Genomic DNA, 54,940 nt, shown 5'->3' with positions numbered 1-54,940 from the left:
CGGAGGAGTTCGGCGACCGCGTGCTCGAGCTGGCCGGCGACGCCGACGGCGTGCTGGTGCTCGCCGACCTGCACGGCGGCTCGCCGTTCAACGCCGTCCGCACGCTCGCGGCCGGGCACCCGCGCATCCAGCTGGTTTCGGGGCTGAACCTGCCGATGCTGCTGGAAGTCCTGCTGCACACGACCGACGACGTCACCGCGCTCGCCGGGGTGGCTCGCGCCGCCGGGCGCGACGGCGTCGTCGACGTCCTGGAATCGACCTGGTGACCGCCGCGCTGCTGCTCGCCGCGCAAGACGTCCGGATCACGCCGGGGCCCGGGCACCCGCTCGGCGGCTACCTGGCCCGGCACGGCGTCGCCACGGGCACGCACGACGACCTCGAGGCGTCGCTGATCTGGCTGTCCACCGAGGACGACCCCGGCGTGGTGTGGGTGGCGCTGGACGCCCTCGCGGTCGACGCCGGGCTGACCCGCACCCTGGCCGACGCGGTCGCCGCGGCGGTGGGCATCGACCCGGACCGGGTGCTCGTCTGCGCGTCCCACACGCACTCCGGGCCCGAAGGCTGGACGGGTCCGCTGCACCCCGGCCTGCCGGGGCAGCGCGACGCCGGGCTGGTCGGCGGCATGGCGGAGAAGGTCACCGGCGCGGCGCTGCGGCTGCGCGCCGGCCGCGGCAAGGTCCGCGCCCGCTGGCACGCGGGATCGACCGAAGCCGTCGGCGGCAACCGCTACCGGCCCGACGGGCCGCACGACACGTCGTTCGGCGTGCTCGAGCTGCGCCGCGACGACGGCACGCCGGCCGCGCTGCTGTTCGACTACGCCAGCCACCCCACGGTGCTCGGCCCCGACAACCTCGCCTGGTCGGCGGACTGGCCGGGCGCGACCCGCCGCGAGCTGGCCACCCTGGTCGGGCAGCCGGTCGCGGCGTTCCTGCAGGGTGCGGCGGGCGACGCCAGCTCCCGGTTCGTCCGCCGCGGCCGCGACCACGCCGAGGTCCGCACGCTCGGCGGCCACCTGGCGACGTCGATCGCGCGCACGCTGGCGGCGGTGTCGCCCCCGCCCGCGACGGCCGGCCCGGTGCGGCTGACGCGCTCGACGTTGCACCTGCCCTACCGCGACATCCCGTCCCTCGAGGACAGCTTGGAGCTGCGGCAGGTGGCGGAGGAGGAGTGGCAGCGCGAGCTGGCCCACCACGGCGAGGACCACCCGGCGGTCCGCATCGCGCAGACCCGCTACGAGGGCTGCGCGATGCTGGCGACCATGGCGGCCGGCGGCCGGCCGACGGGCTGCGCGGAGGTGCCGGTCAGCGTGGTGTCGCTGGGCGAGATCGCCTGGCTGCACACCCCGTTCGAGCTGTTCGCGTCCCTGGGCCTGCGCATCCGCCGCGGCAGCCCGTTCCGCCACACCCGGGTGATCGGCTACACCGACGGGTACCTGGGGTACCTGCCGGACGCGGACGGCCACCGCGACGGGATCTACGAGTCGTACGTGACGCTGTTCGGCCCGGAGGCCGCGGACGCGCTGGTGGAGCACTGCCTGAAGACGCTGCGGGCGCACCAGGTCCGCTGCTGCTGAGCCCGGCGGCCGTTCAGGAGGGTGGGCTGCGCCGGGCCTGGGTGAAGACCGTGTAGCGGTCGGCCCGGTACAGCGACCGGCCCGCTTCGATGACGCCGCCGCTCTGGTCGTGCAGCGTGCCCTCGATGATCAGGCACGGCTGGGTGGCCTCGATGCCGAGCAGGGCGGCGTCGTGGCTGTTCGGCAGGACCGCGGAGATCGCCGTGTCGTTCCACTCCGGGCGCACGCCCCAGCGTTCCTCGATCGTGCGGTGCAGGGACTGGGTCTCCCAGTCGAACAGCTCGATGTCCGGGAAGCGGTCGACGGACAGGTTGGTGCGCTCGACCGCGAACGGCTCGTCTTCGACGTAGCGGAGGCGCTCCAGCCGGAACACCCGCGCGCCCGGCGGCACGTTCAGCCGTCCGGCGATGCGCGGGCCCGCGCTTTCGACTTCGGCGTGCAGCACCTTTGTCTTCGGCACGACGCCGCGGGCCTGCATGTCCTCGGTGAACGAGGTCAGCATGTCGATGTGCGCGGCCTGCCGTTCGGCGGTGAAGGTCGCGGTGCCGTGCTGGCGGTACAGGACGCCGTCCGCGACCAGGCGGTTGACTTCCTGCCGCACGGTGCCGCGGGCGACCTGGAAGTGCTCGGCGAGGAACCGTTCGGACGGCATCAGCCGGCCCGGCCCGGCCTCCGTGGCGACGCTTTCCAGGATCTCGCGCAGCTGATCGCCCTTGGGCCGCCCCGGCTGCAGCGCGTCCGGAAGGCGCAGATCGCTCGCGGCGACGTGTTTCGGACGGGGCATGCCTTCAGTATGTCGCGCAACGGCCGGGGAGGTAACACCCGGCGCGGCTGAGGTGGTGGGCTGGTCGCCGAGGTGGGTGGGGTGATCCGCGGGAGTCGGCCTCGCGCGGGGGCGCTCGGGGGCGCTCGGGGGTGGCTCGGTTGCCGAGGTGGGTGCGGGAGTCTGGGGCGGGGCTTCCGGCCGGGTGCCCGGTGGCGCAGGTTGCGATTTCGCCGGTGGGAGTTGCGCGGCTTGGGCCGGCGCCCCGACTCCGCGGCCGCTTCGATCATGCGGAACCCGGCGGCGCGCTAGTGTCTCCATCACGTTTGGCTCAGCCGGTGGCCCGGTTCGGCCGGTGGAAGTCGTGCGGCTTGGACCGGCGCCCCGAACCCGCGGCCGCTTCGATCACGCGGAACCCGGCGGGCGCGCCAGTGTCCCCGGCACGTTTCGGCTTTACCGGCGACCTGCTCCGCCGGATGCCTGGCTCGCCCGGCGGCCTGGCTCACTCGGTGGCGCGGGTGGCCTGGTCCGCGAGGTAGGTGTGGCAATCCGCGCGAGTCGGCCCGCGGCGCGCCCGGCTCACCCGGCGGCACGTTCGGCTCAGCCGGTGGCCCGGTCCCCGAGCCGGTCGAGGAACTCCGCCGCCAGGGCCTCTCCTGTCACGTGCCCCACCGCGCGGTAAAGCGCTCGGGACTCCCGGGCCGTCCCGGCCGCCAACGTCGATCGGCCCGCCGCGGCCTGGACCGCCGCCAGCCCCAGCAATGCCTCCGCCTCCACCACCCGGAACCCGCCCGCGCGGGCCGCGTCCAGGGCCGTCCGGGCGTGTTCGCCCGCCTCGCCCGCGCGCCCGTCGGCCGCCAGGACCCTGGCCGACGTGGCCGCCGCCTCGGCCAGCTGGCCTCGGAGGCCCGACTCCGCCGTCAGCGATCGAGCCTCGCGCAAGACCCGCTCCGCCGCGGCGAGGTCGCCGCGGCTCTCCTCCGCCCGGCCCAGTGCGATCAGTGCCGCCGCCTCCACCTGGCGGTCGCCGTCGCGGCGGACGCACGCCAAGGCCGCCTCCGCCGTTGCCGCGGCCGCCGAGTGGTCGCCGCGGGCCATCTGGAGGGCGCTCAGCACGTTCAAGGCCGTTGCCTCGCCGAAGCTCGAGCCCAGGTCCCGGAACGCCTGCAGTGCCTGGTCGAGGGTTTCGCCGGCGGAAGCCAGCCGTCCGGTGGCCATGAGCACCCAGCCGAGGTCGGCGAGGTTGGCCGCCTCCCAGAACGCCAGGTCCTCCTTGCGGGCCAGCGCGATCGCCTCGACCAGGCAGTCCTCCGCCTGCTCCAGGCGCCCCAGCTGCCGGTAGTGGCAGCTCAGCGAGTTCAGCGCGAGCGCCTCGCCCGACCGGTTGGCCAGTTCGCGGAACAGCTGGATCGCGCGCCGGCTGTGCTCGACGGCTTCCGACAGCCGTCCCGTCCACTCCAGCATCGCCCCGAGGTTCGCCACCGCCGTGGCTTCGCACTGCCGCCAGCCGCACGCGCGGCTGGCCAGCACCGCCTTCTCCGAGTGCCGGATGCCCGCTTCGTGCTGGCCCTCGCGGAAGTACGCCCCGCCGATGGACAGCTCGACCAGCGCTTCGGCGGGCTGGGCGCCGTGGTCCTGCGCCGCGCGCAGCACGATCGGGGCCAGCTCCAGCCACTCCGCCCGGCGGCCGTGGTCGTGGAAGAACCGCCGCAACGCGTCGGCGAGGTACCAGGCGCCCGGGTACGGCCCGCGCGTCGCCGCCTGCCGGAGCGCCGCCGCGAGGTTCGGTACCTCGACGTCCAGCCAGGCCACGGCTTCCGCGGCGCCGGCGAAGACCACCGGGCTCGGCGCCGAGGGCGCGTCTTCGCGGGGGAGTGCCACGATCCGGGCGCCGAGCAGGGCGACGGCGGCATCGGCGGCCGCGCAGTAGCCGGTGAACAGCCGCTCCCACGCCCGGTCGCGCGCGGGCTCGTCTTCCTCGGCGCGGACGCACTGCTCGGCGTAGCGGCGGGCGAGGTCGTGGAACCGGTAGCGGCGGGGTGCGTGCGCTTCCACGAGGTTCGCCGCGCTCAGCCCGCGCAGCCGCCGGGTCGCCTCCTCGACCGGCACCTCCAGCAGTGCCGCCGCGGCGATCGCCGTGAAGTCGGTCCCCGGCACCAGCGCGAGCAGCCGGAACGCCTGCCGCAGCGCGGGCGCCAGCGCCTGGTAGGACACCGAAAAGGCCTTGGCGACCGCGCTCTCGCCGTCGAAGCCGAGGTGGGCCAGCGGATCGCCGCGCAGTTCGTCGACCAGCTCGCCGATGCTGGCGACGCCGGTGTTCGCCGCGGCGATCCGCAGGGCCAGCGGGTGGTGGCCGCACAGGCGGGCCAGCTCGGCGGCCGCTTCCGGCTCGGCGGCGGTCCGGTCGCCGAGCAGGGCGGTCAGCAGCGCCCGGGAGTCGGCCTCGCGCAGCTGCGCCAGGCCCAGCGACCGCGCCCCGACGCGGGCCACCAGCTCGTCGAGCCGGTGGCGGCTGGTCACCAGCACCCGCCCCGACGACGGCAGCAGCGGCAGCACCTGGGCGGTGTCGCGGGCGTTGTCGAGCACCACCAGGGCCTGCCGGTCGGCCAGCAGCGACCGGTAGAGCTTGCTCTGGTCGTCGACACCCGGCGGCACGTCCCGCAGGTCGACGCCGAGGGTCCGCAGCAGCTGCGCGAGCGCGGCCGCGGGGGTGAGCGGCTCGTCGTCGGCGTCGAAACCGCGCAGGTTCACGTACAGCTGGCCGTCGGGGTAGCGCGTCCGGGCGGTGTGGGCCCAGTGCACCGCCAGCGCGGTCTTGCCGACGCCGGCGGTGCCGGTGATCACCCAGACTTCCCCGGGTTCGTCGAGCGCGGCCAGCTCCGCGGCCCGGCCGGCGAACCCGCGGACGTCCAGCGGCAGCTCGGCCGGCCGCGGGGCGGCCGGGGCGGCGGGCGGGGCGGGCTCGCCCTCACCGCGCAGGATCCGCATCCGCAGGTCTTGCAGGGCCTGGCCGGGCTCGATGCCCAGTTCGTCGACCAGCAGTTCGTGCGCCCGCGCGTACGTCTCCAGGGCTTCCGGGGTCCGGCCGCAGCGGTGCAGCGCCAGCATCAGCGCGGCCCGCAGGCGCTCGCGGAACGGGTGTTCGTCGACGAGCCGCCGCAGTTCCCCGACCACCTCGCCGTGCCGTCCGGCGGCGAGTTCCTGCTCGTACAGCTCCTCCAGCACGACGAGCCGGCGTTCGGCCAGCGCCGGGCCTTCGTACCCCGCCAGCGCCTCGCTGACCCCGCCCAGCGGGGTGCCCTCCCACAACGCCAGCGCGGCCCGCAGGTGCGTGACGGCGTCCGCCCCGGAGGTGGCCCTGGCCTTGGCGACCTCTTCGTCGAAGACGTCGAGGTCGCGGTCGCCGGGGGCGACTTCGATGAGGTAACCGGGCGCGCGCCGCACGATGACGTCCCGGCCGAGCAGCTTCCGCAGCTCCGAGATGTGCACCTGGAGCCGCCCGCGGACGCTCGGCGGCGCGTTCTCGCCCCAGGTCAGGTCGATGAGGCGGTCCTCGGTGACCACCCGGTTGGGGTTCAGCAGCAGCGTGGCCAGCACGGACGTCTGTTTCTGGCCGCCGGGGCGGAGCGGGCCCGTGTCGCCGAGGACCGTGACCGGTCCGAGCAGGCGGTAGCGCACGAGATGCCCCCCGGAAGACGGACCGAAGCGAAACGGAAGTGCCGTGGTCGACCCTACTGTGCCGGTGGCTGCCGATCAGACCGGCAGTCACGGCGGAACGAGGTGCCGGTAAGCGGTTCGGCTCTCGTCCCGTTTCCGCCTGCTTTCGGTCGGATCGGCAACGGCGGGCAGGCGACTAGGGAGGCCACGGGTGGACCGAGACGACGTGCAGCGTCTGTTGTTCGTCTGCTTCCCGGACGCCGGGGAAGCCGCCGGCCGCTACCGGGCCTGGCGCGATCCGCGGATCGCGGTGCAGGTCGTGGAGCTGCCGGGCCGGGGCGAGCGCCGGGACGAGCACCCCTACCGGGACATGTGGCTGCTGGTCGAGGCCCTGGCCGGGGAACTGGCGGGGGCGCTCGAAAGCCCGCACGTGCTGTTCGGTGCGGGACTCGGGGCCCTGGTCGCCTACCGGCTGGCCCAGCGCCGGGTGGCCGCGGGACTGGGGGTCTCGCGGGCACTCGTCGTGGCGCACCAGGCGCCGCCGTCCCGGGCCGCGCGGGCGGTGCCGGAGCAGGCGGGACGCGCCGACGTCAGCCTGCTGGCCAGCGACGCGCACCTGCCGGTGGCGCCGCCGCTGCCGTGCCCGATCCGCGGCTTCGGCGAGCCGCACGTGATGACCGGCTGGGGGGAGCACACGAACGCCGGGTTCGTGCTGACGCCGGCGCGGGCGCAGGACAGCGCCGCCCTGCTGCGCGACGCTGTCCTGCGGTCCGCCCACCTGATCTCCGCCATGGCGGGGCAGGGGCAGGGGCCGGCGCCGAAGCTGACCGGGGCGTAGTCCGGCCCTCGATTCCCCACCGGGAATTGGCCGGTGGCGCCGGCCCGCCCAGGATGACCGGGTGGGAACCATGACGACGGACCAGGTGTCCGGACTCGACGCGCAGACCCTGGCCGAGCGCTACATCGCGCTGTGGACCGAGCCCGACGAGCACCGCCGACGAGCGGCCGTCCGGGCACTGTGGGCGCCGGACGGCGCGCACTTCCTCCGGCCGCCGGAGGAGATGGTGCGGGCGGCCGCGGAACTCGGCTTCGACGCCCTGACCCTGGAAGCGCACGGCCACGCGGCGATCGAGACGCGGGTGAGCCGCAGTCACGCCCGGTTCGTCGCCACCGGCGAGTACACCTTCCGCGCCCGGGGTGGGGCGGTCCGGGCCGGCGACGTGGTCAAGTTCGAGTGGGAGTCGGTGCGGCTCGACGACGGTGCCGTGACGGGCGGCGGCCTGGAGGTGCTCCAACTCGGCGCGGACGGGACCATCGTGCGGGACACCATGTTCCCGCACTGATCGGCGACATCGATCAGGACAAAAATATGTAAGCGCTGTTATGGTTTGGGCGTGATCCGGTCATGCCCCTGACTCGCGCCTTCGTCGACCTCGCCCCGCTGCGCGCCTCGGCGCCGTTCCGGCGGCTCTGGGTGGGGCGCGTCTTCTCCGGCTTCGGCTCCCAGATGACGCTCGTCGCCGTGATGTTCCAGGTCTGGGAGCAGACCCGGAGCACCGTGTGGACCGGTGCCGTCGGGCTCGCGCAAGCGCTGCCCGTCATCGTGTTCGGGTTGTTCGCCGGCTCGCTCGTGGATCGGGTCGACCGGCGGAAGTTCGCCCTGGTCGCGACGACCGGACAGGCGGTTTGCTCGGTTTTCCTTGCGGTACAGGGGTTTCTCGGCGACGTGCCGGTGATCGCGGTGCTGGGGCTGGTGGCCGTCCAGTCGTGTTTCGTCGCGGGCGGCGGGCCGGCCGCCCGCACCTTCATCCCGCGGCTGCTGCCGCCGGAGCAGCTGTCCGCCGGGCTCGCGCTGAACCGGATCGCCTTCCAGGGCGCGATGCTGCTCGGCCCGGCGCTCGGCGGGCTCGTCCTCGGGTGGTTCGGCGTCGGCGGCTGCTACCTCGTCGACGCGCTCACGTTCGGCATGGGCTTCTACGGCGTCTTCGGCCTCCCGGCGATGCGGCCCGGCGGCGAGCCTTCGCGGCCCGGGCTGCACGGCGTGCTCGACGGGCTGGCCTTCCTGGTGCGGACGCCGGTCGTGCGGGGTGCGCTGCTCACCGACCTCGCCGCCACCGTGCTGTCCATGCCGATCAGCCTGTTCCCGCTGGTCAACGCCGAACGCTTCGCCGGCGACCCGCGCACGCTGGGCCTGTTCCTCTCGGCCGTGGCGGTCGGCGGAGTCGTGGCGTCGGTGTTCTCGGGAACGTTCACGCGGCGGTCGCGGCCGGGCCGGGTGATGCTCGCGGGTTCGGCCGTCTGGGGCGCCGCGCTGACCGGCTTCGGCCTGGCGCCGGACCCGTGGCTCGGCCTGGCCTGCCTCGTCCTGGCGGGGGCGGCCGACACGGTGTCGGTGGTCTCGAGGGGCGCGCTGGTCCAGCTGGCGACCCCGGACGCCCTGCTCGGCCGGGTGGCGGCGGCCGAGCAGATCGTCGGCCAGGCCGGCCCGGACCTCGGCAACGTGCGCGGCGGTCTCGTCGCGGGGGCGACGTCCGGAACGTTCGCGCTGGTCAGCGGCGGGGTGCTGTGCGTCGTGGCGGTGGCACTGGTCGGCGCGGCGACGCCCGGCCTGCGCCGGTTCGCGACCCCCGCCGAGACCGCGAAGAGCTGATTCTCCGCGCCGGTCTCCGATTTCGACGAATTCACGCGGCGGCGGCCCGGTGAAGGCGCGGGAATGCGTTCCGTCCGAAGGGGCGGAGCCGAGGGAACGCCGCCCGTGGCGACCCGCCATTCGTTGTCCCGCAAGTGGTTTCCATGGATGAGCCGATCAGCCCGCAGTGGGTACGGCCGTTCGGCCCCATGGTGGCCGTCGCGGTAAATGCGGCTTTTCCCGCCCAGCCTTCGGTACTTCAGTAGCTGGTGCTCGGCATGCGACGCGAATCGGGAACAGTTCTTCCAGGGTGAAGAGAAATTGCCGGAGAATCGATTTCGCGGTCGCGCAGTCGATGGCGCACTGGATGCTCCGCGATTCGGCGGCGTTCACTTCCGGGGATCGCGACCGCTTCGGCGACGCGGTCCGGCGGCTCCCGTCCGGCCGCGGTGGCTGCTACCTGGGGTGGCAAGATCACGAAACCCGTCACCTCGACGTCGGTTTCTTTCCCGCCGCTCCGGCTGTCCTGTCAGTGGGTTACGCGTTCCGTCCTTGTCACTCTTTCGCGTGAACGTGACGTGACGTATTTCTCGGCAACACATTTGCGACCCGGGAAATCGTCATCTACAGTCCGGCTGATCACGGCCGACCGAGCCGTATTCCGTGATCCCCATAATCTTCTCCGAGGAGTGGCATGCTTCATCGCGCCTCGACACGCCGGCTCGCCGAGCTCGCCCTGGTCGTCGTCCTGCTGACCGGGTGCAGCCAGCTGAAGGGCTCCTCCACCGCCGGTGCCGTCGAAAAGCCGTCGATCCGGGTGGCGATCCTCACCACCGTCGACCTCGCGCCGCTGTGGCTCGCTCAAGAGGGCGGGTACTTCAAGGCCGAGGGGCTCGACGTGCAGACCGACGTCGGCACCAGCGGCCAGGAGACGCTGAGCCGGATGACGAGCGGCCAGGACGACATCGCGCTGTCCACCTACACCCTGTTCTTCCTGGCCAAGAGCAGTGGCAACGCGGACGTGAAGCTGGTGACCGACGGCACCTCGGCGAGCCCGCGCAGCAACGAGGTCGTCACCGTGCCGAACTCGCCGGTGAAGACGGTGCGCGACCTCGAGGGCAAGCGGATCGCCATCAGTTCGAAGAACGCCGCTTCGGACGTGCTGACCCGGTCGGTGATGCGCGACCACGGTGTCGACCCCGGCAAGGTGCAGTGGGTCCCGATGCCGCTGGCGGACATGAGCGGTGCCCTCGCGCAGGGCCGGATCGACGCGGCCTACCAGCCGGAACCGTTCCTGACCCAGGCCGCGCGGACCGCCGGCGCGTACCCGGTCATCGACGCCGCCAGCGGCAGTACCCAGAACTTCCCCCTCACCGGCTACGGCGCCACCGCCAAGTGGGTCCAGGACCACCCGAAGACGCTGCGGGCGTTCCAGCGCGCGATGCTCAACGCCACCCGCGCCGCGGTCGACCGGGCCCGGATCGAACCGCTCGTCGTCCGCAACGCCAAGGTGGACCAGGACGTCGCCAGCCTGATGGTGATGCCCGCCTTCGGGTCCTCGCTGGACGCCCGCCGCATCCAGCGGGTGCCGGACCTGCTGCAGCAGCTGGGCGTGGTCCAGACGAAGCTCGACGCCTCCTCGATGATCGCCCCGCAGAGCGGCACCGGCTGAGCCGGCGACCGATCACCGAAGGGGCGGGTGCGCGAAGCGCGCCCGCCCCTTTTTTTGGGTGCCACAGTCTTGTGCCACAGTCTCGTGCCACGGTTCTCGTGCCACAGCCGAGCCGTGAGAACTTCCCTCGACCGGCGGGGATGCCGAAATTTTCGGACCGCCCGCCCCTGGTCCGGTTTCGGCGATTCGCACCTTGACACGACCGCCGCCGCAGCCCACCCTCTTCATACCGACCGCGCGGTACGACGTTGTCCACATGGTGGGATAGGAGAGTCATCGATGACACTTCTCGGCGGGGCACTGCCCGGTGAGGCAGTGCCCGGCGAAAACCTGCTCGTGGTCGACGGCCTCACCGTGCGCTTCGGCGGTCTCACCGCCCTGCGCGACGTCCACCTGAGCGTCGACGCCGGCACCGTCGTCGGGGTCATCGGCCCCAACGGCGCGGGCAAGACGACGCTGTTCAACGTCGTCTGCGGGTTCGTCCGGCCCCAGGCGGGCCGCGTGCTGTGGCGGGGCCGCCCGCTGGTCCGGCACCGCCCCGAACACCTCGCCCGGCTCGGGATCGTCCGGACGCTGCAGGGCCTCGGCCTGTTCCCCGGCCTGACCGTCCTCGAGAACGTGATGGCCGGCGCGGGCCGCCACGCCCGGACCGGGCTGCTCCCGGCCCTCGCCGGTGCGGGCCGTTCGGCGCGCGACGAAGCCGAGCTGGCCGGGCGGGCCCGCGAAACCCTCGGCGAACTCGGGATCGCCGACCTGGCCGGCCGGCTGCCCGGCGTGCTGCCCTACGGCGTGCGAAAACGCGTGGCGCTCGCGCGGGCCCTGGTGGCCGAACCGGACCTGCTGCTGCTCGACGAACCCGCGAGCGGGCTGTCGTCCGGCGAACTCGCCGAGCTCTCGACGTTGATCGTCTCCCTGCGCCGGCAGATGGCGGTCGTGCTCGTCGAACACCACATGGACCTGGTCATGGAGGTCTGCGACCGCGTGGTGGTGCTGAACTTCGGCGAGGTGATCGCGGCGGGCAGCCCGGCGCAGATCCAGGCCGACCCCCGGGTGGCCGAGGCCTACCTCGGCGACCCCGCCGAGGAGGCGTCCGGTGCTTGAGATCGAAGAGCTGTCCGTGGCCTACGGCGCCGTCCGCGCGCTCGACGGCGTCGGCATCACCGTCGAGCGCGGGGGGATCACCGCCGTGCTCGGGGCGAACGGCGCCGGGAAGACCACGTTGCTGCGCACGATCAGCGGCCTGCACCCCGCCCGCGGTGGCCGGATCACCTGGGACGGCACGGAACTGACCGGGCTGGCACCGGACCGGATCGCGCGCGGCGGCGTCGCGCACGTGCCCGAAGGCGGCGGCGTCATCACCGAGCTGACCGTCGACGAGAACCTCCGGCTGGGCGCGCTGTGGCGACGTGACCGCGCCGACCGCGCGGCCGCGCGCCGGGAGGTGTACGAGCTTTTCCCGGCGCTGGAAGAACGTTCGGCGAAACCCGCCTCGACGCTCTCCGGCGGCGAACGGCAGATGCTGGCCATCGGCCGCGCCCTGATGAGCCGGCCCGCGCTGCTGCTGCTCGACGAACCGTCGCTCGGCCTCGCGCCGCTCATCACCGCCCGGATCATGGGCATCCTGCGCGACCTGCGGGCCACCACCGGGCTCACCGTCGTGCTCGTCGAGCAGAACGCGCACAGCGCGCTGTCCATCGCCGACCGCGGGTACGTCCTCGCGCTCGGCCGGGTCGTGGCCGTCGACACCGCGGCGGAACTGCTGGCCGACGACGGCCTCCGCCACGCCTACCTCGGGTTCTGAGGCCCGCCGAGGTTTCCGGGGTTTCTCCACGACCGTCTAAATGGAGGTGAGCGGTCCGGTATGCAGGACTTCTTCGATCTGACCCTCGGCGGGATCTCGGCCGGCGCGGTGTACGCGGCGCTCGGGCTCGCCCTGGTCATCATCTACCGGGCCACCCGGGTGGTGAACTTCGCGCAACCCGCCCTCGCCCTGATCTCGACCTACCTGGCGTACTCGGTGACGAAGGCGACGGGCAGCTACTGGCTCGGGTTCGCCGTCGCGATCCTCGCCGGGACCGTGCTGGGCGTCGCCACCGAACGGCTGCTCATCCGGCCGCTGCGGCACCGCTCCGAGCTCAGCTCGATCATCGTCACGCTCGGCCTCCTGCTGGTGCTGCAGGCGGTCGCGGGCATGATCTGGTCCAACGAGCCGCTGGCGTTCCCGTACGCCTTCGACTTCCGCGGCCGGTTCTCCGCCAACGACCTGTTCGTCGTGCTCGTCGTCGTCGCCATCGCCGCACTGGTCCTGGTGGTGTTCAAGTACACCCCGCTGGGGCTGCGGATGCGTGCGGCCGCGTTCGCCCCCGAAGTGGCGCGGACGCTCGGCGTGCGGGTCGGGCTGATGCTCACCGCCGGCTGGGGACTGGCCGCGGCCGTCGGCTCGCTGGCCGGGCTGCTCGCCACGCCGCCGTTCCTCTTCCCGAACGTCCTGGACGGCGTCTTCGTCTACGCGCTCACCGCGGCGGTGCTCGGCGGCCTCGACAACCCGCTGGGCACCATCGCCGGCGGGTTCGTCCTCGGCGTCGGACTGTCCTATGTGTCCGGCTACTTCGGACCGGAGATGGTGACGATCGCCGCGCTGGCCATCCTGGTGATCGTGCTGACGCTGCGGCCCAGCGGGTTGTTCGGCCGGGCCAAGGTGAGGCGGGTATGAGCGTGCGCACGGAACTCCCCGAAACCCGCGTGGAAACGCGGAAGCGGCGTCGCAAGCTGCCGCCGCTGCTCGTCCACGCGCTGGCCGCGCTGGGTGCGCTCGCCGTGATCGTGCTGCTCACCCTGGTCACCGACGAGTACACCAACCTGCGCATCGCGACGATCGGCTACTACCTGGTCGCGGTGGCCGGGCTGACCCTGCTGACCGGCCTCACCGGCCAGGTTTCGCTGGGGCACGGCGCGTTCATGTTCATCGGCGCCTACACGGTGGCGCTGCTGGTCCGCCGGGTGCCGTCGTTCCCGCTGTGGGCCGACCTGCTGCTCGCGTCGGCCGCCGGCGGCCTGGCCGGGCTGCTGGCCGGCGCGGCGGCGGCCCGGCTGCGCGGCCCGTACCTCGCCGGTGCGACGCTGGCGCTGGCCGTCGGCCTGCCCGCGCTCACCCGGAAGTTCCCCGACTTCCTGGGCGGCAGCAACGGGCTGAGCTTCACCGTCCACAGCAGACCGGCCGGCGTCGGCGTTCCGGAACTGCGCTGGCAGACCTGGATCGTCTGGCTCAGCGTGCTGCTCGCGCTGGTGCTGGTGGTCAACATCGTCCGCGGCCGGCTCGGGCGGAACTTCCGCGCGGTCCGCGACGACGAGGTCGCCGCCGCGCTGAGCGGGATCGCCGTCGGGCGAACGAAGATCCTCGCCTTCCTGGTCAGCGCGGTGTGCGGCGGCCTCGCCGGTGGCCTGCAGGCGTTCCTGCTCGGCACCGCCGCACCCGGCTCGTTCACGCCCGCGCTGTCGCTGAGCCTGCTGGCCGCGGTGGTGCTGGGCGGGCTCGGGTCCCTGTGGGGCGCGCTGTGGGGCGCGGTCGCGCTCGTGTACTTCCAGGCCTGGTCCGAGGACCTCGCCGACGTCCTGCACCTGAACACCGACGTGGCCAACAACCTCCCGCTCGCGGTGTACGGCGTGATCCTCATCGTCGTCGTGCTCGCCTTCCCGCGGGGCATCCAAGGCGGCTTCCACCGGCTTGGCGTCCTCCTCCGTCGATCCGCGAAGCAGAAGGAGAACCATGAGAAGCACTAAGCTCGGCGCGGGTTTCGCCGCCCTCGCCCTGGCGCTGACCGCGTGCGGCGGCGCGGGGGAGAGCGACGGCGGCGGTCAGCAGGCCGCCACCGATTCGGCCGTCGGCGTCACCAAAGACACCGTCGTCATCGGCACCCACCAGCCGCTCACCGGCCCGGCCGCGCCCGGCTACAGCAAGATCTCCGTCGGCGCCCGCGCGGTGTACCAGGCGATCAACGACGGCGGCGGGATCAACGGCCGCAAGATCGACTACAAGGTCGAGGACGACGGCTACAACCCGACGAAGACCGTCGAGGTCGTCAAGAAGCTCGTCCTGCAGGACAAGGTGTTCGCGATCGTCGGCGGGCTGGGGACGCCGACGCACTCCAAGGTCGTCGACTACCTGAACACCGAAGGCGTGCCGGACCTGCTGGTGTCGTCGGGCGCGCTCGCCTGGGACAACCCGCAGAAGGCGCCGATGACCTTCGGGTACCAGGTGGACTACACCCGGGAAGGCAAGATCCAGGGCAAGTACGTCAAGGACACCTTCGCCGGCAAGAAGGTCGGCTACTTCACGCAGAACGACGACGTCGGCCGCGACACGCAGGCCGGGCTGGACCAGTTCGTCAAGGACCAGGTCGCCGTCCGGCAGGGCTACGACAGCGCCAACACCGACGTCACGCCGCAGCTGTCCGCGCTCAAGGCGGGCGGCGCCGAGGTCGTCGTCTGCGCGTGCATCCCGGCGTTCACCGCGCTGGCCATCCTGGCCGCGGCGAAGATCGGCTACCACCCGCAGTTCGTGGTCAGCAGCATCGGCGCGGACCCGGCGACGCTGTCCGGGCTGCTGCAGGACTTCGCCAAGCGCGGCGGCGCCAGCGTTTCCAGCGGGCAGCTGCTGGCCGGCCTGATCGGCACCGGGTACCTGCCGGACGTCGCCCAGACGTCGGACCCGTGGGTCGCCTACTTCAAGGGCGTCCACGACAAGTACATCGCGAAGGAGCCGTTCACCAACACCGTGCTGTTCGGCATGGTGCAGGCCTACACGTTCGGGCAGGCGCTCAAGGCGGCCGGCCCGGACCCGACGCGGCAGAAGGTCGTCGACGCGATGAGCTCCGGCGCGCTGAAGGGCCCGGGCCTGACGCCGTTCGGCTTCTCGAAGGAGTCGCACGCCGGCTACACGGGCGCGTACGTCTTCAAGATCAACCCGGACACGTCGACGACGGTGATCCAGCCACCGGCCGTCACCGACCGCGGCACCGGCGCGATCACGCCGTACTCCGGTGAGCGGGCCACTCCGGAGCAGGTCAACCTGGTGAGCAAGTGACGACGGGCCGGCCCGTGGGCGACACGGGCCGGCCCGCCCGCTCACATAGGGTGGCGACATGAGTGTCAGGGACAAGGTCGTTCGGGCGGCGGTGCGGCTGTTCGCCGAGAAGGGCTTCGAGGCGACGACGGTCCGCGAGATCGTCGAGGAAGCCGGCGTCACCAAGGGCGGGCTGTACCACTACTTCGAGTCCAAGGACGACCTGCTCTTCGAGATCTACGCCGCGATGCTGCGGATGCAGACGCGGCGGATGGTGACGATCGCCGAGTCGGACCTGCCGCTGCCGGAGCGGCTGCACGCGATCGTCGCCGACGTCGTGGTCACGAGCATCGCCGACCTCGACGCGGCGACGGTGTTCTTCCAGTCGTTCCCGCTGCTGGAGAAGTCCAAGCAGGTCCAGGTCCGCGCGGAGCGGCGGACCTACCACGAGCGCGTCCGCGACCTGGTCGCCGAAGGCCAGCGCACCGGGGTGTTCCGCGCCGACGTCCCGGCCGACCTGGTGATCAACTACCACTTCGGCGCCATCCACCGGCTGGGCATGTGGTACCACGCCGACGGCGAGCTGTCGGGGGAACAGGTGGGGAAGCACTTCGCGGACCTGATGCTGCGCAGCCTGCGTCCTTGACGGACGAATCCTTGATCACGCAAATGCGGGCAGATGACCCGGGGGAACGGCCGATGCGAATCTGAGAAGATGTTCCGGTGAGACGCCTGACGATGATCGTCATTGTACTTGTCACAATCCTCGGTACCAGTTTGCTGCTGCTGCTCGGGGCCACGGGGGTCGGCATCGCGAACGTGGTGGCGGTTCCGGTGGGAATTTTCGGGATATTGGTGACGGTGTGGCTGGGGCAAAAACGTGCCGTCGAGGCAGTGGCCATCCCCGATGCGGTCATCGTCGATCTTGCCCGGAAAGTGCTTCAGCGTGAGCGGGTCGCGCTGGCAGCCGCTCTCGGTGTGCCCGGCGAAGTGGTGCCGGCGACGATCGGTCTTCGGCAACCGCCATTGGTGTACTGGCACACCGACGGTGGTGACCGGCGCAGTTCCAGCCGGGAGGTCGCCGGCTACTACGCGGATCTGGACCGCGGCCGGCTGGTCGCGCTGGGCGGCCCGGGTGCCGGGAAGTCCATTCTGGCTACCTGCCTGTGCATCGATCTGGCCGGCGAAGCGATCGGCAATCCCGCCGGTGAACCGGTCCCGGTCAAGCTCAGCTTGCTCCGGTTCAACCCCGGTGGGAGCCCGCACGACCAGCCCGGCGCGGTCGCTGCCCGCCTCCTGGAGACGTGGATCGTCCGATCGTTGACCGAGACGTACGGCGTCGAAGCCGAGATGGCCGCCCGGCTGGTCGGGGAACGGCGTATCGTGCCGGTGCTGGACGGCCTGGACGAAATGGATGCGAGCCGGTACCGGCCCGTTCGAGCGGCCGAGCTCGTGCGGGCGCTCAACCACTTCGCCTCGGGCGAACTGCCGCGTTTCGTGCTGACTTCCCGTCCCGACTGCTTCGACCGGTTGACGAAGCCGCCGGATGATCGGGAGGCTGTTCCGCTTGAGCACACCACGGCGATCGAGCTGGAACCGCTGAAGCGCGCGGATGTCATCGCCTATCTCAAGTACCGGTTCCCTGATCCGGCCGCGTCGCACAAAGCGAACGCCCGTTGGCAGCCGATCATCAACGAAATGCGGTCGGGCAAGGAAACCCCGCTCAAGCAAGCCATGACCGTCCCACTCTACCTGTTCCTGCTGACCGCGGCGTACCGGTCCGGGGACAGCAGGCCGGCCGAAATCCTCGATCTCGCCACGGTCGACGAGGTTCGCGACCGGCTGTTCGAGCTGCTGGTCGTGGCCGGGGCCGAAGGCAACGAGCAGGTTCTCGACAGCTACCGTCACCTCTCGGCCGAGCGAGCCATGTACTGGCTGGAAAACCTGGCTGAAACGCAGATCACCCGCACTTTTATCACTGAATCGCCGATCGACATCCAGATTTCGCGGATGCATCGGATCAGTGGCCGGGTTCCCCGGGTACTGGCGGTCTCCGTGATGGGGGTCGTCCTGCTGCCCGCCTTGCTGCTCTCCTGGGAACTGCTCGAAGACGTTTTCGCCTCGGTTTTCTACCTTGTGATGTCCCTGGGTGCCATCGCGGTGCAGTCGATCGGTCTGAATCTGGGGGTGCCCAGGATAAGCGTAGTGCAGTTGAGGAGGCTAAGTCGGAACATCACTTTTCTCGTGTCGTCGGCCGGGCTGCTGGCCTCGTCCGCCTTGCTCATGTTCGGGGACGGCAAAATTTCGAGCTTTGCCATGGTCGGCTGGGTGTTGTTCGATGTTTCTTTCTTGCTGGGACCGGCTATGCTGTTTCGGGGTTTTCGCGACCCGGGATTCACGAGTCGAGACAACTTTTTCTCGGTGTTCCAGATCGTCGGTGCTGCCGACGCCGTCCGGCTGGTCCGGTCCGGGGTGCTGGCGACGGCGGTGTCCGCTGCGACGGTCCTCGCCATACTTGCCCCGGTAGTGATCTTCACCAGCGCCTCCCCGACTCGGATCGCTTTTTCCTTCGGCTTCCTGCTCGCCATGTTGATCGCGCTTTCGCCGTGGCTGCTCTACGGCATGGCTGCGCTCACTTTCCGGTTCAGCGGCCGGTTCGCTTCCCGGCCCGCGCGCTTCCTGGACTGGGCTCAGGCGGCGGGGCTGATCGGTGTGTACGGGGATACGCTGCGTTTCCGGCACCGCGAGTTCCAGGCCTGGCTGACGAAACGACGCGTCCCGTTCGGCTTGTCGACAGCCGATCTCGCGGAGCGACTCGACCTGCTGTGATCCCGTCCGGTGCCGACGTGGGCTCGGGCCTGTTTGACTTCTCCGCCTCCGTGGTACTGACCGAACTCAACGCTGTCCCGCTTTGGAGGGTGCTCGTGCAGATCCAGGTCAACACCGACCACAACATCCACGGTGGCGAAGGGCTGGCCGCCTACGTGACCACCGACCTGGAGGAGGGCCTGTTCCGGTTCGGCGCGTGGTTGACCGGGGTCGAGGTGCACTTCAGCGAAGACGGCGGCAGCAAACCGGAAGACAAGAAGTGCGTGATCGAGGCGCGGCCGAGTGGCAAGCAGCCGGTGGCGGTCACGCACCACGCGACCACTGTGGACGATTCCTTCGCCGGGGCAAAGCAGAAATTGGTGCGCGTGCTGGATTCCCGGTACAACCGCGCCCACGACCACAAGGGCAGTGACAGCATCCGGCACATGCCCGCCCCGGAAGACCCGGATCAGGTCGGGGTGCTCGAGGACGGCGGGAACTCCGGAGACACCACGCCGGGTGTCGGCTGACCTTTGTTCCGTGTCGAGCCCTGAAGCGTCCAGGACCGGGCTGCCGCTCTGCCCGGTAGCTCGCTCTTCCCCGGCGTCCGGGTTCCCGGGTGAGCACGAAATCGTCCCTCGATCTCGTGCTCCCTGGAGTTTCGTGTACCCCTGCACTTCCTCGCCCTGGCCGTGTTCGCCATGGGCACGTCCGAATTCATGCCGGCCGGGCTGGTGCCCGGCGTCGCCGCCGCGCTCGGGGTTTCCCTGGCGCAGGCGGGCTACCTGACGTCGCGCTCGCCGTCCTGCTGGGCGGCACGACCCTGGCGTGCGTCGCCGGGGTGCCGGGCGGGGCGCTCCTCGACGCCGCGTTCGGCTGGCGGTCGGCGTTCTGGGTGGTCGCCCTGCTGTGCCTGCCCGCCTTCGCCGGCGTGTGGCGGATCCCCGACACCCCGGCGGGCGCGAGGCCGGCGGGCCTGCGTGCGGAGCCGGCCGAGCTGCGTCCGCTGACCGGCGTGCTGGTGCTCGCCGCGCTCGTCAACGCCGCTACGTTCGGCGTCTTCACGTACCTGGCGCCGCTGGCCGGCGGCGTCGCCCCGGTGCCGCTGGTGCTCGCCGCGTTCGGCACCCGGTGCTTTGCCGGGGTCACCGCGGCCGGGCCGGCTCGCCGACCGCAGCCCGGGCCGGGTGGTGGCGGCCGGCGGTGGGCTGCTGCTCGGCGGCTGGGTCACCCGGCCCTGACCGCGCAGCACCCGGCGGCCCTGGTCGCCCTCGCGTTCGCCCAGGGGGCGTTGTAGTTCGCGGTCGGCAGCACGGTGATCACCCGGATCCTGCACCTGGCGGCGGGTGCGCCGACGATGGCGGGCTCATCCGCGACCGCGGCCCTCAACGTCGGCGCGCTGGCCGGCCCGGTGGGCGCGGGTGCGGTGCCGGCTGTGGTGAGCCCGTTCTGGGTCGCCGCGGGGCTGATCGCGGTGGCACTGGTGCCGGCGGTTCCGCAGCGGGGCAAGCTGCGTCACCGGCGACGCCGGACGTAGTGGACGACCAGCATCACGATCGCCCCGATCGCGATGCCGCCGGCGACCATCCGCACCGGCAAACCGAAGCCCACCAAGGGACCTGCCGCGTTGACCGCGGAGCTGACCACCAGCACCAGCCACAGGAGAACCGGGCTCGAAGAACGTGTGGAAACGTTGTCGTTGTTCATGCCGGCAACGTTAGGGATCCGCGAAGACGGCGAGAATGCCGTCCGCACCCGGATGCGGGGTGGTGCCTGCGCTACCCCGCGTCCCGGCCCAGGTAGGCCAGCACCGCCAGGACCCGGCGATGCCCCGCGCCTTCGTCGGACGGCAGGCCGAGCTTCGCGAAGATGTTCCGGATGTGTTTGAGCACCGCGCCGTCGCTGACGACCAGGAGCTCGGCGATCGTGCTGTTGTTGTAGCCCTCGGCCATCAGCCCCAGCACTTCCCGCTCCCGGGCGGTCAGCGCCTCCAGGGGGTCCGCCGCGCGGCGGCGGGCCATCAGCTGGCCGATCACCTCGGGGTCCATCGCCGTGCCGCCCTTCGCGACCCGCTGGAGCGCGTCGAGGAACCGCTCGACCTTGCCGACGCGCTCCTTGAGCAGGTAGCCGACGCCGCCGACGCCGTCGGCGAGCAGTTCGACCGCGTAGCTCGTCTCCACGTGGGCCGACAGCACCAGCACCGGCAGCGCCGGATGGATCTCGCGGGCGCGGACGGCGGCGCGCAGGCCTTCGTCGCGGTGGGTCGGGGGCATGCGGACGTCCATCACGACCGCGTCGGGCCGCTCGCCCTCGATGAACGCCAGGAAGTCCTCGGCGTTGTCCACCGCGGCGGCCACCTCGATGCCGGCCGTTTTCAGCAGCAGGGAGAGGCCTTCGCGCAGCAAAGCGTCGTCCTCGGCGATCACGACCCGCATGGCAGCTCCACTCGCAGCACGGTCGGCCCACCGGGTGGGCTGGTCAGGGTGAGGGTTCCGTCGAAGGCTTCGGCGCGGCGGCGGATGCCGGCCAGCCCGCTGCCACGGGACTCGTCGGCGCCGCCGCGGCCGTCGTCGCGGACTTCCAGGCACAGCAAGGACGCCGTGCCGCCGAGCGTGATGTCCACTTGGGACGCGTTGGCGTGCTTGGTCACGTTGGCCAGCACTTCGGCCACGACGAAGTACGCGGCGGCTTCGACCGCGGCCGGGCGGCCCGTCTCGTACTCGACGGTGACGTCGACCGGCACCGGGCTGCGCTCGGCGAGCGCGCGCACCGCCCCGGCCAGGCCGCGTTCGCTCAGCAGCGGCGGGTAGATGCTGCGGACGACCGTGCGCAGTTCGGCCAGCGCGTCGGTCGCGGTGTCCTGGGCCTTGACCAGCAGATCGCGCGCGGTGGCGGGGTCGCGGTCGTACAGCTGGCCGGCGATGCCCAGCTGCAGCACGACCGCCGCGATCCGCGCCTGCGTGCCGTCGTGCAGGTCACGTTCGATGCGCCGCAGTTCGGCCCCGTGCGCCTCCAGCGCCGCCGCCCGGGTCGCGGTCAGCTCGGCGACCCGGTCCGCCAGCACGACGCCGGGTGCGGGCGCCAGCAGCTTCCGCGCGGTGCGGGCCTGCCACCGGGCGACCCGCGGCAGCTGCAGGGTGGCCGCGACCATGGCGGCGGCCACCAGCAGATCCAGCCCGGCCCGCGGCCAGGAGTCCACCACGATCCCGAGTGAGCCTTCGATCCCGCCGGGCACCAGCGGCCAGACGAGGACCGTGATCACCTGCTGGACCGCGCCGAGCGGCAGGCCGAACGCCAGCGCGCCGATGATCAGGCCGGTCGCGGCGTGGATGGCGAGCCACGCGAGGTCGCGGCGGGTGGCCGGGTCCTTGACCGGGGAGCCGTCGCGGTAGGGCTCCGGGATCGGCTCGTCGAGTGCGCGCGCGGCCCGGCGGCGGTCGAACCCCACCGGCCACCGCGCCAGCCGGATCGCCGGGGCCAGCGACGGGATCCCGACGCCGAACGGGCACAGCAGCAGGACGGCGAACAGCCCGGCGAGGGCGAACAGCGAGAGCAGCGAGGTGCCGGCGCCGACCACCAGGTAGCGAACCGCCGACCAGCACTCGCGCAGGCGGGTCGTCACCCCGACAGTGTCCCACCCCACCACCGTGGTGGTGCTGGCGCTACCCCCGATCCACCCCTCCACGGGATCGAAGTCCCGCTGCGCACGACCTAGTTTTCCTTGGGACGCAAGGAACAGTCTTAAGGGGACAGAGATGACCACATCGAGCGCGTACGCGCTGGAGCTGACCGGGGTGCGGAAGGTGTACGGCTCCGGCGACGGCGCGGTCACCGCGCTGGACGGGGTGTCGGCGGGGGTGGCGCGGGGGACGTTCACCGCCGTGATGGGCCCGTCCGGCTCGGGCAAGAGCACCTTCCTGCACTGCGCGGCCGGCCTCGACCGGCCGACGTCCGGGCAGGTGCTGCTCGGCGGCACCGAGATCGGCAGGCTCAAGGAACGCGAGCTGACGGAGCTGCGGCGCACCCGGATCGGGTTCGTCTTCCAGGCCTACAACCTGCTGTCGTCGCTGAACGTGCTGCAGAACATCACGCTGCCGCTGCGGCTCGCCGGACGGAAGCCGGACCCGCAGTGGCTGCGGGAGATCGTCGACGGCGTCGGGATCGCGAACCGGCTGGAGCACCGCCCGGCGGAGCTGTCCGGCGGGCAGCAGCAGCGCGTCGCGATCGCGCGGGCGCTCGTCACCCGGCCCGAGGTGGTGCTGGCCGACGAGCCGACCGGCGCCCTCGACACCCGCACCGGGCGGCAGGTGCTGGACCTGCTCCGCGCGATCGTCGAGCAGATGGGGCAGACCGTGCTGATGGTGACCCACGACCCGGTCGCGGCCTCCGCCGCGCACGGCGTGCTCTTCCTGGCCGACGGCAAGCTGGCCGGCCACCTCTCGCACCCCACCCCCGAGCGGGTGGCGGAGCGGATGACGCACCTCGGGGAGTGGTGAACGTGCTCACCCTCGCCTGGCAGACCATCCGGAGCCGGCTCGGCGGCTTCGCCGGCGCCTTCATCGCGATCCTGTGCGGCACCGCCCTGGTGGCCGCCTGCGGCGTCCTCATGGAATCCGGCCTGCGCGCCGGCGTCCCCACCCAGCGGTACGCCGCCGCGGCCGTCGTCGTCGGCGGGGCGCAGACCGTGCGGCCGCCCGGCGCCGACGCCCTCTCCACCGAGCAGGTCGGCGAGCAGCCGTCGGTCCCGGCGGCGCTGGCCGGGCGGATCGCCGCGGTGCCCGGGGTGCGCGCGGCGGTGGCGGAGCAGAGCTTCCCGGCGCAGGTCGTCACCCGCGACGGGCAGGTGCTCGCCGGCCGGGAGTCGCTGGGGCACAACTGGGACGCGGCCGTGCTGGCGCCGTTCACCCTGCGCGGCGGCGACGCGCCCACGACCGCCGGCGAAGTCGTGCTGGACGCCGACCTGGCGCGCCGGGCCGACGTCGGCATCGGCGGGCAGGTGCGGATCACGACCCGGTCCGGGACGGAGGCGGTCAAGGTGAGCGGCGTCGTCGACGGCAGCTCGCGCCAGTCGGCGGTGTACTTCACCCCCGAGCGGGCCGCGGAGCTGGCCGGACGGCCGGGCCAGGTGCACGCGATCGGCGTCCTCGCCGACCCCGGGGTCGCGCCGGAGACCCTCGCCGAGCGGGTGCGGGCCGTCACCGGCGGCGCCGAGGTGGCCACCGGTGTCGAGCGCAGCAGCATCGAGTTCCTCGACGTCAGCCAGACGCGGACACTGCTGCTGGCCATCGCCGGCTCGTTCGGCGGCTTCGCGCTGCTCGTCGCGGTGTTCGTGGTGGCGAGCACGCTGGCCCTCACCATCAACCAGCGCCGCCGGGAGTTCGCCCTGCTGCGCGCGGTCGCGGCGACCCCGCGGCAGATCCGCAAGCTCATCGGCATCGAGACGACGCTGATCGCGCTCGTCGCCGGCGTGCTGGGCAGCGTGCTGGGCCTGGCGGTCGCCGGGGGGCTGCGGGACGCGTTCGCCGCGATCGGGGTGATCCCGGCCGACTTCGGGCTGGCGATCAGCCCGCTCCCGCTGCTGGCCGCGGTCCTGCTCGGCCTGGGCGCGGCCCGGCTGGCCGCCTGGGCGGCGTCGCGGCGGCCGTCGTCGATCCGGCCCGTGGAGGCGCTGGGCGAGGCCGCGGTGGAACGCCGCGAGCTCGGCCGCGGCCGCCTGCTCACCGGCTGGGGCTTGGTGCTGGCCGGCGTCGGCGGCGCGCTGACCCCGCTGTTCCTGCGCGGCGACATCGCCGCTGCGACATCGTCGATGGCGACGCTGGTGATCGTCATCGGGCTGGCCGTGGTCGGGCCGCAGGTGACCAGGCTGGTGATGCGCTTCCTGGTTCCCGTGCTGACGCGGCTCTGGCGGATCAGCGGCTACCTGGCGGGAGCGAACGCCCACGCCAACGCCCGGCGCGTCGCGGCGGCGGTGACCCCGCTGATGCTGGCGGTCGCGTTCGCGCTCGTGACGTTCTACGGACCGATGGCCACCACGACCGCGGCCCAGCAGGAGTCGGCACGGTCGACGACCGCCGACTACGTGCTCACCGCACCGGGCGGCGTCTCGCCGGAGGTGGCCGCGGCGGCCGGCCGGGTACCGGGGGTCGCGGCGGCGACGCCGGTGGTCCGCACGTCCGTGATCACCGCGACGCCGGTGGGCGACAGCGTGGAGGTCCAGCGGACACCGGCGCAGGGCCTGGCGGCCGACCAGGCCGGGGCCACCCTCGAACTGGGCGTCGACGCCGGGCGGCTCACCGACCTGACCGGGGACACCGTCGCGCTCAGCGGTTCCGAAGCGGACTGGCTGGGCAAGAAGCTCGGCGACGAAGTCGAGTTCTACTTCGGCGACGGTGTTCCGGCGAAGCTGCGGCTGGTCGCCACCTACACGCACGACCTGGCCTTCGGTGACTTCGTCCTGCCGGTCGCGCTGGCCCGCGAGCACATCGGCGGCCGCCTGGACGATTCGGTGCTGATCCGGCAGCAGCCCGGTGCCGACGCGGGCGCGGTGACCGCGGCGCTGAGTGCGTTGCCGTACCCGGGTTTGGTGCTGGCCCCGGCCGCGGTCATCGCCGCGCCGGACGGCGGGGAACGGCAGGCGCAGTTCTACCTGAACCTGGTGGCGGCCGGCGTGATCGTCGGGTACCTGGCGATTTCGGTGGCCAACACGCTGGTGCTGACGACCGCGCAGCGCGGCCGCGAGTTCGCGCTGCTGCGGCTGGTGGGCACGGCCCGCCGTCAGGTGACCCGCATGATGCGGCTCGAAGCACTGGCCACGGTCGGGATCGCCGTCGTCATGGGGACGCTCGTGGCCTTGATTCCGCTGGCGTTGCTCAACTTCGGGCTGCGGGGCAACCCGGTCCCCGCCGGGCCGCCGACCGTCTACTTCGGAATCATCGCGGGTGCGGTCCTGCTCGGGATGGTGGCGATCGGCGTGGCGACGTCGGTGGCGCTGCGGGCCCGGCCGATCGACGCGATCGGCCTGCGCGAGTAGGGGGTGCGGGGTGAGCCGGGCCGGCTCACCCCGCACGGGCGTCAGCAGGCCGTGTGGGTGTCCACGCCCTCGAACGAGGTCACCAGGTACTGGGTCGTCCGGCCGAGCAGCACCGCGGTGCCCGCGGGCACGCACTTCTCGCCCCACTTGGTGCGGATGCCACCACCGTAGGTCAGCGCCCACACCTCGATCTTCGTGGCGGCGGAACCACAGTTGCCCCAGTAGTAGTCGCGCGCGGACGGGCCGGCCGAGCCCTGCGTCCAGTAGGTGCCGCAGGTGACCGACGTCGACGCGGACGCGGTGCCTGCCGCCAGGGGCAGGGCCGTCACGGCCATCCCGAGCGCGAGCGCCGCCGCAATGCGTTTCATGTGAACCCCCCGTTGTGGGAAACAGTGTGGCGTCCACGCTAGCGCTTTCCGGGAGAAGCAAATCCGGCTCAATTCCCGGGGGTTGACGGAAGTCCCCGCCTCGCGGGAACATCGAAAGTTTCCGAAAGTTATTGCCCGACCAGTGGGACCACTCGCATGCTTTTGCCATCCTGGCTCGCCTGCCAGCCTCGACGAGGAGGAAGCATGCTCACCAAGAAACGCGGCCGCAGCAGGGTGTTCGCCGGCGGCGCCGTCCTTGCGCTGATCGCCGCATTCCTGCCCGGAACCGCCTGGGCCGACACGGTCATCACGACCAACCAGACCGGGAACAACAACGGGTACTATTACTCGTTCTGGACCGCCGGTGGCGGCTCGGTCTCCATGACACTCGGGTCCGGCGGGAACTACCGGACCAACTGGAGCAACGTCAACAACTTCGTCGCCGGCAAGGGCTGGAGCAACGGCAGCCGGCGGAACGTGAACTACTCCGGCAGCTTCAACCCCTCCGGCAACAGCTACCTGGCGCTCTACGGCTGGACGTCCAACCCGCTCGTCGAGTACTACATCGTCGACAACTGGGGCAGCTGGCGGCCGACCGGGACGTACAAGGGCAGCGTGACCAGCGACGGCGGCACGTACGACATCTACCAGACGACCCGCTACAACGCGCCGTCCGTCGAGGGCAACAAGACGTTCAACCAGTACTGGAGCGTCCGCCAGCAGCGGCGGACCGGCGGCACCATCACCACCGGCAACCACTTCGACGCGTGGTCCCGCGCCGGCATGCGGCTCGGCAGCTTCAACTACTACATGATCCTGGCGACCGAGGGCTACCAGAGCAGCGGCAACTCGAACATCACGGTGGGCTGATCATGCGCGCGTGGAGCACTTTGCTGGCCACGGCGGCCATCGCCGTGGCGAGCACCATCGCCGTCACCCCGGCGCACGCCGCGGCGTGCAACGGTTACGTGGGCCTGACCTTCGACGACGGGCCGTCGAACGCCCACACCCCGGCCATCCTGAACGCGCTGCGGCAGAACGGGTTGCGGGCCACGATGTTCAACGAGGGCCAGTACGCGGCCGCGTACCCGGCCCAGGTCCGCGCGGAGGTGAGCGCGGGGATGTGGGTGGGCAACCACAGTTACACGCACCCGCACCTCACCCAGCAGAGCCAGGCCCAGGTGGATTCCGAGATCTCCCGCACCCAGCAGGCGATCGCGGCGGCGGGCGGCGGCACGCCCCGGCTGTTCCGGCCGCCCTACGGGGAAACCAACGCGACGGTCCAGTCGGTCGAGGCCAGGTACGGCCTCCGCCAGATCATCTGGGACGTCGACTCGGGAGACTGGAACAACGCGAGCGTGGACGCGATCGTCCAGGCCAACGCCCGGCTCACGAACGGCCAGGTCGTCCTGATGCACGAATGGCCGGCCAACACCCTGTCCGCCATCCCGCGCATCGCCCAGACGCTCGCCGGCCGCGGGCTCTGCGCGGGGATGATCTCACCGCAGACGGGGCGGGCGGTCGCCCCGGGCTGACGGTGCTGGAGGTGGCGCGGCGGTTGCACCCCGCCGCGCCACCCTCCGATCCTCCACAATGGACCCTGCGGTGCCCGCGGCGGTGGTAGCCTGCGCCGGTGGCGGGAGGGGATCATGGGGCAGCCGCGGGTGGTCAGGGTCGTCGTGGTGGATGACCAGCAGGCCGTGCGCGAAGGCCTGGTCGCGCTCATGGGCCTGCTCGACGACGTGGAGGCGGCCGACGGCGCCGAAGCGCTCGCGCTGCTGCGGCGCCTCGACCGGATCGACGTGGTGCTGATGGACCTCACCATGCCCGTCATGACCGGGGTCCAAGCGACCGAGCGGATCGCCCGCGACCACCCGGACGTCGTCGTGCTGGTGCTGACGACCTACGCGGACGACGGATCGATCGCCGGCGCGCTGGCCGCCGGGGCCCGCGGGTACCTGACGAAGGACGCGGGCCGCGGCGAGATCGGAGCCGCGCTGCGGGCCGTGGTCTCCGGGCAGCTGACCTTCGGCGCCGGCGTGTCGGGCCGGGTGGCTTCCGCGCTGTCCGGCCGGAGCGCCGGAAAGGACCGGCTGCCGGACGGGCCGACCGCGCGCGAGGCCGAAGTGCTCGGCCTGAGCAACGGCGAGATCGCGGCCGAGCTGGTCATCGCCGAGGCGACGGTGAAAACGCACATCAACAACGCGTTCGCGAAGATCGGCGTGCGCAACCGGATCGAAGCACTGCGGTACGCCGTGCAGCACGGCCTGGACCCCGGCTTCCCGGCTTAGCGCTCAGCGGCCCGGTTTCTTGAGAACGATCGCGACCACGCCCAGCAGCAGCACGAGCAGCAGTATTCCGCCGCCGATGACGGCGAAGCGGAGAAACGCCGAAACCGAGCACTTCGTTCGTGGTCTTCCTTTCCGGGTGATTCCGACGGAAAGGAAGCCGGTGCGGCCGCCGGGTGGAGCGGGACCACTGCGTCGCCGGGTGATCCGGGTGGATCACTCGGCGACGCGGGTGCGGCCGCACCAGGCGAACACCGGGACCTGGTCACCGCCGCTGGTCGTGGTGAACTCGCCGTCGTGGGAGAAGTGCTCGTAGCCGCCGCCGAAGCTGACCTTCGCGACTTCGCCGATGCTGCCGACCGTCCATTCGCGGTGCCGGTCGATCAGCTCGGCGGGACCACCGGAAAGCGTCACCTTGATCTTCGTCATGAGTCTTCTCCGTGAGTCGGTCGGCGCGGTGAATGTGGTCTTCGTCTCTCGACGATGCCTGACGGCTGAATGCCGTGCCAAGCTATCCGGCTTCTCCTCGGAATTCTTTTGAAGAGAGTTGACAGTGATTTCGGCGGGGTGGTATTACCGGCCACGGCAAGGCGCTGGTTAACTCGGACATTTCACCGGCCCGGTGACGGCCGGTCGGGTGCCGTTCCCGGAGCGTTCACTTCGGTTGCCCGCACCCGTCATTTGCGGTGCCTAAGTTTCTCCGCGTGGACGAACCCTTGGCCGTGAGAGCCCGCGGGATCACGAAGTGCTTCGGCGACGTCGTCGCGCTCGACGGCATCGACTTCGACGTGGTGCCCGGGCGGATCCACGGCTTGGCCGGCCCGAACGGCGCCGGCAAGACGACCCTGCTCGGCCTGCTGCTCAGCCTGGCCGTCGCCGGCGAAGGGCGGCTGGAGATCCTCGGGACGCCGGTGGGCCGGGCGCTCGCCGCACCCGCCGGGGTCGCCGGGTTCGTGGACGGGCCGGGCCTGTACCCCTCGCTCACCGCGCGGCAGAACCTCGCGGCCCTGGCCAAGCTCGGCGGGTACCCCGTCGGCGACGTGCTCGAGGAGGTCGGGCTCGCCGACGTCGCCGACGACCGGGTGCGCGGCTTTTCCCTCGGCATGCGCCAGCGGCTCGGCCTGGCCGCGGCTCTGCTCACCTCGCCCCGGCTGCTGGTGCTCGACGAGCCGGCCAACGGCCTGGACCCGGCGGGCAAGCAGCACGTCCACGGTGTCCTGACCCGGCTGGCGGCGGCCGGCACGGCGGTGGTGCTGTCCAGCCACCGGATGGACGACCTCGAATCGCTGTGCGCGGAGGTGACGATCCTGGCGACCGGCCGGGTCGTCTTCACCGGCCCGCCGGCCAAGCTGTCCGCGGAGAGCGGCGAGCTGGCCTACCGGCTGCGGACCGCCGACCCGGCCGCCGCTCGCCGGGCGATCGAACAGACGCGGGGGATCCGGCTCCTCGAGGCGCCGCAGGAGGCCGACGCGGTGGTCGTGCGGGCGCTCGTGCCCGCACTGGACGAGCTGGTGCTGCGGCTGGGGCGGGACGGGGTCGCGGTGCGCGAGCTCGCGCCCGTGGTGTCGCCCCTGGAAGCGGCGTTCCTCGCACTGACCGGGCAGGAGGCCACCCGATGACCGCGACCGTCGCCGCGCGTCCCGTTCCCCTCTCGCGCGCCTACCGCTTCGAGCTCGTCAAGCTCTTCTCCACCTGGCGCATCCGCCTGCTCGTCCTGGCCTGCTGGCTCGCCCCCGCGGTCTTCGTCGCCGCCGTGAGCGAACAGAGCTCGCTGCCCGTCGACACGCTCTTCGGCCGCTGGATGAACGCCACCGGGTGGGCCGGCCCGCTCGTCATGCTCGGCTTCGCCGGCACCTACGCGCTTCCCCTCCTCACCTCCGTCGTCGCCGGAGACGTGTTCGCCGCCGAAGACCGGCTGGGTACCTGGCGGCACCTGCTCGTCGCCGTCCGGTCCGCGAGCCGGCTCTTCGCCGCGAAAGCGCTTGCCAGCCTCACCGTCCTGCTGGTGCTCGTCGCCGGGATGGCCGTCTCCAGCACCGCCGGCGGCCTGCTCACCGCCGGGAACCGGGCCCTCGTCGGCTTCGACGGGCACCTGCTCGCTCCCGGCGACGCGGCCACCGGCGTGCTCCTCGCCTGGGTGAGCGTGCTCGCCCCCACCCTGGCCCTCGCCGGGCTCGGGCTGCTCGGGTCCGTCCTGTGGGGACGGTCGCCGATGGGCCTGCTCCTGCCCGCCGTCGCCGCCCTCGCCATGGCGCTCGCCCAGCTGCTGCCGCTGCCCGTCGCCGTGCGGCTCGCCCTGCCCAGCTACGCCTTCATCGCGTGGAACGGCCTCTTCACCGCTCCCGCGCAGCTCGGGCCGCTGCTCGTCGCGGCCGGCGTCAGCCTGGTGTGGGCCGTGGCCGCGACCACGCTGGCGTACCTGCTGTTCGTGCGCCGCGACTTCACCAACGCCGCCCACGACGGCTCCGGACGCCGGGCGCTCGCCGCCGTGCCGCTGGTCGTGCTCTTCGGCGCCACCGCCGCGATCGTCGCCCTGGCGGCACCCGCGCTGGGCTCCGGGATCACCCAGGACAAGGTGCAGCGGTCGGTCGCCACCGCGTTCGCGCACCTCTACCGCCTGCAGGCCGGTCAGCTGCACCGCCCCGACGTCACCGAAGCGCAGCTGGCGACCACGGCCGCGTGCACCAAGGGCGACGGCCTGGTCGAGGCCGAAGGGCCCGGCAACGACTGGCGGTGCGTCGTCTCCTGGCACCTGCCCGGCGTCGCGGCCACCGGGTCGGCCATCTACCAGCTGGACGTCACCGCGGACGGGCGGTACGTCGCCGACGGCGACGGGCCGAAGGAAGTCAACGGCTACTTCCAGGTGCGGACCCCCGAGGGAGACCAGCCCAACCCGCTCTGGCAGTTCGACGCGAACGTCGAACTGCTCGCCACCACGAAGGGATGAGTCCGATGCAGGTAACACGCCGCAGAAGGCGGGCCGGGAAAAGCCGGCTGGGCGGCCATCGGCTGCGCTACGCGACCGCCGGCTCCGCCACGCTCGTGCTCATCGCCACCGGCACCGGTGTCGGCGTCGCGTCGACCGCGCAGTTCGGCCGGGACCAGGTCGGCCAGGTCACCGAGAACGGCCAGGTCGTCTCGGCCGACCAGTACCTCAAGCCGATCGGCGATCGGCTGGTCGTGAACAACGGCAAGATCATGGCGTCCGCGGTCAGCCCCGACGGCGCCCACCTCGCCGCGCTGACCACCGACGGCGGGATCGCGCTGACCATCGTCGACCTGAAGAGCTGGAAGGTGCAGCAGCTCGTCGGCAACTCCGCGACGGCGAACCTGCGCATCGCCGGCAACGACGTCGGCCAGGAAGGCCCGTCGTACTCCCCGGACGGCAAGAGCCTGTGGCTCGCGCAGACCGACGGCTACACCAAGTTCACGGTGAACCCGGACGGCACGGTCGCCGCGCCGGCGCCGGTGAAGATCCCGGCGGACGGCACCAAGCACGCGCTGGTGGCCCAGGCCGTCTTCTCGCCCGACGGCGCGACCGTGTACTCCGCGGTCAACGGCCAGAACCGCGTCGTCGCCCTCGACGCGGCGACCGGCGCGATCAAGCAAAGCTGGGCCACCGGAAACGCCCCGCGTGACCTGGTCCGCGTCGGCACCAAGCTGTACGTCAGCAACGAAGGCGGCCACCCGGCGCGGCCCGGTGAGCCGACGCTGAACTCCTACGACACCCAGGTGCCGGCCAGCCGGTTCACCGGTGCCACCACCAGCGGCACGGTCAGCGTCATCGACCTCGCGAACGCGGCCGCCGCGCCGAAGAGCATCGACGTCGGCCTCCACCCGACCGCGGTGTACTTCAAGAACGGCGCGCTGTTCGTCACGAACACCGCGAGCAACAGCGTCTCCGTCATCGACACCGGCCGCGACAAGGTCGTCCAGACCATCGCGACCCAGCCGTGGCCGCAGGCCTCGGTCGGGTACGAGCCGGACGGCGTGACGCTGACCGACGACGGCCACCTGCTGGTGACGCTCGGCCGCGCCAACGCGGTCGCCGTCTACCGCTACTGGTGGGCGCAGGCACCGGTGAGCTACGTCGGGCTGCTGCCCACGGACTACTTCCCGACGGCGATCACCACGGTCGGCACGGACGTCGTGGTCTCCAACACCCGCGGCATCGACGCCCGCCGTCCCACGACCGCGGCCGGGCACGGGACGCACGACACGACGTCGAGCGTGCAGAGGTTCCGGCTGCCGGACGACCGCGCGATCCGCGGCTACACCGGCCAGGTCTTCAAGCAGAACGGCTGGACGGACGACTCGGTCCAGATGGCACAGGACTACGGCCACCGCCGTCCGGTGCCGGTGCCCGCCCGGCTCGGCGACCCGTCGACGATCAAGCACGTTTTCCTGCTGGTCAAGGAGAACCGCACCTACGACCAGGTGCTCGGTGACGACCCCCGCGGCAACGGTGACCCGTCGGTGACGCAGTTCGGCGAGAACGTCACGCCGAACCAGCACGCGCTGGCCCGCCAGTTCGGGCTGTACGACAACACCTATGACATCGGCACGAACTCCGCCGAGGGGCACAACTGGCTCATGCAGGCCGACAACCCCGAGTACACCGAATCGTCGGCGGGGGAGTACCTGCGCAGCTACGACACCGAGGACGACGCGCTCGGCCACCAGACGTCGGGCTTCCTCTGGACCGGCGCGCAGGCGGCGGGGAAGTCGGTGCGGGACTTCGGCGAGTTCCAGCAGTTCCTGACCAAGCCCGCCGGGGCGAGCTGGCAGAACCTGTACTGCGACGCGAAGAACATGGCCGCGACCGGCGAGCCGACGGCCTACCCGCTGGTGTCGTCGTCGCCGATCCCGTCGCTGAACGACGTCTCGGTGCCGGGCTTCCCGAAGTTCGACACGGCGGTGCCGGACGTCTACCGCTACCAGATCTGGAAGGACGACTTCGAGAAGCACGGCCCGGCGAACCTGAACATGTTCTGGCTGTCCAGCGACCACACCGGCGGCCCGCCGAACGCGGCCGCCCAGGTCGCCGACAACGACCTCGCGGTCGGCAAGATCGTCGACGAGATCTCGCACAGCCCGTACTGGAAGGACTCGGCGATCTTCGTGGTCGAGGACGACTCCCAGGCCGGTCTGGACCACGTCGACGGCCACCGGGCGCCGGTGCAGATCATCAGCCCGTACGCCCAGCACGGCGTCGTCGACAACCACTACTACTCGCAGATCACGATGATCCGCACGATCGAGCAGATCCTCGGGGTCAAGCCGATGAACCAGAAGGACAGCGCGGCGACACCGATGAGCGCGGCGTTCACGGCGAAGCCGGACTACACGCCGTTCACGGCGCTCCCGAACCGGACGTCGTTGACCGCAGGCCTGGCGACCCAGCCGTCCTGCGGCGCGGACACCCCGGCGCCGCCGAACCCGGCGGCCGCGCCGGTGCCGTCGTCGGCGGTGCCGGCGGACAAGCGGCAGGTGGCGGCGCAGTGGCAGGAGTGGACGACGCACCAGCGGCTGACCGGCCCGGACGCGGTCGCTGACTACGCCAATCCCGCGCAGATGAACCACTTCACGTGGTACCAGACGCACGGCTGGCAACTGCCCTACCCGGGGGAGAACCAGGTGTACGCCCCGGAGCAGGTGCCGGGGGCGTACCTGCCGTCCGCGGAATCGGACGGCTGACCCGGACGCCGGGAGGCTCCGCGCGGGCCTCCCGGCTTCACCGGGTGGGTCACTCTTCCCGGCTTCCAAGCTCAGCCGCAACCGTCTGCATTGGACAGTGGCCGTCGAGGGCCCGGCTGAGTGGAGCGAACGTTGATGAGACCGATGGCTTCGCCCTCGCCCGGTTCGCCGACTACCGGTTCCGGACGGAGAACTTCACGGCGACGGAGCCGACCGGATCGCCCTGCGGGGCCGCTTGGACTTCGTCGAGAGCGTCGGTTATGCCGAAATGAGCACCGACGGCCACGACGACGAGACACCGGCGGGGCTGCTGCAGTGGACGCCGGCGGCGGTGGCGTTCCGCGGCGGGCCGGGCCCGGCCGCGACGGACCCGCCGCCCTCGGACCGGTGGCAGTACCGGCCGCTCCAGCCGGGCCCGGAGCTGGATACGGCGCTGCGGCTCGTGCTCGGGCTGGGTGCGGACCGCCCGGACAACGGGCAGTTGCTGCGCCAGAGCTCGGCCCGGTGGGTCCGCGCGGACGTGGTCGGCGACATCGCGGTCGACGTGATCGACGGCTCCCAGGCCCCCGCGACCGCCGCGGCAAAGGCGGCGGCGGGTCCCCGGTATTGGCTGGACGCGGCGGGCTTGCTGCGGCGGGTGGAGGCCCGGACGGGCGACCGGCCGGCCCCGGTGGTGGTGAGCTTCACCCCGGCTTCTTTGCCGCCGCCGGCTCCGGTGGCGGTGTTCGCGGGGTGAGTCGTGGTTGCGGGGGAGGTCCGGTCCGGCGGGTCGGTCGGTGGGGCCGGGTGGTGGCGTTCGCGGGGTGAGTCGTGGTTGCGGGGGAGGTCCGGTCCGGCGGGCCGGTCGGCGAGCGCCTGGTGGCGGCGTTCGCGGGGTGAGTTGTGGTTGCGGGCGAGGTCCGATCCGGCGGGCCGGTCGGTGGGGTCGGGTGGCGGCGTTCGCGGGGTGAGCCGTGGTCGTGGGCCGAGGTCCGGTCCGGCGAGCCCGTCGGCGGCCCCGCGGCGGAGGTCCGCGGCTGGCCGAACCGCGACCGAAACCGCGGGCCGGACGCTCAGCGGGCCGGTCGCAGGTGTTCGGTGCGCCAGTGCCGTCCCCGGCGTGGTGTTCGCCAATGGCGTCCCCGCCACGGCCGCACCGGGCCGCGGGAGGCCAGGAACGCCGGCTGGTGCTCCGCGAAACCCTCCGCCGTGAGGCCCATCAGCACCGGGTACCGGACCTCGCCCCGGCGCAGCTCCGTGTCCCGCGGGCGGCCCTCCTCGCGGAAGCCCAGCTCGCCGTGCAGTGCCAGCGAGGCGAAGTTGCTTCCGTTGATGCTGACCTCGCACTTGCGGTACCGCCGCAGCTCGAACATGTACGCCAGCAGGACCGTGACGGCGTCGGCCGCGTAGCCGCAGCGGCGGTGCTGGGGCCCGATGCCGACGCCGTAGCTGAAGTGGCCGGAGGCCGGGTCGGCCTGGATCCAGATCGACCCGACCAGCGTCCGGTTGTGCAGTGTCTCGATCGCGAAGTGGAAGTCGTCGCCCGCCGGGCCGCGGTGCGTGGCCCAGTGGCGGTAGCCGCCGACCTGCCGGTCCGAATCACGGTCGAACCCGATCAGGGTGCGGTGATCCGCCGGGCGGACCTCCCGCAACCGCACCTTCCACCCCGCCCAGCTCATCGGCAGTGATGGTACAGCCCGATCACCAGTAGCACTGCGTGGTCATGTCGTCGAGCCGGACGAACCGGGACGAGCCGTTCGCCCCGATGATCGCCTTGACGAACACCGGGTTGACGCCGTTGAGGTTCCACCGGGCCGTGTTGACCGCCTGGTACGCGCCGCTGCCGTTGAGCCACGGGTAGGTGCTGGACAGCAGGTGCCCGAAGGCGTCCCAGATCTCGATGCCGACCTGCGCCCCGCCCGCCGTCTGCATGAGGAACTGCGACGCGCACTGGGCGTTGCCCGGCACCGAGTTCGTGGGCACCCAGAAGCCCTCGAACGCCCAGCCGTTGGTGGCGAACAGCCAGCCGTTGTTGCGGCCGGACCGGGCGGTCCCGGCCCCGATGTCGAACCCGGCCGACGCGGAACCCCCGGTCGCGACCAGCCACGACGACTGCGGGTTGACCTCGAACCCGTCCTGCACCTGCGACAGGGAGGCGTGGGCCACCCCGGACGTCACGCCCATCAGTGCGGCGGCCAGCGCGGCGGCGACGGTGACGCCACCCAGCTTGCGCAGGAGCCGGTTTCTTCCCCCGGAAAACGTTGCGGACATGTCGGTCCCTCCCTCGATTCGGAGCACTTTCGCCCCTCTGAGCACGCAGGGAGCAGCGGTGATACGTCCGGTAACGAGGCGGCCGGGCGGAGCGACGGACAGGACACGATGGACCTGATGCCCCTGCCGGACCGAGCCGCGAGCGACGGCTTCCGGCGCTGCCTGGCCGGGCTGCTCGAGCTGTGCCGCGTCCACCTCCCCGACCGGACGGCCGAGGCCGGCGAGCACGAGGAGGACCAGCGCATCGTCCTGCGTGGTGCGCTGGGCTATCGGTACTCCGACTACCTCGATCTCCCGGAGCCGTTCTTCGGCGCGCTCGTGCGCGCCGCGGTCCACGACCCGGACCCCAGCCTCAACCGGCAATTCGTCGAGCCGCTTCGCCGGGCGTTCGGGGTGCGCCGGACCCAGGAAGCCCTCCTCGAAGTCCTCACGACCGGCACGAACCCGGAACGCGCCGGGGCGGCCCGCGCCTGGTACTGGGCCACGCTCGAGCGGCTCGACGACGTCCAGGACCGCTGGAACCGCGCCGCGCTGCGCGAGTTTTTGGCCAACGACGACCTCGACGTCCGCCGGTGCGTCCTGCCCGGGCTCACCCTCGACCCGGCCCACCACCCCGCCGAACTGCACCCGCTGGTCGCCGAGGCGGTGCACCTCGCGCGGACCCACCCCGACGACTACCTCCGGCACCGCGTCGAGCTCCAGGTGGCCGACCCGGAGGACTGAGGTGTCACAAGCTTCGCCCCACCGGTGTCTTGGGGTCGTTCCCATCCCATGACACCGGAGGACGAACCATGGAATCCCGCCTCGACCTGTTCACCACCGAAACCGGCTCCCGGCTGATCAAGCGGTTCGCCGGCCTCGGGCAGGTCATCGACCAGTCGCCGCTGCCGAAGCTCACCCGGGAACTGGTCAGCCTGCGGGCCAGCCAGATCAACGGGTGCGGCTGGTGCCTCGACATGCACGCCAAGGAAGCCGCCGCGGCCGGGGAGTCGGCGGTCCGGCTCGCGCTCGTCGCCGCCTGGCGGGAGTCGACGGTCTTCAGCGAAGCCGAGCGGGCCGCGCTCGCGCTGGCCGAGGAGGGCACCCGGCTCGCCGACGCCGCCGGGGGCGTGTCCGACGAGACCTGGGCCCGGGTGCGCGAGCACTACGACGACGAGCAGGTCGCCGCCCTGGTCGCGCTGGTCGCCCTGATCAACGCCGCCAACCGGCTCGCCGTGATCGTGCACCAGAAGGGCGGGTCCTACGAAGCCGGGATGCTCGCCGCCGCTGCCGAACGCGGCTGAGCCGAAGGCGGCCGAGACAGCGTGGCGAGGACGGTGCCGAGCACGACCAGCGGGGTGATCGCGAGGAACGCCCCGCCGATGTTCCCGGCCACGTCCTCGCCGAGCAGAGTGCCGAAGACGGCGACCCCGAACGCGGCGCCGATCGACCGGGCGAAGGTGACCACCGCGCTCGCGGCCCCGATTTCCGCGGCGGGCACCGCGTTCTGCGCCGCCGTCAGCGCGACCATCGGGACCATCCCGATCCCGATGCCGGTGACGGCGAAGTACCCGATCAGCGCGAGCTGCGCGGTGCCGGGCGCCAGGGTGCTCAGCAGGAGCAGCCCGGCGACGTTCAGCGCCATGCCGGTCACCAGGACGGCCCGCACGCGCGCCGGGTTCGCGACCCACCGCCCGGCGAGCGACTGGCTGACGACCAGCCCGAGCACCAGTGGCAGCAGGTGCATCCCGGAGAGCGTCGCCGAGACGCCGTCGACGACCTGCAGGTACGTCGGCAGGTAGACCAGCACGCTGAACATCGCGACGTTGGCGATGAACCCGACGAGCGTGGCCGGCACGCTCCGTGCGCGAGGCGAACATCGCCGGCGGCAGCACCGGCGCGGCGGCGCGGCGCTCGACCGGGACCACCAATCCGATGAGGACGATCGCGGCGGTCGCGAGGGCCGGCGTGCCCGGCGACGTCCAGCCCCACCGCGGGCCGAAGGAGGTGATCAGGACCAGTGCGGTGGCCGCGCCGGCCAACAGCAGCGCGCCGGCGTAGTCGATGCGGGCGGCGGGCCTTCGGACCGGGGCGGGCAGGGCGCGCGCCGCGAGCACCACCGCCACCAGCCCGACCGGGACGTTGATCAGGAACGCCCACCGCCACGAGAGGTGGTCGGTGAACAGGCCGCCGAGCAGCGGGCCGGCGACGCCGTAGACCGAGCCGAACCGGCCCTGGTAGCGCCCGCGGTCGGCCGGCGCGGCGATGTCGCCGACCAGCGCGAACGTCAGGACGATCAGGCCGCCGCCGGCCAGGCCATGCAGGGCGCGGGCGGCGATCAGCTGGGGCAGGTCCCCGGCCAGGCCGCACAAGCGCGGACGCGATCAGGAACGCCGTCGTGGCGACGAGGTAGAGGCGCTTGCGCCCCAGCATGTCGCCGAGCTTGCCCAGAGCGGCGTCGCGGCGGTCGACGCGAGCAGGTAGGACGCGGTGATCCAGGCGATGTCCCGGAACCCGCCGAGGTCGCGGGCGATCCGGGGCAGCGCGGTGGCGACGATGGCCTGGGCCAGCGCGGCCAGCAGGACGGCGAGGACCAGGGCCGTCATCGCCGGGCGCACCGCCGTTCCGGGAGGGACTTCGAGGGTCATTTCGCTTCCGGAACGGTGATGGTCTTGTATTCGGTGTAGGTGCCGAGCCCGACGGCGCCGTATTCGCGGCCGAGACCGCTGGCCTTGAACCCGCCGAACGGGCCGTCGAAGCCGATCGGCGCGCCGTTGACCGTGACCGTGCCGGTCCGCACGCGGCGAGCGACGGCCAGCGCGTGCGCCGGGTCGGCCGACCACACGCCGCCGGACAGGCCGTACTCGGAGTCGTTGGCGATGCGGACGGCGTCGTCCTCGTCGTCGTAGGCGATGACGACCAGGACCGGGCCGAAGATCTCTTCCTGGGCGATGCGCATCGCGTTGTCGACGTCGGCGAAGAGCGTCGGCGTGACGTAGTTGCCCGCTTCCAGCCCCGGCGGCACTTCCGGGCCGCCGGTGACGAGCCGCGTGCCTTCTTCGACGCCGAGGCGGATGTAGTCGAGGACGCGCTGCTGCTGGTCGCGGCGGATCATCGGGCCGATGAACGTGCGGTCGTCGGCCGGGTCGCCGACGCCCAGGGACTCGATCAGGTCCTTCAGCCCAGCGACCACCTCTTCGTAGCGGCTGCGCGGCGCGAGGACGCGTGTCTGGGCGATGCACGATTCGCCGTTGTTGAGCAGGGAACCGAACTTCAGGCCCTGGACCGCCGCGCCGAGGTCGGCGTCGGGCAGGATGATCGCGGCCGATTTGCCGCCCAGTTCGAGGCTGACCCGCTTGAGCTGTTCCCCGGCCAGCGACGCGATGCGGCGTCCGGCGCGGGTGGACCCGGTGAAGGCGATCTTGTCGACGTCCGGGTGCTTGACCAGGTACTCACTGGTCTCGCGGTCGGCGGGCAGGACGCTGATGACGCCCTCGGGCAGGCCGGCCTCCGCGAGCAGTTCCGCGAGGAGGTTCATGCTCAACGTGTTCTCGGGCGAAACCTTGAGGACGACGGTGTTGCCGGCGAGCAGCGCGGGGATGATCTTGGCGGACGCCGAGGAGAACGGTGAGTTCCACGGGATGATCGCGGCGACCACGCCGATCGCCTCCCGGCGCACGACCGACCGGAACGGCGCGGCGGGATCCGACGGCGCCAGGGTCTCTTCCCAGCCGAACTCCTCGGCCGCCTTCAAGTAGGCGTTCGCCTGCCGGGTCAGGCCGGGCTGGCCGGCCTTGGTGAACCAGAGGGCGGAGCCGTTCTCCGCCGAGATGAGCGCCGCGACCTCGTCGGCGCGCTTCTCGCGCAGAGCGGCCAGCTTGCGGACGACGGCGATCCGCTCCGCGGGCGAGGTGTGCGGCCACGGGCCGTCGTCGAACGCCTTCCGGGCGGCCGCGACGGCGCGATCGACGTCGGCGGGCAGCGCCTGCGCGGCGCGGCCGATGACCGAGTTGTCGTGCGGGGATCGGATGTCCAGCAGCTCGGTGCTGCTCGGCGCGGTCCACGTGCCGCCGATGAAGAGTTCTTCGTAGGTGGTCACTGCTGCTCCCTATGCTGATCTGTCACTTCAGTGTAGCACTTAACTGTCCCAGCAATGTGGCATTTACTGCTAGGGTGGGAGAGTGAGAGCCGACGCCGCACGCAATCTCGAACTGCTGCTGACCACAGGCGCCCGCATGCTCGCCGAAGATCCGGCCACGAGCATCGCGGCGATCGCGGCGGAGGCCGGCGTCGACCGCCGGACCGTCTACCGCCGGTTCACGAGCCGGGAGGAGCTTCTGGCCGCGGTCTACCAAGCCCGCCTGGACGCGATCGAAGCGGCGATCGAGGCCGCCCGGCTGCAGGAGGCGCCGGTCCCGGAGGCCCTGCACCGGTACGTCCACGGGGTCGTCAGGGTCAACCGCACCTGGCCGGCCGAGGTGAGCCGGATGCGCTCGGACCCGGAGATCTGGGCCCGCCGCCTGCGCGCGGTCGAGGAGGTCGACCGGTTCGTCAAGCGGGCCACCTACGAGGGCTTCCTGCGGGCGGGGCTGCCGGCCCGCTGGCCCGGCAGCGTCCTGGGGTCACTGGTGCGGCTGTCCACAAAGGACCTGTCGGTCCTGAACGACGTCCAGGCCGCCGACGTCATCGTCGACACGTTCCTGCGCGCCTTCGGCAAGGGCGACGTGGGCTAGGAGCGCCCGGCCGGGTACCGAGAGGGTCGGTTCGCGTACCCGGAGGGTCGGCCGGCGTACCGGAGGGTCGGTTCGCGTACCGGAAGGGTCGGCCACCGGTCAGCACGCACCGACTCTCCAGGTACGCGGGCCGACTTCCCAGGTGCGCCGGCCGACGTTCCAGGTACGCGGGCTAGGGGCGCTGGATCTTGCCCGGGGCGTTGGTGCCGGTCTCCGAACCCGAGAGCTGCCGGGCCGTGTTGACCAGCCCGACCATGCTGAACGCCTGCGGGGTGTTCCCCACCTGCCGCCCCGCGTCGGTGTCGTACTCCTCCGACAGCAGTCCGACGTCGTTGCGCAGCCCCAGCAACTGCTCGAACAGCCCGCGGGCCTCGCTCGTGCGGCCGGTCGCGTGGAGGGCGTCGGCGAGCCAGAAGCTGCACGCCAGGAAACTGCCGTCGCCGCCGGGCAGCCCGTCGACGCCGCCGTACGCGCCGGTGCCCGCCATCGCGTCGAACACCAGGGATCCGACCCCGGGGTTCGAGGCCGCGCTGCACGCCCGGCAACGCGCCGAGCAGCCCGATCGGGCCCGCCCCGGTGACCGGCGCCCGCCGTGGCTCGAACCAGGCGCGTTCCCCGACGCGCTGGAACTGCTCCCACGCCTTCGCGACGACGGTCGTGGGGTCCCAGCAGCATGCCGACGTTCCGCAGGCGGATCGAGGCGGATCGCGTACGCCGCCTCGGCGGTCCACCGCTCGCTGCCGTAGCCGTCGAGTTCCTTGATGCCGCGCTCGGTGTAGCGGCCGTTGCGGCACATGTCGAACTCCCCGGCCGCGCACGCGCCGCACGGCACCGGGCCGGCCGCCGGACGACCCCGGCGCCGAGGTTGCCCTCGGCGAAGCCGGTGGCCGGGGTGATCACCTGACCGAGCGACTCGTGCCCCAGCACCAGCCGGGTGGCGCCCGGCCGTACTCGCCGCGGGCGATCTCCGTGTCCGTGCCGCACACGCCGAGCGCGAGACCCCGCACGAGCAGCTCGCCCTGGGCCGGGTGCGGCTCGGGCACCGTGCCGACCCGCAGGGACCCCGGCTGTTCCGGCACCACGGTCAGTGCTCGCATCTTCCCGCTCCTTCCCGCGACGGCGTGGCCGTCCGAACCGCTCGATCACGGTTTGACGCCCGTGTGCTCCGCAAGACATGCCGGTGGGCGGCAATGAGCGGGCAAATGCGACGTCGCGGAAAGCCCGGGCGGGACCGGAACACCGGCCCCGTCCGGGTGGCGGGCTCAGCCGGCGGCGACGATGCGCCACCGCTGGTTGGTGCTGCTGCTGTCACCGTATTGACCGAGGTCGGTGCCGCTGCCGGTGCGGCCCATGCCGTCGAGGTACTCCCCGGTGCTGCTGTTCCGGATGCGGACGTTGTTCGCGTCGGTCACCACCGACCACAGCTGGTTGGCGCTGCTGCTCGCGGCGTACTGGCTCACGACGGCGCCGTTCGTGGTGCGGCCCGCGCCGTCCAGGTAGAGGCCGGTGGCGCGGTTCTTGATGCGCACGCGGTTGCCGGCGTTCTCGATGACCCACTGCTGGTCGTAGCGGGCGGGGTCGCCGCTCGCCTGGCCGGTGCCCGAGCCGCTGGCGGTGCGGCCCAGCCCGTCGACGTACAGCCCGGTGGCGGCGTTGACGATCCGGACGTACGTGCCGCCTCCGTCGCCCAGGCCCCACGCGTACTTCAGCCGGGTCAGCCCGCTGGGGTTCGACAGCGTCAGCTTGATGCCCGGGCCGGTGCCCGCCTTGGTCGTCATGCTGTACCAGTCGCCGTCGCGCAGGCCCGGCCAGTACACGCTGCCCACGCCCAGGCTCCGCAGTTTCGCGCTGACGCCCCGGATGTAGTCGGCGAAGAACGATCCGCTCGGGATGCTGTAGTCGAGGGAGTCGTAGTGCACGCCGTTCTTGCTGCCCGGCGACATCGGGCCGCCCCACTCGGTGACGACGGTCCGGTCCGCGTACCCGCCGATGTAGCCGCCGATGTGGTCGGCCCACTCGGGTTCGCTTTCGTAGCCGGCGAAGAACGAGTAGTCGTGGGCCGCCAGCAGCGTCCCGTCGAGCCGCCGGTCGCCGCCGACCGCGGGCACGTTCTGGGCCAGGCCGGCGCCGTCGAGGATCACCCGGTCGCGCGGCACGCCGGGGTACCGGTTCAGCCAGGCGGTGTAGAAGTTGTTCAGGTCGCCCGCGCCGTAGGCGTACGGCTCGTTGATGACCTCGAAGTAGGCGTTCGGGTTGCTGCCGTACTTGGCGACGACCGTGTCCCACATCTGCTGGAACCGGCCCGTGTCCGTCGGCTTGCCGCCGGTGTAGGCCCAGTACGCCAGGATCACCTTGCCCTTGGTGAGCGCGGTGTCGATCGCCCCGGTGTAGGTGCCCCAGTAGCCGGAGACCGTCGGTTCGTTGATCGGCATCCGGACGGTGTTGCCCCCGGTGATCGTGTACAGCTGCCCGACGACCTGGTTCGCCGTGGCGGCGGCCGAGGAGTACGTGTCCGAGGCACCGAGCCCGGAGACGTACAGCACGCCGTTGACGAAGTTGTCCCGCGCGTCGGCCCAGTTGACGCCCTTGAGCCCGGCAGTGGACGCCTGGGCCTGCGCCGGGACGGCGGTCAGCAGCCCGCCGGCGAGCGCGGACACCGCCAAGAGCCGGACTGCCCTGGACAGCGTCCTGCGAAGCACGGAGTGGGTCGGTCTCATCGGCTCGTTCCTCCCGGATCCTGCGCAGCGGGAAATGGTCGAGACACTGGTTAACACCCGGCCCGGGCAAGCGGCCAGGGTTCCGAAGCGAAACGCTCAGGATCGGTCAGAAAAGAACACCGCCGTGCCGCATTGAACAGGACGCTCCTGTTCAATGCGGCACGGCGCACTGTGCTCAGCCGAAGTCCACGTCACTGCACCACATGTACGTCTGGTCCTGGTGTGAAGCCTGCCAGATCGTGAAGACGACGTGGTGTCCGCGGTAACCGCCGGAGGTCTGGACGGTGAAGGTGATGTCCTTCGCCGGGGCGTAGCGGCCGGTCTGCGTGACCTGGTCGAGGTTGCCCCAGCCGAGGCGCTGGGTGGTGGGGTCGTAGCCGTTCTTGCTGACGTAGACCCGGATGAAGTCGGCGCCGTGGCTGGCCTGGTCGTACAGGTGCATCGAGAAGGTGCTGCCGAGGCTGGTGGTGCGCCACTGGCCGGGGGTGTTGAGGGAGTTGTTGCGCGCCAAGCCGTTGCTGCACAGCTGCCCGTCGGGCGTCGCCCCCTGGAAGTTGCCGTGCAGCCCGTCCCGCAGGGCGCTCATCCAGTTCCACATCGTGTCGGCGTTGGCCTGGAAAGCCGCCCAGCACATGGGATCCTGCTGCTGCATGGCGGGGTTGGTGTGCTGACTGCCCCAGTCCTTCCAGCACTGGTAAGCCCGGGTGGCGGGACTGACGATGGTCCCGTGCGCCGAAGCGGCGGGCACCCCGACGAACAGGCCGGCCAGCCCGGCGAGGACCAGGGCGATCAGGCCCCGTCGTCCGGTGCCGGACCCGGAGAAGTTGCGCCTACGCATGGATGAGCCTCCATTCTCGGATGATCGAGCGGTGGTGGTTCATTGTGGGAGCGCTCCCAGGGTGGCAGCAGCTTATCCCCGATCCGGACAAACTTCAACCAAACGCCGGATCGAAATCGCGGTTATTCCCCACCGGTTCCGCTTTCGAAAAGAACGGATTTCCCGCCGAAACTTTCGAAGCCCGTTGCTGAATCGTTCCCGGCGGTGACCCTGACCCGGAGCCCGGGGGCACCTCGGGGATTTCCCCGATTGCCCGCGTGCGGCAGGCGCGAAGAGACTTTGCCGCATGCGTTCTTCCGCTCTCGCGTTCCTCATCGCCCCGCTTTGCCTGGGCCTCTACGGTGTCATCAGGATTCTGGACGGCTTGGACGGCAGCCGCGGCCCGGGGCTCGCGTGGACCGCCGGTCACCTGGTCTTCCTCGTGGGGCTGGGATTCTTCGCACTGGCCTTCCGGACCATGTGGACGATGGCGGGCCGGACCCGCCTCGCCACCGCCGGGTTCGCCGCCGGGATCGCCGGCGAGCTGGCCGTCGGCGGCCAGTTCGGCATCGACCTCGTGGCCGGGTTCCGGTCCGCCGACCGCGGCGGGATGGACGCGTACTTCGCCCGGGTCCAGGACGTGCCGGGCGTCGACGCGGTGTTCTACAGCTACGGGCCGCTGCTGTTCTTCGCCGGCCAGCTCGCCTTGGTCACGCTGCTCGCCGCCGGGCGGCGGGTGAAGCCGTGGGCGCCGGTACTGGTGCTCGCCGAGATCATCCTGCCGCTGCTCGACAAGGACTTCATCCCGCTGGGCGCCGCGCTCCTGCTCGTCGCCTTCGCCCCGCTCCTGCGGCGCGGCGCCGTACCCCGGTCCACTTCGGACCCGGTCGGCACCGCGGTGGGCTGACGGCCCGGCGAGCCGGGGGACTGACCGGCGAAGTCCGGGCTTGCCCCTGACGTCGCGTCAGGTTCTACGGTCGGGGGGTGAGCGAACGCAGGTGGAGCATCGGTGAGCTGGCCAAGGCCGGCGGTGTCACGGTGCGCACGTTGCACCACTACGACCGCATCGGCCTGGTGTCGCCGGGCGAACGGACACCGGCCGGGCACCGGCGGTACACCGAGGCCGATGTCCGCCGGCTCTACCGCGTCCGGACCCTGTGCGGGCTGGGGCTTTCCCTGGACGAGGTCGCCGCCGTGCTCCGGAACGCACGGGACGACCTCGGCTCCCTGCGCGACCTGCTGACCGCTCAGCTCGCCGGCCTGGAGGCCCGGGCCGCGCGCATCGAGGAGTCGGCCCAGCGGCTGCGGGGCTTGCTCGCCCGGCTGGCCGAAGCGGCCATGCCGGAACCGGAGCAGTTCCTCGCCACCCTGGAGCCGATGTCCGTCGACGCCGGCCGGTACCTCTCCGGCGGCCGGCTCACGACGATCACCGAACGGGCCGCACAGCTCGGCGGCGGGACGGTCGAAACCCTGAAGACCGAGTGGCTCGGCCTGTTCGCCGAGCTCCGGCGGCACCTGCTCGCCCGGACCCCCGTCGACGACCCGGCGGTGCGGGCGCTGGCCGCCCGCTGGCGGGAGATCGCGGCGGCGTTCCACCCCGGAGGTCCGCCGTTCGAGGCGGCGACCACGGCGCTGTGGGAGGAAAACCGGGCCGGGCTGGGTGGGGAACTCGACGAGCGCCTCGGCTGGTCCGGACCGGGCGGCGCCGCCGAAGTCGTCGACTACCTGCGCAAGGCCCGCGCCGCGGGCGAAGACATCCGCGAGGACGAGGACGGGTGAATGGACATCGACATCACCGGCTGGCTCCGGGAGAACCTCGTCCGCCTGCGGACGCTCGAGCCGGACGGCACCGCCCACCGCGAACTCGAACCGCTGCGGGACATCGTCGGCGACGCTCGCGTCGTGGCCATCGGCGAGAGCACGCACCGGGTGCACGAGTTCTACCGGCTGCGCCACCTGGTGACCCGGTTCCTCGCCGAGGAAATGGGGTTCACCGGGTTCGCGATGGAGTCCGGCTTCCCGGAGGGCTGGGCGGTCCACGACTGGGTGCTCGGCGGCGACGGTGACCTGGACCCGCTCCTGCACACCGGGATCACCTACCACATGGGCAAGTGCGCGGAGATGCGCGACCAGCTGGTCTGGATGCGCGAGCACAACCGCACCCACGACCGCAAGATCCGCTTCTACGGCATGGACCTGCCGGACTCCAGCGCGTCCGCGTTGCCGGGGGTGGTGGCCGCCTTGGCGTTCCTGGACGAGGCAGACCCGGCCTACGCCGCCGCGGCCCGCAAAGACCTGCTGCCGCTGTTCGGCTACCTGCCCGCCGACCGGACCGGGCTGGCCTGGGCGGCGCCCGCGATCCACGCCTACCTGGCGCTCGGCGCCGCTCACCGCCACGAGCTGACCGCCCGGATCGGCGAGCTGACCGAACGCCTCCGTGCCCTGCGCGTCCCCTATTCCACTGTGGACGCGGACCGGGCCGACATCGCGCTGCAGTGCGCGGTCACCGCACGGTCCGCGGACGCCTTCCTCGCCGCCATGGCCGCCGCGCCGGGGCGCACGTACCGGGGCGCCAACGTCCGGGACGCGGCGATGGCCGCCAACGTCGAATGGATTCTCGACCGGGAGGAACGCGTCGTCGTCGGGGCCGCCAACGGGCACTTGCAGCGCTGGCCGTACCGCGTGCCCCCGATCATCAACGAGGAGCAGGTCATGCTCGGCCAGCACCTGGCCCGCTCGCTCGGCGACCGGATGGTGGTCATCGCGACCACGTACGACGCCGGTCGCGTGTTCAGCCACCGGCCCCTGGCCGGCGGGCCGCCCGGCCACACGGAGGTGTTCTACGAGGACGTGGCCCCGTTCACCGAGCCGGGCAGCCTCGACGTCCTGCTCGCCAGCGCCGGTCAGCCACTCGCCCTGCTCGATCTGCGGAAGGTCCCCGCGGACGGCGAAGTGGCCCGCTGCTTCGCCGGGGTCGACGGCACCCGGCAGGGACCGTACAAGCAGCTCGTGAATCCCCTCGAGGCGTTCGACGCCGTCGTGCACATCGACCGGATCACGCCCTGGCAGACCTTCATCGAAGGGTGAAACACCACGGCGCGGGAGCCCTCGGTCCGAGGGGCTCCCGCGCCGGCGGTCAGCCCTTAGGCGGTCAGCTCGAGCAGCCGGCCGGTGAGGTCGAGGTGTTCCTCGATGCTGCTGGTCAGGTAGGTGAGGTCGACGAACGTGTGGTCCGGCTTCACCAGTTCGACGATCCTGGAGACCGACTCCGCGATGGCCGCCGCCTCCGTGCCGGGGTCGGGGTTCACCCGCAGCGCCACCCCCAGCGCCTGCGGGTCACGGCCGGCCCGCTCGGCGTCGGCGCGGAGCTTGGCCAGGGTCGAGGTGATCACGTCGGCGGGGAACTGCTCGGGCACCGACCAGACCGGGAGCCAGCCGTCGGCCCGCTCGGCGACCCGGCGCAGCGACTTCTCGCCGAAGCCGGCCAGGTGGATCGGCGGCTTGCGCACCGGCTTCAAGGCGACGTGGGACTCCGCGATCCGGTAGCCGACGCCTTCGTGCGACACGGTGTCCTTCGTCCACCACGTCTCGAGCAGGTCGAGCAGGTCGTCGAGCCGCTTGCCGCGCTCGGACATCGGCACGCCGACGGCCGCGTACTCGTCGGGGGACCAGCCGATGCCCAGCCCGGGGAGCAGCCGGCCGTTGCTCGCGACGTCGATGCTGGTGAGCAGCCGGGCGAAGTTGACGGGCTGGTACTGGGTCGCGTTGATGGTGCTGGAACCGAGCACCGCGGTTTCGGTCACGGCCGCGGCGATGGCCAGCGCGGCGAACGGGTCCTGTGCGGTGTGGAATTCCTCCGGCATGGTGTCGTAGCCCGGGTACGGCACCACCGGGGCGACCGGCGACAGCAGCCGGTCGCCGACCCAGAGACTGGCCGCGCCGGCCCGTTCCGCCTCGCGTGCGTACCGGGCGATCCCGCCCGGCGTGGCCGCCGCCTTGCCGAACACCGGAAGGCTGAACCCAAGTGACATTGCTTCTCCCCTGAAGAGTGGACGGACTCATTCGGTCCTCAAGCCACTACTACCCGCATCTAGTTTCGCCTTCAAGTACTCTCACGGTTGCCCACCGTCCGGTGCCGCGGCCGCCCGGCGCCTGGCAAACTGTCTCCTCCACGAAGGAGGGAGCGGACGCCGTGGCACGCCTTCACGTCGGCTGCGCGATGTGGACCCACAAGGCGTGGTCCGGGCGGTTCCTGCCGCAGTCGCTGCCGGCCAAAGAACGCCTGCGGGCCTACGCCGGCTGGTGCAACGCGGTCGAAGGCAACACCACCTTCTACGCGACTCCCGCCCGGGCCACCGTCGAAACCTGGGCGCGGCAGACCGATCCCGGCTTCCGGTTCGTGGTCAAGCTGCCCAAGCTCGTCACGCACGAGCGCCGGTTCGCCGGGGTCGAAGCCGAGATGCGAGCGTTCCTGGACGCGATCGAACCGCTCGGTGAGCGGGCGGTCCTGTGGACCCAGCTACCCGGTTCGTTCGGCCCCTCGGACGTCGACGCCCTCGGCCGCTTCCTGCGCCGCCTCCCCGCCGGCCGCCGGCGCGCCGTGGAGGTGCGCCACCCCGGGTTCTTCACCGACGCCGGCTCGGCGTCGCTGCTGGAGGGGGTGCTCGCCGGCGCGGACGCCGAGTGGGTGCCGTTCGACACCACGGTCTTCTTCGGGCGCCCACCGGTGACCGAGGCCGAACGCGAGACCTGGGCCAAGAAACCGCGGGTGCCGCGGCGGACGCGGGCCCTGACCGAGCGGCCGATCGTCCGCTACCTGGGCCGCGACTCGGCCGAGGAGACGATCGAGGGGTGGCGGCCGTGGACGGCGGTGGTCGCGGGCTGGCTGCGCGAGGGCCGGTCGCCGACGGTGTTCGTGCACACCCCCGACAACAACGACGCACCGGCACTCGCCCGCCGGTTCCACGACGACGTGCGCGCGCTGGTGCCCGGCCTCGACCCGCTGCCCGAGCCGGTGCCGGTCGAGCCCGCGACCCTGTTCTGACGCCCTCGATGCGGTCAGCGACGGCGAGTCAGGCGCCCGTGGATTTCTCGGGGCTTCTCGGACGTCGTGGACCCGCCCGTCGCTCTAGACGAGTAAGTCCCAACTGATCAGTGGTCGTAGGCGATCAGTGATCGGGTGATGGGCTGGCCGGTGGCGCGGTTGTGCCAGACCGCGGCGGTCAGTGCGAGGATGCGAAGGGCTGTGCGTGCAGTCACGCCGTCGATGGTGCGGCCGCCGTGCAGTTCGAGGTCGAGCTGGCCTTTGAGCGTGTCGTTGAACGATTCGATCAGCTGGCGGACGGGTTTGAGCAGGTGCTCGGCCAGGTGCGGGGTGCGGTTGCGGTAGTGGGCCGCAGTAACTGGACTCCGCGTTCGGCCAGGAACGCGTCCAGCTCACGGAAGATGTAGCCCTTGCCGCGATGATCAGCAGACCGGGCCGGTCCGCCAGCACGGACGGGTCGTGATCCAGGATCGCCATCAGCACCTGACGTTCATCGAGTTTCGGGTTGGCCAGGGCCCAGGTGATCGGCAGCCCGGCCGGAGTGCAGATCAGGTGCAGGCGCAGGCCCCAGAGGAACCGCGAATGCGACGAGCAGTAGCCGTAGCCGGCCCAGCCGGCCAGCTCGGAGCGCTTGGTGGTCTCGCGGGAGCGGCCGCACTCGACCGGGGTGGAGTCCACGACCCAGGTCGCGTCGGTCCACAGGTCGGTGTCGAGGGCGAGTAGCCGGATGACCTTCTTGAGCAGCGGGACCGCGGTGCGCAGTCCCTTGTCGTAGCCGGATTGCTGGGGGCAGGTAGGTGAACGCGCCGGGCAGGAACCGCAGCCAGCAGGCCTCGGAACGGATGCCGAGCCCTGGGCCACAGCAAGGGTGATTAGCTCGACGTCGGTCAGCCGTGGTGGCCGTCCGGTCCGAGCAGGACTGCCCAAACAGTCATCGATCTTGACCTAGAGTGTGGCCAGAAGGGTGTTCAGGTCGGTCGTCACAAACTGATCTTGAACACCCTTCACCCTTCACCCGTCTCCAGACACCACCAGGACTTAGGACTTACTCGTCTAGGCCTCGAGTTCCGACCGGTACTCGTCGCGCTCCGCCGCTGCGCGGGCAAATTCGACTCGGAGTTGCCCGAGCTGCTCGTCGGACGGCCGGCGTGGCGGGTGGCCGCCCCGGCGGACTCTTCCGCTTCGGCGTGCGCCGCCACCGCGGCCGCGAGGTCGTGCTCGAGTTCGCCGCCCAAGGAGTCGCGGTCTTCGTGGCCGTTGAGCGCGGCGTTGCGCCGGCCGGCGCAACGCCATCGGCGGCCAGGCGTCCGAGGATCCGGGGGAAGACCCCTGTCCGGCGGTCCGCGGCCGTCCGCCCAGCCGGAACCGGTTCCCGAGAGATCGGATCGTTACACAACTTCGGGTGGGCTGGCACGTCTTGAGGTTCGTGAGAATGATCCGCATCGCCGGACTCGGCCTGGTGGCCCTGCTGCTGGCGGCATGTAGTGGAGAGACCGGCACGGTGGGGGCTGCGCAACCGGCCGGAGCGATCGGAGCGGCCGGACCGGCCGGAACGGCGACCGTACCGGGGGTACCGGCCGCGACAGTGGCGTTCGAGGGCGGGGACCAGCTGAGCCCGAAGGACCCGATCGTCGTCAAGGCGGCGGGCGGCACGTTGCAGGCGGTCGCGGTGACGAACCCGCAGACCGGCAACGCCGTCAAGGGCGAGCTCTCGCCGGACAAGACGACCTGGACCAGCTCGGACCGCCTCCGGTACGCGTCCACCTACCAGGTGGTCGCCACCGCGGTGAACCAGGCGGGCGCGGCGACCGAACAGCGCGGGGAAGTGCACACGGTCAAGCCGGCCGGGGTCGCGACGCCGGCGCTCTTCCAGTCGGCGTCGGGTGATTTCGGCGTGGGCCTGATCATCGGCCTGAAGTTCGACCACGACATCACCGACAAGGCCACGGTGGAGAAGTCCTTCAAGGTGACGTCCTCGCCCGCCCAGGACGGCGGCTGGTACTGGGTCGGCAAGCGCGAGGTGCACTTCCGGCCCAAGGACTACTGGAAGGCCGGCTCGACGGTGAAGCTCGAGACCACGACCTTCGGCACGCCGATCGGGGGCGGCCTGTACGGCGGCCAGGACGTCTCGGCCACCTACAAGGTGCACGACTCCTGGATCGCCAAGGCGGACGGCAAGACGCACCAGATCAAGGCGTTCCACAACGGCCAGCTGGTGCGGACCGCACCGACCAGCATGGGCAAGACCGCCGACACCCCGCCGCGGGGCGCGACGCCGACCTTCAACGGCACGCACACCGTGCTGGGGAAGGAGGAGCACAAGATCATGGACTCCTGCACCTACGGCGTGTGTGAAGGCGACCCCGGTTACTACAGCGCGCCGGAGAACTGGAACGTCCGGATCTCCAACGACGGCGAATACCTGCACGAGAACCTGAAGACGGTCGGCGTGCAGGGCAGTGACAACGTCTCCAACGGCTGCCTCAACATGAACACCGAGAACGCCAAGTGGTTCTTCGACACTTTCAACGTCGGCGACGTGGTCGAGGTCACCAACTCGGGCGGCCCGCAGCTGGCCATCAACAACGGCCACGGCGACTGGGCCATCAGCTGGTCGGCGTGGCAGGCCGGCAGCGCCCTGCGCGGCTGAGCCCGCCCCGGCGAGGGGAAAGGACGCCTTCGGTGCTCACGCTGAAGGCGTCCCACCCCGGCGATCGAGGTCGCGCACCGCGTAACGGTGGTGCTCGGCTTCTTCCTTCAGCACTACCTTGAGACAGCGGCGCACGACGTATTCCTGTTCGGGATACATGTCCGCCGGCTTGCGCCCGCACACCCGGTCGAGTTCGGCCGCGGTGAGCCCGTCGACGACCCGCCGCATCGCGGCCATGCGGGCGAGCCGTGGCACGAGCACCTCGTCGAGCGTCGGGGTGGCTTCGAGGGTGAGGCCGAGCTTCGCCGCCGCGTCGGACGGCGTGCCCCCGGCGGGCAAGCCCAGCGGGTGGTAGGGCGCTTCCTCCTCGAGCACGGCGTTGCCGAGCCAGGCGTCGCAGGCGAACAGCAGATGCCGTTGCGTCTCGACGAACGACCATTCGCCGTCGACCCGTTCGTGCAGTCCGGCCTCGGGCAGCAGCCTCGCCCGGTCGAGCGTCGCGCCCCACACGGTCTCGATGGCGTCCCAAGCAGCCCGGTAGTCCTCGGGCGAAGCCGCGTTCCGCGCCAGCACCCGCGCGGGGTGCCGTCGGTCGAGTTCGGCCTCGACATAAGCGGTCACGTCGACGTCGTTGACGACGAGGCGCTCGAAGTAGCCACCCAGGTAGACGTCGCTGCCGTAGCAGTCGACGATCTTCAGGCCGGTCACCTCGCAGTCGCGGATCTCGAGGCCCGCGAGGTCGCTGAGGTGGATACGGGCACCACGGAACCGGTCGCTCTGGACGTATTCGGAGACCATCGAAGCAGTCTCGCTGACTGGCGGCGGCCTTTACTGGAAAACGGCGAGAACTGCTCCTGACTCGAGGGTACGGTCGCGCGATGACCGATCGATCGTGCGCACCCGACCGGGCGGCGCCGGTCGTGGCGATCGCCGAGCCGCGGCCTCTCGAGGGGATGGGACCGCTGACGTTTCAATCACTGGGACTGACGCCGACAGCACACCACCCTCGACACCGTTCGGCTACGTGATCGAGAAGTACGATGACGTGGCCCTCGAGGTCGAGGTGTCGGATCCTCTGACCGGGGCGCACCCACATCGGCAGCCGTTCTCGCGACGGCGGGCCGTCTCCCCTTGCAGCGAGGGAGACGGCCCGCCGTCGGGAACCCGGGCTCAGCCGCGAGCCGCGGCCACCGCGGCTCCGGCCGCCTGGCCGGTCGCCGGCGGCATCAGCTTCGGGTACACCTTCTGGAATTTCTCGATCATCGTGGCGGACGGGATGACCCGGTTCGGGTTGGCCTGGCCCGTCGCCTGCTTCTCGCCCCAGGCGCCCGCGGCTTTGCGCTGGTCGGGGGTGCCGTGGCTGTGGAAGCAGTCACCGATGGACGCGTCGAGGTAAATGACTTCCTGCTGGGTGCGGGCGTTCCAGCCGAAGCCCTTGGCGTGCGCGACGAAGTAGCCGCCGTAGGCGTCGGGACCCATCTCGGAGGACTCGTTGCGCGGATGGTTGTCGTGGGCGAAGTCGACTTGGTGGCCGTACTCGTGGCCGATCACGGACTCCACCGAGACGTCGTCGAACCCGAGAGCGTCGACGGTGTCGAGCAGGCCGTCGCCGAGTGCCACGCGCTTGCCACCGAGGCTGCCGGCCGGGGCGGAGAACGCGTTCAGGCTGATCAGCGGGTTGCGGCCGCCCTGCAGTGCCGGCACTTCGTAGAGCACCTTGGTGGCGAGCGCGGCGGCGTCCTTCACCTTCGCCGGCGCGAGCCCGAGGCTGAAGGTCTGCGCCATCTTCGCCTGGCTGCCGAGGTCGGTGCCCTTCCAGGCGACGAGCTGGATGTTCCAGCTTTCGATGTCCCAGAAGCCGCGCAGCTTGTCGATCGTGGCGGTGGCGCGCGCGGTGTACTGACCGTCGGTGCCGAAGACCTGCGGGGTCTTGTCGGACGCGACGCCCTGGACGTAGAGCTGGCTGAGCCCCGACAGCGCGTCGAGCGCCTTGCCCTCGAGGGGGGTGAGCTGGTTCGCGAGCTTGTTCGCGTACGTCAGCAGCGAACCTTCGGTGCACCCCGGGATCGGGTCCTGCGCGGCCTGGCTCTGGGGGCCGATTCGCGGGACGGGTGACTCGATGAGCCGGTCGACGCCGCGCAGCGCGTCGCCGGGCAGGCCGTTGTAGAGGTCGATGACGTCCTGGTACAGCTGCGCGACATCCTCCTCGACGGTGGATGGCGTGCTCGCGGCGGCGGGAACGGCCGTGGCGAGCACGAGCGCCGCCGCGGTGCCCGCTGCCGCGAGCGTGTTGCCGAGAAATCCGGTCCGCTTGGGCAAGGTGGTTTCCCCTCTGCTGGTCCGTTTCAAGATCACCGATCGTCGCCACAGTAGGGCGGGGATTGGCGGCGAAACCGGCGCCGGGACAAGAACCCCGAAATGGCCCACGTCTTTCGGAGGGTTTCGGCGGTGCGGACATCGGCCGAAAGTACTAGGGACGCGGTGCTCGGTACCGTCTGCCGATGGGGTTCACCGAGCGGGCGCGCCGGGTGCGTGACGGCGTTGTGTTCGTGTGTGGGGTGGTACCACCCGATCGGCCACCGGGCGACGTTGAGTTTCCTCGGTGAGCCGGCCGGGCCGTACCAGCACCACGAATCGGCTCTGCCGCGGGCGCTCGAGGCGTTGGAGGCCGGCCGCGCGGTGTGGCGCGCGGAAGTCGCTTCGTACCTCGACGCACGCGTGGCGCAGAAGCGGCTCGGCCGGCGTGTGCCCGCACCCGGCGATCCGCCACCGGGAACGATGGGCGGGCAACTTCTGCATCGCCACCGGCGGGCGGTTGACGGCCGAGCAGCTGGACGTCCTTCCGCGCCAACGGATGTCGGCCGAAACCGAGGAGGTTCGCTGGCCGCTCACGCTCGTGGTGTCCGCCGGCGCGCGTCGACCCAGGTGGCCGACATTCCCTCAGCTTGTTGGCTGACCGTGGGCGTGGGCCAGCTCGAACGCGCAGTTGGCCTCGTTCTGCCCGTCGCCGAGTTCGACGAACAGCGAGCAGGCCGCGGCCAGCACGTCGGTCGCCGTCGCGATGTCGCCGAGCATCGCGTGGGCGCGGCCCAGCTGGAGCCGCACCCGTGCGGTGCAGCGCCGGTCGCGCTGGCCTTCCACGATCTCGAGGGCCCGCGTCAGCTGCCGCAACGCCTTCGCCGGCGCGTTCTGCTTGAGGTTGA

At 71.7% G+C, this 54,940-nt stretch carries 55 protein-coding genes and 2 pseudogenes (2 of these 57 only partly in view); 35 read left to right on the top strand and 22 right to left on the bottom strand.

What is annotated here, in order from left to right; all coding sequences use genetic code 11:
* Both AB0F52_RS26445 and AB0F52_RS26440 read left to right on the top strand, forming a co-directional pair.
* Positions 1-266, top strand: the 3' portion of a protein-coding gene (locus AB0F52_RS26445; protein WP_360176331.1) for a PTS mannose transporter subunit IIAB. Its footprint begins 124 nt before the window's first position; 266 of the gene's 390 nt are visible here — the last part of the coding sequence; its start codon lies off the left edge, out of view; its stop codon occupies positions 264-266.
* Positions 263-1,573, top strand: coding sequence for a hypothetical protein (locus tag AB0F52_RS26440; RefSeq protein ID WP_360176328.1), 1,311 nt, complete (start codon positions 263-265; stop codon positions 1,571-1,573). The genes AB0F52_RS26445 and AB0F52_RS26440 overlap by 4 nt, the downstream gene beginning before the upstream one ends.
* A gap of 13 nt (positions 1,574-1,586) precedes the next feature.
* On the opposite strand, the gene AB0F52_RS26435 is transcribed toward AB0F52_RS26440, so the two are convergent.
* A complete protein-coding gene (locus AB0F52_RS26435; protein ID WP_360176325.1) occupies positions 1,587-2,357 on the bottom strand; it encodes a GntR family transcriptional regulator in 771 nt (256 codons plus the stop codon).
* Positions 2,358-2,936: 579 nt separating this feature from the next.
* The gene (locus AB0F52_RS26430) at positions 2,937-6,014 is read right to left on the bottom strand and encodes a BTAD domain-containing putative transcriptional regulator (RefSeq protein ID WP_360176322.1); all 3,078 of its coding nucleotides are present in this window, start codon (positions 6,012-6,014) and stop codon (positions 2,937-2,939) included.
* A gap of 190 nt (positions 6,015-6,204) precedes the next feature.
* Here AB0F52_RS26430 and AB0F52_RS26425 point away from each other — a divergent pair, with 190 nt between their 5' ends.
* The 14 genes from AB0F52_RS26425 to AB0F52_RS26360 all read left to right on the top strand — a co-directional run bounded on the left by AB0F52_RS26425 (position 6,205) and on the right by AB0F52_RS26360 (position 19,701).
* Entirely contained in the window at positions 6,205-6,831 is a 627-nt protein-coding gene (locus AB0F52_RS26425; RefSeq protein ID WP_103336328.1) for a thioesterase domain-containing protein, read from the top strand.
* A gap of 70 nt (positions 6,832-6,901) precedes the next feature.
* Entirely contained in the window at positions 6,902-7,336 is a 435-nt protein-coding gene (locus AB0F52_RS26420) for a hypothetical protein (RefSeq protein WP_360176319.1), read from the top strand.
* A gap of 62 nt (positions 7,337-7,398) precedes the next feature.
* A complete protein-coding gene (locus AB0F52_RS26415; RefSeq protein WP_360176316.1) occupies positions 7,399-8,643 on the top strand; it encodes an MFS transporter in 1,245 nt (414 codons plus the stop codon).
* 673 nt (positions 8,644-9,316) lie between these two features.
* Positions 9,317-10,294: an ABC transporter substrate-binding protein gene (locus AB0F52_RS26410; protein ID WP_360176313.1), complete on the top strand. Its 978-nt coding sequence runs from the start codon at positions 9,317-9,319 to the stop codon at positions 10,292-10,294.
* 279 nt (positions 10,295-10,573) lie between these two features.
* Positions 10,574-11,395 (top strand): ABC transporter ATP-binding protein, encoded by an 822-nt coding sequence (locus tag AB0F52_RS26405; RefSeq protein ID WP_360176310.1) that lies wholly within the window; start codon positions 10,574-10,576, stop codon positions 11,393-11,395.
* The gene (locus tag AB0F52_RS26400) at positions 11,388-12,095 is read left to right on the top strand and encodes an ABC transporter ATP-binding protein (RefSeq protein ID WP_360176307.1); all 708 of its coding nucleotides are present in this window, start codon (positions 11,388-11,390) and stop codon (positions 12,093-12,095) included. The genes AB0F52_RS26405 and AB0F52_RS26400 overlap by 8 nt, the downstream gene beginning before the upstream one ends.
* A gap of 60 nt (positions 12,096-12,155) precedes the next feature.
* Positions 12,156-13,007, top strand: a complete 852-nt coding sequence (locus tag AB0F52_RS26395) for a branched-chain amino acid ABC transporter permease (RefSeq protein ID WP_360176304.1) — start codon at positions 12,156-12,158, stop codon at positions 13,005-13,007.
* The gene (locus tag AB0F52_RS26390) at positions 13,004-14,074 is read left to right on the top strand and encodes a branched-chain amino acid ABC transporter permease (protein ID WP_360176301.1); all 1,071 of its coding nucleotides are present in this window, start codon (positions 13,004-13,006) and stop codon (positions 14,072-14,074) included. Before AB0F52_RS26395 ends, AB0F52_RS26390 begins: the two co-directional genes overlap by 4 nt.
* Entirely contained in the window at positions 14,061-15,377 is a 1,317-nt protein-coding gene (locus tag AB0F52_RS26385) for an ABC transporter substrate-binding protein (RefSeq protein WP_360176298.1), read from the top strand. Before AB0F52_RS26390 ends, AB0F52_RS26385 begins: the two co-directional genes overlap by 14 nt.
* A gap of 58 nt (positions 15,378-15,435) precedes the next feature.
* Positions 15,436-16,002, top strand: coding sequence for a TetR/AcrR family transcriptional regulator (locus AB0F52_RS26380; RefSeq protein ID WP_360176295.1), 567 nt, complete (start codon positions 15,436-15,438; stop codon positions 16,000-16,002).
* Between the two features lie 77 nt (positions 16,003-16,079).
* Entirely contained in the window at positions 16,080-18,185 is a 2,106-nt protein-coding gene (locus tag AB0F52_RS26375; protein ID WP_360176292.1) for an NACHT domain-containing protein, read from the top strand.
* Between the two features lie 89 nt (positions 18,186-18,274).
* A complete protein-coding gene (locus tag AB0F52_RS26370; RefSeq protein WP_360176289.1) occupies positions 18,275-18,694 on the top strand; it encodes an HPF/RaiA family ribosome-associated protein in 420 nt (139 codons plus the stop codon).
* Positions 18,695-19,005: 311 nt separating this feature from the next.
* Positions 19,006-19,461 (top strand): hypothetical protein, encoded by a 456-nt coding sequence (locus AB0F52_RS26365; RefSeq protein WP_360176286.1) that lies wholly within the window; start codon positions 19,006-19,008, stop codon positions 19,459-19,461.
* A gap of 18 nt (positions 19,462-19,479) precedes the next feature.
* Positions 19,480-19,701: a hypothetical protein gene (locus AB0F52_RS26360; RefSeq protein WP_360176283.1), complete on the top strand. Its 222-nt coding sequence runs from the start codon at positions 19,480-19,482 to the stop codon at positions 19,699-19,701.
* On the opposite strand, the gene AB0F52_RS26355 is transcribed toward AB0F52_RS26360, so the two are convergent.
* The 3 genes from AB0F52_RS26355 to AB0F52_RS26345 all read right to left on the bottom strand — a co-directional run bounded on the left by AB0F52_RS26355 (position 19,680) and on the right by AB0F52_RS26345 (position 21,786).
* On the bottom strand, positions 19,680-19,871 hold the full coding sequence (locus AB0F52_RS26355; protein WP_360176280.1) for a hypothetical protein: 192 nt from the start codon (positions 19,869-19,871) through the stop codon (positions 19,680-19,682). The genes AB0F52_RS26360 and AB0F52_RS26355 overlap by 22 nt on opposite strands.
* A gap of 71 nt (positions 19,872-19,942) precedes the next feature.
* Positions 19,943-20,599 carry a response regulator transcription factor gene (locus tag AB0F52_RS26350; RefSeq protein WP_103340013.1) on the bottom strand — a complete coding sequence of 219 codons (657 nt, stop codon included), beginning with the start codon at positions 20,597-20,599 and terminating at the stop codon, positions 19,943-19,945.
* Positions 20,587-21,786: a sensor histidine kinase gene (locus tag AB0F52_RS26345; RefSeq protein WP_360176277.1), complete on the bottom strand. Its 1,200-nt coding sequence runs from the start codon at positions 21,784-21,786 to the stop codon at positions 20,587-20,589. Before AB0F52_RS26345 ends, AB0F52_RS26350 begins: the two co-directional genes overlap by 13 nt.
* A 133-nt stretch (positions 21,787-21,919) precedes the next feature.
* Here AB0F52_RS26345 and AB0F52_RS26340 point away from each other — a divergent pair, with 133 nt between their 5' ends.
* Together AB0F52_RS26340 and AB0F52_RS26335 are read left to right on the top strand one after the other, a co-directional pair.
* A complete protein-coding gene (locus AB0F52_RS26340; RefSeq protein ID WP_103340012.1) occupies positions 21,920-22,660 on the top strand; it encodes an ABC transporter ATP-binding protein in 741 nt (246 codons plus the stop codon).
* The gene (locus AB0F52_RS26335; protein ID WP_360176274.1) at positions 22,654-25,194 is read left to right on the top strand and encodes an ABC transporter permease; all 2,541 of its coding nucleotides are present in this window, start codon (positions 22,654-22,656) and stop codon (positions 25,192-25,194) included. Before AB0F52_RS26340 ends, AB0F52_RS26335 begins: the two co-directional genes overlap by 7 nt.
* A 41-nt stretch (positions 25,195-25,235) precedes the next feature.
* On the opposite strand, the gene AB0F52_RS26330 is transcribed toward AB0F52_RS26335, so the two are convergent.
* Entirely contained in the window at positions 25,236-25,562 is a 327-nt protein-coding gene (locus tag AB0F52_RS26330) for a hypothetical protein (protein WP_360176271.1), read from the bottom strand.
* 204 nt (positions 25,563-25,766) lie between these two features.
* Here AB0F52_RS26330 and AB0F52_RS26325 point away from each other — a divergent pair, with 204 nt between their 5' ends.
* The 3 genes from AB0F52_RS26325 (at position 25,767) to AB0F52_RS26315 (ending at position 27,853) form a co-directional block, all read left to right on the top strand.
* Positions 25,767-26,432 carry a glycoside hydrolase family 11 protein gene (locus AB0F52_RS26325; RefSeq protein ID WP_360176268.1) on the top strand — a complete coding sequence of 222 codons (666 nt, stop codon included), beginning with the start codon at positions 25,767-25,769 and terminating at the stop codon, positions 26,430-26,432.
* Positions 26,433-26,434: 2 nt separating this feature from the next.
* Entirely contained in the window at positions 26,435-27,097 is a 663-nt protein-coding gene (locus AB0F52_RS26320; RefSeq protein ID WP_360176265.1) for a polysaccharide deacetylase family protein, read from the top strand.
* A 114-nt stretch (positions 27,098-27,211) separates the two neighbouring features.
* Positions 27,212-27,853: a response regulator transcription factor gene (locus AB0F52_RS26315; RefSeq protein ID WP_360176262.1), complete on the top strand. Its 642-nt coding sequence runs from the start codon at positions 27,212-27,214 to the stop codon at positions 27,851-27,853.
* A 213-nt stretch (positions 27,854-28,066) separates the two neighbouring features.
* Here the strand turns inward: AB0F52_RS26315 and AB0F52_RS26310 are convergent, their stop codons facing one another.
* Complete coding sequence (locus tag AB0F52_RS26310) at positions 28,067-28,279, bottom strand: DUF5988 family protein (protein WP_103340007.1); 213 nt, start codon at positions 28,277-28,279, stop codon at positions 28,067-28,069.
* A 293-nt stretch (positions 28,280-28,572) separates the two neighbouring features.
* Between AB0F52_RS26310 and AB0F52_RS26305 the strand changes: the two genes are divergently transcribed.
* The 4 genes from AB0F52_RS26305 to AB0F52_RS26290 all read left to right on the top strand — a co-directional run bounded on the left by AB0F52_RS26305 (position 28,573) and on the right by AB0F52_RS26290 (position 34,283).
* Entirely contained in the window at positions 28,573-29,469 is an 897-nt protein-coding gene (locus AB0F52_RS26305) for an ABC transporter ATP-binding protein (RefSeq protein ID WP_360176722.1), read from the top strand.
* A complete protein-coding gene (locus tag AB0F52_RS26300) occupies positions 29,466-30,797 on the top strand; it encodes an ABC transporter permease (protein ID WP_360176257.1) in 1,332 nt (443 codons plus the stop codon). The genes AB0F52_RS26305 and AB0F52_RS26300 overlap by 4 nt, the downstream gene beginning before the upstream one ends.
* Positions 30,798-30,802: 5 nt before the next feature.
* Positions 30,803-33,547 carry an alkaline phosphatase family protein gene (locus AB0F52_RS26295; protein WP_360176254.1) on the top strand — a complete coding sequence of 915 codons (2,745 nt, stop codon included), beginning with the start codon at positions 30,803-30,805 and terminating at the stop codon, positions 33,545-33,547.
* A gap of 268 nt (positions 33,548-33,815) precedes the next feature.
* Complete coding sequence (locus AB0F52_RS26290) at positions 33,816-34,283, top strand: hypothetical protein (protein ID WP_360176251.1); 468 nt, start codon at positions 33,816-33,818, stop codon at positions 34,281-34,283.
* A 316-nt stretch (positions 34,284-34,599) separates the two neighbouring features.
* Here the strand turns inward: AB0F52_RS26290 and AB0F52_RS26285 are convergent, their stop codons facing one another.
* Positions 34,600-35,205, bottom strand: coding sequence for a GNAT family N-acetyltransferase (locus tag AB0F52_RS26285; protein ID WP_360176248.1), 606 nt, complete (start codon positions 35,203-35,205; stop codon positions 34,600-34,602).
* A 22-nt stretch (positions 35,206-35,227) separates the two neighbouring features.
* Complete coding sequence (locus AB0F52_RS26280; protein ID WP_360176245.1) at positions 35,228-35,797, bottom strand: hypothetical protein; 570 nt, start codon at positions 35,795-35,797, stop codon at positions 35,228-35,230.
* 117 nt (positions 35,798-35,914) lie between these two features.
* Here AB0F52_RS26280 and AB0F52_RS26275 point away from each other — a divergent pair, with 117 nt between their 5' ends.
* Both AB0F52_RS26275 and AB0F52_RS26270 read left to right on the top strand, forming a co-directional pair.
* Positions 35,915-36,520, top strand: coding sequence for a hypothetical protein (locus tag AB0F52_RS26275; protein ID WP_360176242.1), 606 nt, complete (start codon positions 35,915-35,917; stop codon positions 36,518-36,520).
* Positions 36,521-36,588: 68 nt separating this feature from the next.
* Positions 36,589-37,080 (top strand): carboxymuconolactone decarboxylase family protein, encoded by a 492-nt coding sequence (locus AB0F52_RS26270; RefSeq protein WP_360176239.1) that lies wholly within the window; start codon positions 36,589-36,591, stop codon positions 37,078-37,080.
* Here AB0F52_RS26270 and AB0F52_RS26265 read toward each other — a convergent pair.
* Positions 37,038-37,634, bottom strand: a complete 597-nt coding sequence (locus AB0F52_RS26265; RefSeq protein ID WP_360176236.1) for an MFS transporter — start codon at positions 37,632-37,634, stop codon at positions 37,038-37,040. The two genes, AB0F52_RS26270 and AB0F52_RS26265, sit on opposite strands and share 43 nt — an antisense overlap.
* 5 nt (positions 37,635-37,639) lie before the next feature.
* Here AB0F52_RS26265 and AB0F52_RS26260 point away from each other — a divergent pair, with 5 nt between their 5' ends.
* A complete protein-coding gene (locus AB0F52_RS26260; RefSeq protein ID WP_360176233.1) occupies positions 37,640-37,837 on the top strand; it encodes a hypothetical protein in 198 nt (65 codons plus the stop codon).
* Between the two features lie 29 nt (positions 37,838-37,866).
* On the opposite strand, the pseudogene AB0F52_RS26255 reads toward AB0F52_RS26260, so the two are convergent.
* The 3 genes and pseudogenes from AB0F52_RS26255 to AB0F52_RS26245 form a co-directional block, all read right to left on the bottom strand.
* Positions 37,867-38,148: pseudogene (locus AB0F52_RS26255) on the bottom strand (MFS transporter); the annotation flags it as partial.
* Positions 38,149-38,160: 12 nt separating this feature from the next.
* Positions 38,161-38,424, bottom strand: coding sequence for a hypothetical protein (locus AB0F52_RS26250; RefSeq protein ID WP_360176230.1), 264 nt, complete (start codon positions 38,422-38,424; stop codon positions 38,161-38,163).
* Complete coding sequence (locus AB0F52_RS26245) at positions 38,421-39,875, bottom strand: aldehyde dehydrogenase (RefSeq protein WP_360176227.1); 1,455 nt, start codon at positions 39,873-39,875, stop codon at positions 38,421-38,423. The genes AB0F52_RS26250 and AB0F52_RS26245 overlap by 4 nt, the downstream gene beginning before the upstream one ends.
* An 82-nt stretch (positions 39,876-39,957) precedes the next feature.
* Here AB0F52_RS26245 and AB0F52_RS26240 point away from each other — a divergent pair, with 82 nt between their 5' ends.
* A complete protein-coding gene (locus AB0F52_RS26240) occupies positions 39,958-40,509 on the top strand; it encodes a helix-turn-helix domain-containing protein (RefSeq protein ID WP_360176224.1) in 552 nt (183 codons plus the stop codon).
* Between the two features lie 172 nt (positions 40,510-40,681).
* Here the strand turns inward: AB0F52_RS26240 and AB0F52_RS26235 are convergent, their stop codons facing one another.
* The 4 genes from AB0F52_RS26235 to AB0F52_RS26220 all read right to left on the bottom strand — a co-directional run bounded on the left by AB0F52_RS26235 (position 40,682) and on the right by AB0F52_RS26220 (position 44,064).
* A complete protein-coding gene (locus AB0F52_RS26235) occupies positions 40,682-41,305 on the bottom strand; it encodes a glycoside hydrolase family 15 protein (protein ID WP_360176221.1) in 624 nt (207 codons plus the stop codon).
* A gap of 100 nt (positions 41,306-41,405) precedes the next feature.
* Positions 41,406-41,606: a hypothetical protein gene (locus AB0F52_RS26230; RefSeq protein WP_360176218.1), complete on the bottom strand. Its 201-nt coding sequence runs from the start codon at positions 41,604-41,606 to the stop codon at positions 41,406-41,408.
* A 165-nt stretch (positions 41,607-41,771) separates the two neighbouring features.
* Complete coding sequence (locus AB0F52_RS26225; RefSeq protein WP_360176215.1) at positions 41,772-43,226, bottom strand: RICIN domain-containing protein; 1,455 nt, start codon at positions 43,224-43,226, stop codon at positions 41,772-41,774.
* Between the two features lie 175 nt (positions 43,227-43,401).
* Positions 43,402-44,064, bottom strand: coding sequence for a lytic polysaccharide monooxygenase (locus AB0F52_RS26220; protein WP_360176212.1), 663 nt, complete (start codon positions 44,062-44,064; stop codon positions 43,402-43,404).
* Positions 44,065-44,350: 286 nt separating this feature from the next.
* Between AB0F52_RS26220 and AB0F52_RS26215 the strand changes: the two genes are divergently transcribed.
* From AB0F52_RS26215 to AB0F52_RS26205, 3 genes are all read left to right on the top strand, one after another.
* Positions 44,351-44,950 carry a hypothetical protein gene (locus tag AB0F52_RS26215; protein ID WP_360176209.1) on the top strand — a complete coding sequence of 200 codons (600 nt, stop codon included), beginning with the start codon at positions 44,351-44,353 and terminating at the stop codon, positions 44,948-44,950.
* A 77-nt stretch (positions 44,951-45,027) separates the two neighbouring features.
* Positions 45,028-45,822, top strand: a complete 795-nt coding sequence (locus AB0F52_RS26210) for a MerR family transcriptional regulator (protein WP_360176206.1) — start codon at positions 45,028-45,030, stop codon at positions 45,820-45,822.
* Positions 45,823-47,130 carry an erythromycin esterase family protein gene (locus tag AB0F52_RS26205; protein WP_360176203.1) on the top strand — a complete coding sequence of 436 codons (1,308 nt, stop codon included), beginning with the start codon at positions 45,823-45,825 and terminating at the stop codon, positions 47,128-47,130. It begins immediately after the preceding gene.
* Positions 47,131-47,186: 56 nt separating this feature from the next.
* On the opposite strand, the gene AB0F52_RS26200 is transcribed toward AB0F52_RS26205, so the two are convergent.
* Positions 47,187-48,074 (bottom strand): TIGR03619 family F420-dependent LLM class oxidoreductase, encoded by an 888-nt coding sequence (locus tag AB0F52_RS26200; protein ID WP_360176200.1) that lies wholly within the window; start codon positions 48,072-48,074, stop codon positions 47,187-47,189.
* A 188-nt stretch (positions 48,075-48,262) separates the two neighbouring features.
* Here AB0F52_RS26200 and AB0F52_RS26195 point away from each other — a divergent pair, with 188 nt between their 5' ends.
* Entirely contained in the window at positions 48,263-49,087 is an 825-nt protein-coding gene (locus AB0F52_RS26195) for a DUF72 domain-containing protein (RefSeq protein WP_360176719.1), read from the top strand.
* Between the two features lie 107 nt (positions 49,088-49,194).
* Here the strand turns inward: AB0F52_RS26195 and AB0F52_RS26190 are convergent.
* Positions 49,195-49,386 (bottom strand): annotated as a pseudogene (locus AB0F52_RS26190) (IS982 family transposase); the annotation flags it as partial.
* Between AB0F52_RS26190 and AB0F52_RS26185 the strand changes: the two are divergent.
* Complete coding sequence (locus AB0F52_RS26185; protein ID WP_360176197.1) at positions 49,324-49,494, top strand: hypothetical protein; 171 nt, start codon at positions 49,324-49,326, stop codon at positions 49,492-49,494. The pseudogene AB0F52_RS26190 and the gene AB0F52_RS26185 sit on opposite strands and share 63 nt — an antisense overlap.
* A 1,025-nt stretch (positions 49,495-50,519) precedes the next feature.
* Positions 50,520-51,737, top strand: a complete 1,218-nt coding sequence (locus AB0F52_RS26180) for an Ig-like domain-containing protein (RefSeq protein WP_360176194.1) — start codon at positions 50,520-50,522, stop codon at positions 51,735-51,737.
* Positions 51,738-51,773: 36 nt separating this feature from the next.
* On the opposite strand, the gene AB0F52_RS26175 is transcribed toward AB0F52_RS26180, so the two are convergent.
* The 3 genes from AB0F52_RS26175 to AB0F52_RS26165 form a co-directional block, all read right to left on the bottom strand.
* Positions 51,774-52,535 carry a DinB family protein gene (locus tag AB0F52_RS26175; RefSeq protein WP_360176191.1) on the bottom strand — a complete coding sequence of 254 codons (762 nt, stop codon included), beginning with the start codon at positions 52,533-52,535 and terminating at the stop codon, positions 51,774-51,776.
* Positions 52,536-52,907: 372 nt separating this feature from the next.
* Positions 52,908-54,056 (bottom strand): M48 family metalloprotease, encoded by a 1,149-nt coding sequence (locus tag AB0F52_RS26170; protein ID WP_360176189.1) that lies wholly within the window; start codon positions 54,054-54,056, stop codon positions 52,908-52,910.
* A gap of 621 nt (positions 54,057-54,677) precedes the next feature.
* Positions 54,678-54,940: the 3' portion of a BTAD domain-containing putative transcriptional regulator gene (locus AB0F52_RS26165; protein ID WP_360176187.1), read on the bottom strand. 2,482 nt of this gene lie beyond the right edge of the window; the window shows 263 of its 2,745 coding nt (coding positions 2,483-2,745); its start codon lies beyond the right edge, outside the window — the gene reads right to left on this strand; its stop codon occupies positions 54,678-54,680.

The sequence above is a fragment of the Amycolatopsis sp. NPDC024027 genome, assembly GCF_040638975.1.
GTDB lineage: Bacteria > Actinomycetota > Actinomycetes > Mycobacteriales > Pseudonocardiaceae > Amycolatopsis.
Note: the sequence above shows the minus strand (reverse complement) of the source record. Positions and strands in the feature narration are given on the sequence as shown.

Coding starts and splice junctions, on each gene's coding strand:
- AB0F52_RS26310 (WP_103340007.1), bottom strand. CDS start 28,279: ATGACGAAGATCAAGGTGACGCTTTCCGGTGGTCCCGCCGAGCTGATC.
- AB0F52_RS26315 (WP_360176262.1), top strand. CDS start 27,212: ATGGGGCAGCCGCGGGTGGTCAGGGTCGTCGTGGTGGATGACCAGCAG.
- AB0F52_RS26175 (WP_360176191.1), bottom strand. CDS start 52,535: ATGGTCTCCGAATACGTCCAGAGCGACCGGTTCCGTGGTGCCCGTATC.
- AB0F52_RS26300 (WP_360176257.1), top strand. CDS start 29,466: ATGACCGCGACCGTCGCCGCGCGTCCCGTTCCCCTCTCGCGCGCCTAC.
- AB0F52_RS26410 (WP_360176313.1), top strand. CDS start 9,317: ATGCTTCATCGCGCCTCGACACGCCGGCTCGCCGAGCTCGCCCTGGTC.
- AB0F52_RS26320 (WP_360176265.1), top strand. CDS start 26,435: ATGCGCGCGTGGAGCACTTTGCTGGCCACGGCGGCCATCGCCGTGGCG.
- AB0F52_RS26215 (WP_360176209.1), top strand. CDS start 44,351: ATGCGTTCTTCCGCTCTCGCGTTCCTCATCGCCCCGCTTTGCCTGGGC.
- AB0F52_RS26200 (WP_360176200.1), bottom strand. CDS start 48,074: ATGTCACTTGGGTTCAGCCTTCCGGTGTTCGGCAAGGCGGCGGCCACG.
- AB0F52_RS26195 (WP_360176719.1), top strand. CDS start 48,263: ATGTGGACCCACAAGGCGTGGTCCGGGCGGTTCCTGCCGCAGTCGCTG.
- AB0F52_RS26355 (WP_360176280.1), bottom strand. CDS start 19,871: ATGAACAACGACAACGTTTCCACACGTTCTTCGAGCCCGGTTCTCCTG.
- AB0F52_RS26280 (WP_360176245.1), bottom strand. CDS start 35,797: ATGTCCGCAACGTTTTCCGGGGGAAGAAACCGGCTCCTGCGCAAGCTG.
- AB0F52_RS26285 (WP_360176248.1), bottom strand. CDS start 35,205: ATGAGCTGGGCGGGGTGGAAGGTGCGGTTGCGGGAGGTCCGCCCGGCG.
- AB0F52_RS26250 (WP_360176230.1), bottom strand. CDS start 38,424: ATGACCCTCGAAGTCCCTCCCGGAACGGCGGTGCGCCCGGCGATGACG.
- AB0F52_RS26340 (WP_103340012.1), top strand. CDS start 21,920: ATGACCACATCGAGCGCGTACGCGCTGGAGCTGACCGGGGTGCGGAAG.
- AB0F52_RS26275 (WP_360176242.1), top strand. CDS start 35,915: ATGCCCCTGCCGGACCGAGCCGCGAGCGACGGCTTCCGGCGCTGCCTG.
- AB0F52_RS26330 (WP_360176271.1), bottom strand. CDS start 25,562: ATGAAACGCATTGCGGCGGCGCTCGCGCTCGGGATGGCCGTGACGGCC.
- AB0F52_RS26420 (WP_360176319.1), top strand. CDS start 6,902: ATGACGACGGACCAGGTGTCCGGACTCGACGCGCAGACCCTGGCCGAG.
- AB0F52_RS26270 (WP_360176239.1), top strand. CDS start 36,589: ATGGAATCCCGCCTCGACCTGTTCACCACCGAAACCGGCTCCCGGCTG.
- AB0F52_RS26205 (WP_360176203.1), top strand. CDS start 45,823: ATGGACATCGACATCACCGGCTGGCTCCGGGAGAACCTCGTCCGCCTG.
- AB0F52_RS26385 (WP_360176298.1), top strand. CDS start 14,061: ATGAGAAGCACTAAGCTCGGCGCGGGTTTCGCCGCCCTCGCCCTGGCG.
- AB0F52_RS26395 (WP_360176304.1), top strand. CDS start 12,156: ATGCAGGACTTCTTCGATCTGACCCTCGGCGGGATCTCGGCCGGCGCG.
- AB0F52_RS26415 (WP_360176316.1), top strand. CDS start 7,399: ATGCCCCTGACTCGCGCCTTCGTCGACCTCGCCCCGCTGCGCGCCTCG.
- AB0F52_RS26230 (WP_360176218.1), bottom strand. CDS start 41,606: ATGCGAGCACTGACCGTGGTGCCGGAACAGCCGGGGTCCCTGCGGGTC.
- AB0F52_RS26295 (WP_360176254.1), top strand. CDS start 30,803: ATGCAGGTAACACGCCGCAGAAGGCGGGCCGGGAAAAGCCGGCTGGGC.
- AB0F52_RS26180 (WP_360176194.1), top strand. CDS start 50,520: ATGATCCGCATCGCCGGACTCGGCCTGGTGGCCCTGCTGCTGGCGGCA.
- AB0F52_RS26435 (WP_360176325.1), bottom strand. CDS start 2,357: ATGCCCCGTCCGAAACACGTCGCCGCGAGCGATCTGCGCCTTCCGGAC.
- AB0F52_RS26390 (WP_360176301.1), top strand. CDS start 13,004: ATGAGCGTGCGCACGGAACTCCCCGAAACCCGCGTGGAAACGCGGAAG.
- AB0F52_RS26380 (WP_360176295.1), top strand. CDS start 15,436: ATGAGTGTCAGGGACAAGGTCGTTCGGGCGGCGGTGCGGCTGTTCGCC.
- AB0F52_RS26220 (WP_360176212.1), bottom strand. CDS start 44,064: ATGCGTAGGCGCAACTTCTCCGGGTCCGGCACCGGACGACGGGGCCTG.
- AB0F52_RS26350 (WP_103340013.1), bottom strand. CDS start 20,599: ATGCGGGTCGTGATCGCCGAGGACGACGCTTTGCTGCGCGAAGGCCTC.
- AB0F52_RS26290 (WP_360176251.1), top strand. CDS start 33,816: ATGAGCACCGACGGCCACGACGACGAGACACCGGCGGGGCTGCTGCAG.
- AB0F52_RS26225 (WP_360176215.1), bottom strand. CDS start 43,226: ATGAGACCGACCCACTCCGTGCTTCGCAGGACGCTGTCCAGGGCAGTC.
- AB0F52_RS26405 (WP_360176310.1), top strand. CDS start 10,574: ATGACACTTCTCGGCGGGGCACTGCCCGGTGAGGCAGTGCCCGGCGAA.
- AB0F52_RS26235 (WP_360176221.1), bottom strand. CDS start 41,305: ATGTGCCGCAACGGCCGCTACACCGAGCGCGGCATCAAGGAACTCGAC.
- AB0F52_RS26325 (WP_360176268.1), top strand. CDS start 25,767: ATGCTCACCAAGAAACGCGGCCGCAGCAGGGTGTTCGCCGGCGGCGCC.